The sequence below is a fragment of the Streptomyces sp. NPDC048192 genome, from assembly GCF_043202415.1.
Classification (GTDB): domain Bacteria; phylum Actinomycetota; class Actinomycetes; order Streptomycetales; family Streptomycetaceae; genus Streptomyces.
Genome location: NZ_JBIDAL010000029.1, coordinates 1 through 55,426 on the forward strand (window position 1 = coordinate 1; position 55,426 = coordinate 55,426).

At 69.5% G+C, this 55,426-nt stretch carries 55 protein-coding genes, 3 tRNA genes and 3 pseudogenes (1 of these 61 cut by a window edge); 26 read left to right on the forward strand and 35 right to left on the reverse strand.

What is annotated here, in order from left to right; translation table 11 throughout:
- Positions 1-535 (forward strand): alpha-isopropylmalate synthase regulatory domain-containing protein (locus ACGFZN_RS38270; protein ID WP_393863099.1); only part of this gene is annotated, 535 nt, incomplete at its 5' end.
- Positions 536-557: 22 nt separating this feature from the next.
- Here ACGFZN_RS38270 and ACGFZN_RS38275 read toward each other — a convergent pair.
- The 3 genes from ACGFZN_RS38275 to ACGFZN_RS38285 form a co-directional block, all read right to left on the reverse strand.
- Complete coding sequence (locus ACGFZN_RS38275; RefSeq protein ID WP_393863100.1) at positions 558-935, reverse strand: toxin Doc; 378 nt, start codon at positions 933-935, stop codon at positions 558-560.
- Positions 935-1,174 carry a hypothetical protein gene (locus ACGFZN_RS38280; RefSeq protein WP_393863101.1) on the reverse strand — a complete coding sequence of 80 codons (240 nt, stop codon included), beginning with the start codon at positions 1,172-1,174 and terminating at the stop codon, positions 935-937. Before ACGFZN_RS38280 ends, ACGFZN_RS38275 begins: the two co-directional genes overlap by 1 nt.
- A gap of 77 nt (positions 1,175-1,251) precedes the next feature.
- Positions 1,252-1,347, reverse strand: a tRNA-Cys gene (locus ACGFZN_RS38285).
- Positions 1,348-1,457: 110 nt separating this feature from the next.
- Here ACGFZN_RS38285 and ACGFZN_RS38290 point away from each other — a divergent pair.
- Positions 1,458-2,399 (forward strand): aminoglycoside phosphotransferase family protein, encoded by a 942-nt coding sequence (locus ACGFZN_RS38290; protein ID WP_393863102.1) that lies wholly within the window; start codon positions 1,458-1,460, stop codon positions 2,397-2,399.
- A gap of 18 nt (positions 2,400-2,417) precedes the next feature.
- Here ACGFZN_RS38290 and ACGFZN_RS38295 read toward each other — a convergent pair.
- A tRNA-OTHER gene (locus ACGFZN_RS38295) sits at positions 2,418-2,515 on the reverse strand.
- A gap of 163 nt (positions 2,516-2,678) precedes the next feature.
- Between ACGFZN_RS38295 and ACGFZN_RS38300 the strand changes: the two genes are divergently transcribed.
- On the forward strand, positions 2,679-3,953 hold the full coding sequence (locus ACGFZN_RS38300; protein WP_393863103.1) for an ATP-binding protein: 1,275 nt from the start codon (positions 2,679-2,681) through the stop codon (positions 3,951-3,953).
- Positions 3,954-4,446: 493 nt separating this feature from the next.
- Here the strand turns inward: ACGFZN_RS38300 and ptlI are convergent, their stop codons facing one another.
- The 10 genes from ptlI to gap form a co-directional block, all read right to left on the reverse strand.
- Positions 4,447-5,841, reverse strand: coding sequence for a pentalenene oxygenase (gene ptlI / locus ACGFZN_RS38305; protein ID WP_393863104.1), 1,395 nt, complete (start codon positions 5,839-5,841; stop codon positions 4,447-4,449).
- Positions 5,842-5,894: 53 nt separating this feature from the next.
- Positions 5,895-6,908 (reverse strand): pentalenene synthase, encoded by a 1,014-nt coding sequence (gene ptlA / locus ACGFZN_RS38310; protein ID WP_393863105.1) that lies wholly within the window; start codon positions 6,906-6,908, stop codon positions 5,895-5,897.
- A gap of 127 nt (positions 6,909-7,035) precedes the next feature.
- Entirely contained in the window at positions 7,036-8,049 is a 1,014-nt protein-coding gene (locus ACGFZN_RS38315; protein ID WP_393863106.1) for a polyprenyl synthetase family protein, read from the reverse strand.
- Complete coding sequence (ptlD, locus tag ACGFZN_RS38320; RefSeq protein WP_393863107.1) at positions 8,046-8,951, reverse strand: neopentalenolactone/pentalenolactone F synthase; 906 nt, start codon at positions 8,949-8,951, stop codon at positions 8,046-8,048. Before ptlD ends, ACGFZN_RS38315 begins: the two co-directional genes overlap by 4 nt.
- Positions 8,952-8,988: 37 nt before the next feature.
- Positions 8,989-10,743: a neopentalenolactone/pentalenolactone D synthase gene (ptlE, locus tag ACGFZN_RS38325; RefSeq protein ID WP_393863156.1), complete on the reverse strand. Its 1,755-nt coding sequence runs from the start codon at positions 10,741-10,743 to the stop codon at positions 8,989-8,991.
- Positions 10,740-11,588: a 1-deoxy-11-beta-hydroxypentalenate dehydrogenase gene (gene ptlF, locus ACGFZN_RS38330; RefSeq protein WP_393863108.1), complete on the reverse strand. Its 849-nt coding sequence runs from the start codon at positions 11,586-11,588 to the stop codon at positions 10,740-10,742. Before ptlF ends, ptlE begins: the two co-directional genes overlap by 4 nt.
- Before the next feature lie 101 nt (positions 11,589-11,689).
- Entirely contained in the window at positions 11,690-13,141 is a 1,452-nt protein-coding gene (locus ACGFZN_RS38335; RefSeq protein WP_393863109.1) for an MFS transporter, read from the reverse strand.
- A 57-nt stretch (positions 13,142-13,198) separates the two neighbouring features.
- Complete coding sequence (ptlH, locus tag ACGFZN_RS38340; protein ID WP_393863110.1) at positions 13,199-14,050, reverse strand: 1-deoxypentalenic acid 11-beta-hydroxylase; 852 nt, start codon at positions 14,048-14,050, stop codon at positions 13,199-13,201.
- 55 nt (positions 14,051-14,105) lie between these two features.
- Positions 14,106-15,302 carry a pentalenolactone synthase gene (penM, locus tag ACGFZN_RS38345; protein ID WP_393863111.1) on the reverse strand — a complete coding sequence of 399 codons (1,197 nt, stop codon included), beginning with the start codon at positions 15,300-15,302 and terminating at the stop codon, positions 14,106-14,108.
- Between the two features lie 175 nt (positions 15,303-15,477).
- The gene (gene gap / locus ACGFZN_RS38350) at positions 15,478-16,482 is read right to left on the reverse strand and encodes a type I glyceraldehyde-3-phosphate dehydrogenase (protein ID WP_393863112.1); all 1,005 of its coding nucleotides are present in this window, start codon (positions 16,480-16,482) and stop codon (positions 15,478-15,480) included.
- 139 nt (positions 16,483-16,621) lie between these two features.
- Between gap and ACGFZN_RS38355 the strand changes: the two genes are divergently transcribed.
- The gene (locus ACGFZN_RS38355; protein ID WP_393863113.1) at positions 16,622-17,083 is read left to right on the forward strand and encodes a MarR family winged helix-turn-helix transcriptional regulator; all 462 of its coding nucleotides are present in this window, start codon (positions 16,622-16,624) and stop codon (positions 17,081-17,083) included.
- 10 nt (positions 17,084-17,093) lie between these two features.
- On the opposite strand, the gene ACGFZN_RS38360 is transcribed toward ACGFZN_RS38355, so the two are convergent.
- A tRNA-Cys gene (locus ACGFZN_RS38360) sits at positions 17,094-17,190 on the reverse strand.
- Positions 17,191-17,437: 247 nt separating this feature from the next.
- On the opposite strand from ACGFZN_RS38360, the gene ACGFZN_RS38365 reads away from it, so the two are divergent.
- Positions 17,438-17,971: a VOC family protein gene (locus tag ACGFZN_RS38365; RefSeq protein WP_393863114.1), complete on the forward strand. Its 534-nt coding sequence runs from the start codon at positions 17,438-17,440 to the stop codon at positions 17,969-17,971.
- 143 nt (positions 17,972-18,114) lie between these two features.
- Here ACGFZN_RS38365 and ACGFZN_RS38370 read toward each other — a convergent pair whose 3' ends face one another.
- Positions 18,115-18,882: a transposase gene (locus ACGFZN_RS38370; protein ID WP_393863157.1), complete on the reverse strand. Its 768-nt coding sequence runs from the start codon at positions 18,880-18,882 to the stop codon at positions 18,115-18,117.
- A gap of 93 nt (positions 18,883-18,975) precedes the next feature.
- Here ACGFZN_RS38370 and ACGFZN_RS38375 point away from each other — a divergent pair, with 93 nt between their 5' ends.
- Both ACGFZN_RS38375 and ACGFZN_RS38380 read left to right on the forward strand, forming a co-directional pair.
- Complete coding sequence (locus ACGFZN_RS38375; RefSeq protein ID WP_393863115.1) at positions 18,976-19,482, forward strand: DUF6624 domain-containing protein; 507 nt, start codon at positions 18,976-18,978, stop codon at positions 19,480-19,482.
- 1,001 nt (positions 19,483-20,483) lie between these two features.
- Positions 20,484-21,023 (forward strand): DUF4232 domain-containing protein, encoded by a 540-nt coding sequence (locus ACGFZN_RS38380; RefSeq protein WP_393863116.1) that lies wholly within the window; start codon positions 20,484-20,486, stop codon positions 21,021-21,023.
- A 773-nt stretch (positions 21,024-21,796) separates the two neighbouring features.
- Here ACGFZN_RS38380 and ACGFZN_RS38385 read toward each other — a convergent pair.
- A complete protein-coding gene (locus ACGFZN_RS38385) occupies positions 21,797-22,441 on the reverse strand; it encodes a dihydrofolate reductase family protein (protein ID WP_393863158.1) in 645 nt (214 codons plus the stop codon).
- Positions 22,442-22,708: 267 nt separating this feature from the next.
- Between ACGFZN_RS38385 and ACGFZN_RS38390 the strand changes: the two genes are divergently transcribed.
- From ACGFZN_RS38390 to ACGFZN_RS38400, 3 genes are all read left to right on the forward strand, one after another.
- Positions 22,709-23,377, forward strand: coding sequence for a class I SAM-dependent methyltransferase (locus tag ACGFZN_RS38390; protein ID WP_393863117.1), 669 nt, complete (start codon positions 22,709-22,711; stop codon positions 23,375-23,377).
- Between the two features lie 585 nt (positions 23,378-23,962).
- Positions 23,963-24,391, forward strand: a complete 429-nt coding sequence (locus ACGFZN_RS38395; protein WP_393863118.1) for a hypothetical protein — start codon at positions 23,963-23,965, stop codon at positions 24,389-24,391.
- Positions 24,392-24,397: 6 nt separating this feature from the next.
- Positions 24,398-24,730: a winged helix-turn-helix domain-containing protein gene (locus ACGFZN_RS38400; protein WP_393863119.1), complete on the forward strand. Its 333-nt coding sequence runs from the start codon at positions 24,398-24,400 to the stop codon at positions 24,728-24,730.
- A gap of 92 nt (positions 24,731-24,822) precedes the next feature.
- Here the strand turns inward: ACGFZN_RS38400 and ACGFZN_RS38405 are convergent, their stop codons facing one another.
- Complete coding sequence (locus ACGFZN_RS38405) at positions 24,823-25,107, reverse strand: hypothetical protein (protein ID WP_393863120.1); 285 nt, start codon at positions 25,105-25,107, stop codon at positions 24,823-24,825.
- 566 nt (positions 25,108-25,673) lie between these two features.
- Here ACGFZN_RS38405 and ACGFZN_RS38410 point away from each other — a divergent pair.
- Positions 25,674-26,722 (forward strand): annotated as a pseudogene (locus tag ACGFZN_RS38410) (transposase).
- Between the two features lie 461 nt (positions 26,723-27,183).
- Here the strand turns inward: ACGFZN_RS38410 and ACGFZN_RS38415 are convergent.
- From ACGFZN_RS38415 to ACGFZN_RS38470, 12 genes and pseudogenes are all read right to left on the reverse strand, one after another.
- Positions 27,184-27,672: pseudogene (locus ACGFZN_RS38415) on the reverse strand (NADPH:quinone reductase); the annotation flags it as partial.
- Positions 27,673-27,751: 79 nt separating this feature from the next.
- The gene (locus tag ACGFZN_RS38420; RefSeq protein WP_393863121.1) at positions 27,752-29,971 is read right to left on the reverse strand and encodes a hypothetical protein; all 2,220 of its coding nucleotides are present in this window, start codon (positions 29,969-29,971) and stop codon (positions 27,752-27,754) included.
- Positions 29,968-31,002, reverse strand: a complete 1,035-nt coding sequence (locus ACGFZN_RS38425) for a hypothetical protein (protein WP_393863122.1) — start codon at positions 31,000-31,002, stop codon at positions 29,968-29,970. The genes ACGFZN_RS38420 and ACGFZN_RS38425 overlap by 4 nt, the downstream gene beginning before the upstream one ends.
- Positions 31,003-31,157: 155 nt before the next feature.
- The gene (locus tag ACGFZN_RS38430; RefSeq protein WP_393863123.1) at positions 31,158-32,528 is read right to left on the reverse strand and encodes a hypothetical protein; all 1,371 of its coding nucleotides are present in this window, start codon (positions 32,526-32,528) and stop codon (positions 31,158-31,160) included.
- A gap of 2 nt (positions 32,529-32,530) precedes the next feature.
- A complete protein-coding gene (locus ACGFZN_RS38435) occupies positions 32,531-32,815 on the reverse strand; it encodes a hypothetical protein (RefSeq protein WP_393863124.1) in 285 nt (94 codons plus the stop codon).
- Positions 32,816-32,821: 6 nt separating this feature from the next.
- Positions 32,822-33,874, reverse strand: coding sequence for an NlpC/P60 family protein (locus ACGFZN_RS38440; protein WP_393863125.1), 1,053 nt, complete (start codon positions 33,872-33,874; stop codon positions 32,822-32,824).
- Positions 33,875-33,984: 110 nt separating this feature from the next.
- The gene (locus ACGFZN_RS38445) at positions 33,985-35,631 is read right to left on the reverse strand and encodes an FtsK/SpoIIIE domain-containing protein (RefSeq protein WP_393863126.1); all 1,647 of its coding nucleotides are present in this window, start codon (positions 35,629-35,631) and stop codon (positions 33,985-33,987) included.
- A 234-nt stretch (positions 35,632-35,865) separates the two neighbouring features.
- Positions 35,866-37,050 (reverse strand): hypothetical protein, encoded by a 1,185-nt coding sequence (locus ACGFZN_RS38450; RefSeq protein WP_393863127.1) that lies wholly within the window; start codon positions 37,048-37,050, stop codon positions 35,866-35,868.
- A 40-nt stretch (positions 37,051-37,090) separates the two neighbouring features.
- The gene (locus ACGFZN_RS38455) at positions 37,091-37,855 is read right to left on the reverse strand and encodes a hypothetical protein (RefSeq protein ID WP_393863128.1); all 765 of its coding nucleotides are present in this window, start codon (positions 37,853-37,855) and stop codon (positions 37,091-37,093) included.
- Positions 37,856-38,130: 275 nt separating this feature from the next.
- Positions 38,131-38,310 (reverse strand): hypothetical protein, encoded by a 180-nt coding sequence (locus ACGFZN_RS38460; RefSeq protein ID WP_393863129.1) that lies wholly within the window; start codon positions 38,308-38,310, stop codon positions 38,131-38,133.
- Positions 38,311-38,504: 194 nt separating this feature from the next.
- Entirely contained in the window at positions 38,505-38,915 is a 411-nt protein-coding gene (locus tag ACGFZN_RS38465; RefSeq protein WP_393863130.1) for a hypothetical protein, read from the reverse strand.
- A 199-nt stretch (positions 38,916-39,114) separates the two neighbouring features.
- On the reverse strand, positions 39,115-39,774 hold the full coding sequence (locus tag ACGFZN_RS38470) for a hypothetical protein (RefSeq protein ID WP_393863131.1): 660 nt from the start codon (positions 39,772-39,774) through the stop codon (positions 39,115-39,117).
- 239 nt (positions 39,775-40,013) lie between these two features.
- Between ACGFZN_RS38470 and ACGFZN_RS38475 the strand changes: the two genes are divergently transcribed.
- From ACGFZN_RS38475 to ACGFZN_RS38485, 3 genes are read left to right on the forward strand one after another with little or no spacing between them, the layout of a single operon-like run.
- A complete protein-coding gene (locus ACGFZN_RS38475; protein WP_393863132.1) occupies positions 40,014-40,604 on the forward strand; it encodes a winged helix-turn-helix domain-containing protein in 591 nt (196 codons plus the stop codon).
- Positions 40,605-40,628: 24 nt separating this feature from the next.
- Positions 40,629-41,465 carry a DUF5919 domain-containing protein gene (locus ACGFZN_RS38480; RefSeq protein WP_393863133.1) on the forward strand — a complete coding sequence of 279 codons (837 nt, stop codon included), beginning with the start codon at positions 40,629-40,631 and terminating at the stop codon, positions 41,463-41,465.
- A gap of 2 nt (positions 41,466-41,467) precedes the next feature.
- Entirely contained in the window at positions 41,468-42,271 is an 804-nt protein-coding gene (locus tag ACGFZN_RS38485) for an inositol monophosphatase family protein (protein WP_393863159.1), read from the forward strand.
- A gap of 530 nt (positions 42,272-42,801) precedes the next feature.
- Here the strand turns inward: ACGFZN_RS38485 and ACGFZN_RS38490 are convergent.
- Complete coding sequence (locus ACGFZN_RS38490) at positions 42,802-44,046, reverse strand: IS256 family transposase (protein ID WP_393863134.1); 1,245 nt, start codon at positions 44,044-44,046, stop codon at positions 42,802-42,804.
- Positions 44,047-44,337: 291 nt separating this feature from the next.
- On the opposite strand from ACGFZN_RS38490, the gene ACGFZN_RS38495 reads away from it, so the two are divergent.
- From ACGFZN_RS38495 to ACGFZN_RS38510, 4 genes and pseudogenes are all read left to right on the forward strand, one after another.
- Positions 44,338-45,465, forward strand: coding sequence for a hypothetical protein (locus tag ACGFZN_RS38495; RefSeq protein ID WP_393863135.1), 1,128 nt, complete (start codon positions 44,338-44,340; stop codon positions 45,463-45,465).
- Positions 45,462-46,799, forward strand: a complete 1,338-nt coding sequence (locus ACGFZN_RS38500; RefSeq protein WP_393863136.1) for a replicative DNA helicase — start codon at positions 45,462-45,464, stop codon at positions 46,797-46,799. Before ACGFZN_RS38495 ends, ACGFZN_RS38500 begins: the two co-directional genes overlap by 4 nt.
- Before the next feature lie 206 nt (positions 46,800-47,005).
- A pseudogene (locus ACGFZN_RS38505) lies at positions 47,006-47,187 on the forward strand (XRE family transcriptional regulator); the annotation flags it as partial.
- Positions 47,188-47,230: 43 nt separating this feature from the next.
- Entirely contained in the window at positions 47,231-47,794 is a 564-nt protein-coding gene (locus ACGFZN_RS38510; RefSeq protein ID WP_393863137.1) for a Uma2 family endonuclease, read from the forward strand.
- 180 nt (positions 47,795-47,974) lie between these two features.
- Here the strand turns inward: ACGFZN_RS38510 and ACGFZN_RS38515 are convergent, their stop codons facing one another.
- The 3 genes from ACGFZN_RS38515 to ACGFZN_RS38525 all read right to left on the reverse strand — a co-directional run bounded on the left by ACGFZN_RS38515 (position 47,975) and on the right by ACGFZN_RS38525 (position 49,572).
- Positions 47,975-48,343 carry a hypothetical protein gene (locus ACGFZN_RS38515; protein WP_393863138.1) on the reverse strand — a complete coding sequence of 123 codons (369 nt, stop codon included), beginning with the start codon at positions 48,341-48,343 and terminating at the stop codon, positions 47,975-47,977.
- Positions 48,344-48,629: 286 nt separating this feature from the next.
- Positions 48,630-49,076, reverse strand: a complete 447-nt coding sequence (locus ACGFZN_RS38520; protein WP_393863139.1) for a hypothetical protein — start codon at positions 49,074-49,076, stop codon at positions 48,630-48,632.
- Positions 49,077-49,416: 340 nt separating this feature from the next.
- Positions 49,417-49,572 carry a hypothetical protein gene (locus ACGFZN_RS38525; protein ID WP_393863140.1) on the reverse strand — a complete coding sequence of 52 codons (156 nt, stop codon included), beginning with the start codon at positions 49,570-49,572 and terminating at the stop codon, positions 49,417-49,419.
- A gap of 370 nt (positions 49,573-49,942) precedes the next feature.
- Here ACGFZN_RS38525 and ACGFZN_RS38530 point away from each other — a divergent pair, with 370 nt between their 5' ends.
- From ACGFZN_RS38530 to ACGFZN_RS38560, 7 genes are all read left to right on the forward strand, one after another.
- Positions 49,943-50,458, forward strand: coding sequence for a hypothetical protein (locus tag ACGFZN_RS38530; protein ID WP_393863141.1), 516 nt, complete (start codon positions 49,943-49,945; stop codon positions 50,456-50,458).
- 707 nt (positions 50,459-51,165) lie between these two features.
- Positions 51,166-51,333: a hypothetical protein gene (locus ACGFZN_RS38535; protein WP_393863142.1), complete on the forward strand. Its 168-nt coding sequence runs from the start codon at positions 51,166-51,168 to the stop codon at positions 51,331-51,333.
- A gap of 146 nt (positions 51,334-51,479) precedes the next feature.
- The gene (locus ACGFZN_RS38540; protein WP_393863143.1) at positions 51,480-51,716 is read left to right on the forward strand and encodes a hypothetical protein; all 237 of its coding nucleotides are present in this window, start codon (positions 51,480-51,482) and stop codon (positions 51,714-51,716) included.
- A 5-nt stretch (positions 51,717-51,721) separates the two neighbouring features.
- On the forward strand, positions 51,722-52,258 hold the full coding sequence (locus ACGFZN_RS38545; RefSeq protein ID WP_393863144.1) for a DUF6879 family protein: 537 nt from the start codon (positions 51,722-51,724) through the stop codon (positions 52,256-52,258).
- Complete coding sequence (locus ACGFZN_RS38550) at positions 52,255-53,097, forward strand: helix-turn-helix domain-containing protein (protein WP_393863145.1); 843 nt, start codon at positions 52,255-52,257, stop codon at positions 53,095-53,097. Before ACGFZN_RS38545 ends, ACGFZN_RS38550 begins: the two co-directional genes overlap by 4 nt.
- A gap of 325 nt (positions 53,098-53,422) precedes the next feature.
- On the forward strand, positions 53,423-53,548 hold the full coding sequence (locus tag ACGFZN_RS38555) for a hypothetical protein (RefSeq protein WP_393863146.1): 126 nt from the start codon (positions 53,423-53,425) through the stop codon (positions 53,546-53,548).
- A gap of 98 nt (positions 53,549-53,646) precedes the next feature.
- Positions 53,647-53,985, forward strand: coding sequence for a hypothetical protein (locus ACGFZN_RS38560; RefSeq protein WP_393863147.1), 339 nt, complete (start codon positions 53,647-53,649; stop codon positions 53,983-53,985).
- A 511-nt stretch (positions 53,986-54,496) separates the two neighbouring features.
- Here ACGFZN_RS38560 and ACGFZN_RS38565 read toward each other — a convergent pair.
- Positions 54,497-54,832 (reverse strand): hypothetical protein, encoded by a 336-nt coding sequence (locus tag ACGFZN_RS38565; RefSeq protein WP_393863148.1) that lies wholly within the window; start codon positions 54,830-54,832, stop codon positions 54,497-54,499.
- Positions 54,833-55,240: 408 nt separating this feature from the next.
- Here ACGFZN_RS38565 and ACGFZN_RS38570 point away from each other — a divergent pair, with 408 nt between their 5' ends.
- Positions 55,241-55,426 carry the beginning of a hypothetical protein gene (locus tag ACGFZN_RS38570; RefSeq protein WP_393863149.1) on the forward strand. Its footprint extends 414 nt past the window's final position, so 186 of the gene's 600 nt are visible here — the first part of the coding sequence; its start codon is at positions 55,241-55,243; its stop codon lies beyond the right edge, outside the window.

Sequence of the window (55,426 nt, forward strand, 5' to 3'; positions counted from 1 at the left end):
GGGCGGTGACCGGGAACTGGTCGGCCGGGTCGTGGAGCGGGTCAAGGAACGCGAACTCAAGGGCTACACCTACGAGGCGGCGGACGCGAGCTTCGCGCTCCTGCTGCGGGAGGAGGTCCAGGGCAGGCCCCTGCGCTACTTCAAGGTGGAGTCCTGGCGGGCCATCCTCGAGGACCGCCCCGACGGCAGCCCCGCCAACGAGGTCACCGTGAAACTGTGGGCCAAGGGCGAGCGGATCGTCGCCACGGCAGAGGGCAACGGCCCGGTCAACGCCCTCGACCGCGCCCTGCGCGTCGCCCTGGAACAGATCTACCCGCAGCTCGCCAGGCTTGCGGTGGTCGACTACAAGGGCCGCATCCTGGAAGGCAGGCACGGCACCCAGTCCACGACCCGGGTCCTGATCTCCGCGACGGACGGCGCCGGCGAGTGGTCCACGGTCGGCGTGGCGGACAACGTCATCGCCGCGTCCTGGCAGGCGCTGGCGGACGCCTACACCTACGGCCTGCTGCGGGCGGGCGTGGAACCGGCCGAGTGACCATCAGCCCCGCGCCCGCCCGTCAGATCCTCCAGGAACGCAGCGCCTCGGCGACGGCGTACACGCTCAGCCGGGCGTCGCGCACCTTGCGCACGAGGTCCGACAGGGCGCCGTACGGCGGGTCGACGCCCTCACCGGACTGGTCCATGTACTGGGCGGCCACGAAGGCGGCGAACAGGCTGTTGCGGTGCGGAAGCGGCTCCAGGCGCACGATCGTGTGCAGCAGCGCGGCCGCGCGCCACGCGGCGTCCGGGTCGGCCGTCTCCAGCGTCGGCATCCTGGTCTTGTGCCGCGCCACGGCCGCCACCAGCGCCGAGTAGTCGGTCACCGTCACGTCCTCGTGCCCGAGGGCCGCCTCCTGGACGTCGAGCAGCCAGGACACGTCGACGTGCAGCACCATCAGGCGGCCGCTGCCCCGCCGCCCCGTCCGGAGGGCGGCACCTCGTCCGGGAACGCGTCGTCGAACTCGCCGCGCAGCCGGTCGGCCCAGGCCACGGCGCCGGCGACGAACCGCTTGCGGTGCATCTCCCGCACCCCGAGATCGTGCAGGTACTGCTTGAGGCTCTTGCCCTCCGCGGCGGCGGCGGCGCGGACGCCTTCCATTTCCTCTTCGGAGAAGGACACGTTCAGCGATGGCATGACCCTGATGGTACCTAGTTGGTACCTGCCCCGCCAGGTGCCGCTTCCGGGGCCGTCGCCCCCAACTCGCCGATGGGCGGAGAGGGCAGGATTCGAACCTGCGTGGACCCTCGAAGGGATCCGACTCCGGGCTTGCGCCCTGGTCCCCGATCAGCCGCTCCGGGCACCTCTCCTCGCTTCCGGCCCCGCGGTTCCCCCCGCGGCGCCGTTCACGTGTCTCATGGTGCCGGGACAGGCTGACACCGCCCTGACACACCGCTGACCGGCGCTAGGGTGACTGCGCATGACCCACACCGAGACGGAGATCACCGCCGAACTGGTCCGGGACCTGGTGCGCGAGCAGCATCCCGACCTGGCCGGCCTGCCGGTGCGGCTCGGCGCGCGGGGCTGGGACAACCAGCTGTGGCGGCTCGGCGACGACCTCGCCGTCCGGCTGCCCTGGGCGACGCCGTCCGCGGACGCGCTGCTGCGCAAGGAGCACGCGTGGCTTCCCGTGCTCGCCCCGCGCCTTGCTCTGCCGGTCCCCGTCCCCCAGCGCCTCGGCGAGCCCTCCGAGCGGTTCCCGCGGCCCTGGATCGTCACCACCTGGGTGCCGGGAACACCCGCCGACCGCGCCCCCGCCACGCGCGCCATGGAGGCGGCCGACACCCTGGCCGGCTTCCTGACGTCCCTGCACCGGCCGGCCCCCGAAGGCGCACCGGCCGGCCGCGACCGCGGAGGCCCGCTGGCCGGCTACGCCGAAGGGTTCGCCCGGGCGCTGGCCTCGGCCACCGAACAGGGCCTGCTCCCCGACCCGGACGCCGTACGCGCGGTATGGCAGGACGCCGTCACCGCACCGGACTGGGCGGGCCCCGCGCTGTGGCTCCACGGCGACCTGCACCCGGCCAACGTCCTGACCCGGGACGGCACCTTCTGCGGCGTGATCGACTTCGGCGACCTCTTCGCGGGCGACCCGGCCTGCGACCTGGCCGCCGCGTGGCTGCTGCTGCCGGACGGTGCCGTCGACCGCTTCCACGACGCCTGCCAGCCGGCGCCGGACCCGGCGACCCGCCGCCGTGCCCGCGGCTGGGCGCTGCTGAAAGCCCTCGCCTGCCTGTTCATCGGCGAGGCCGGCGTGCACGGGCGTCCGGGCGGCAAGCCCACCTGGGGCCCGCCCGCCCGGGCGGCCCTGCGCCGCCTCACCGCGACGGTCCACGGGCCCGCTTCGCCGGCGCCGGGGGAGTGACGCCGGAGCGTCGATGGGCGGAGAGGGCAGGATTCGAACCTGCGTGGACCCTCGAAGGGATCCGACTTCTGGGCGTGTGCCCTTGGTCCCCGATCAGCCGCTCCGGGCACCTCTCCTCGCTTCCGGCCCCGCGGTTCCCCCCGCGGCGCCGTTCACGTGCCTCATGGTGCCGGGACGGGCTGACACCGCCCTGACACACCGCTGACCGGCACATTCGCACGTACGGTGCGAGTGATCACCGCGGACGACAGGGGCCGCGGCGGCGGGCACACTGGTGACATGGCTATGCCCGGACCGGCCCGTGCGCCGATCCGCCGGCTCCCTCCGCGGCCACAGAGCGCCCGGGACGCCCGGCGGTTCGTCCGCGAGGCCCTGGACGGGGTGGCCCCGGACGTGGCGGACACCGCGCAGCTGCTGGTCAGCGAACTGGTGACCAACGCGGTGGTGCACGCGCACACCCAGGTGGAAGTGCGGGCCTGGGCCGTGGACGGGCGGGTGCACGTCGAGGTCAGCGACCAGGAACCGGGCCGGGTCCTGGTACCCCGGACCAGCAGCACGGCGTACGCCAGTACGGGACGAGGGCTGGCCCTGGTCGAGGAGCTGGCCTCCAGCCACGGCGTCCAGGTCGGCGAGGACCGCAAGACGGTCTGGTTCGAACTGTGGCCCGAGACGCCCGAGCCGCCGGTCTCGGACTGGAACATGCCTCCCGCGCACACGGCCGCGACCCCCGTCGAGCTGATCGATCTGCCCGGCGCGCTGCACAAGGCGGCCCAGATGCATCGCGAGGCGCTGCTGCGCGAATCCCTCCTGGCGGCCTCCGCGGGCGGCCTGCCCTCGGTCCCGCTGACCGACCTGGAGACCGCGCACGACACGAACCACCTGGTCAGGGCGCGGGTGACCGCGGCGCCCGAGCGTCACTCACACGGGGACCTGCACACCGTGCGCGCGGAGATCCCCGACGACGCCGAGGACGCCGTGCACACCCTGGGCCGCGTCCTCGACCTGGTCCAGGAGGCGGCGGGCCAGGGGCGGCTGCTGACCCGGCCGGCCCTGCCGCAGATCCACGCCCTCAACCGCTGGCTCCTCGGGCAGATCACCGCCCAGCTCGCCGGCCGCCGGCCCACCGCCTGGACCGAGATGCCCCGCGAGCCCAGCACCACACCCCCCGAGCTGGCCGCCTGGGACCCCGGCCGGCTCCAGGCGAGCAGCACCCCGACGATCGCCGCCGACGACGGCGACCGGATCATCGCCGCCAACGCCGCGGCGTCCGACCTCCTGGGCTGGCCGGCGGGCGCGCTCATCGGGCAGCGGATCACCAGGGTCATCCCGGAACACCTGCGGGAACGCCACGTCGTGTCCTTCACGTCCCTGCTGCTGACCGGGCATTCCCGCATCCTGGGCCGCCCGGTGTCCGTCCCGGCCCTGCGCCGCGACGGCAGCCTGGTCGACATCCGCCTGTGCATCCAGACCCAGGAGGCGTCCGACGGCCGCACCGTCTTCGTCGCCCGCCTCACCCGCCCGAACGGAACCGGCCCCCCGGCCCGGCCGGCATGACCCCGCCGGCATGACCCGGGTGCGGCCGCTGCGGGTTGCATGTCCGGGGTGCGGCCGCCGCGGGTCGTCGTCGAGACGCATGACCCCTCGCGCATCTGCCCCGGAGCCCTCACGGCCCGGGACCGGTGCCCGGCCCTGCCGCAAGGCTGCGCACCCGGCCCGGGACCGGCCCTCCCCTCGTTCTCACCCGGCCCCCCGGCCCGGCCGGCATGACCCCGCGGGCATGACCCCGCCGGCATGACCCGGGTGCGGCCGCCGCGGGCCGTCGCCGTCGTGCACGACCCCTCGCGCACCGGCCCCGGAGTCCTCACGGCCCGGGACCGGTGCCCGGCCCTGCCGCGGATGCCGCGCACCGGCCCGGGACCGTTGCCCGGCCCTGCCGCAGAGCCGCGCCCGCCCACTGCCGCAGAGCCGCGCCCGCCCACTGCCGCAGAGCCGCGCCCGCCCACTGCCGCAGAGCCGCGCCCGCCCCGGGACCGGTCCTCCCCTCGTTTCAGGCCGCGTCGCCCCCCGCCGGTGCGGGGACGGCGGAGGCCGTGCGGCGTGGGGTGCGGGCGTCCAGCCTCAGGCGAAGCCGGCGCGGGTGGTAGACGGTGGCCAGCGGCACCGGGCGGACGTCCATGCCGGGCTCGCAGGTGACCCGCCAGCGGCCGAGGATGGTGGCGAGCCCCAGGGTGGCCTCGGTGCGTGCGTACAGGTCGCCGATGCACTTGCGGGCGCCGGTGCCGAACGGCACGTAGGCGTGGCGGGAGGCCGGTGTGACACGGTCCGGGAGCCAGCGGTCGGGGTCGAACGTCCGGGGGTTGTCGAAGGCGCCCTCGTAGTGGGCGACCGCGGCGGGGCTGAAGACGACGGTGGAGCCGGTGGGCAGCCGGCGGCCCGCCAGCTCGGCCGGGGCGGTGGTGAGGCGGGTGAACAGCCAGGCCGGCGGGTGCAGCCGCAGCGTCTCGGAGATGATCCGGTCGGCCAGGGACAGGTGCGGCAGGTCGTCCCAATCCGGGGCGCGGCCGCCCAGGACGGTGTCGATCTCGTCGTAGAGCGCGGCCTCGATCCGCGGGTGCCGGGAGAGCAGGTAGAAGACCCAGGTGAGGGTGCCCGCGACGGTCTCGGTGCCGGCCGCCATGACGGTGATGACCTGGTCGTGGATCTCCTCGTCGCCGAGCCGGCCGCCGTCGTCGTCGCGGGAGGCGATCAGGGCGGCGAGCAGGTCGTCACGCTCGGTGCCGGAGCTGCGGTAGTCGTCGATGAGCCGCTGGGTGGTCTCGTGCAGGAAGTCCAGGTTGCTGCGGTAGCGGCGCTGGGAGGGCAGGGGCAGCCGGCGGATCGCGGCCGGCAGGAACATCTGCCGGAACAGGCCGTTGAGCACGACGTCGAAGGAACGTTCCACCCTGGCCGCCAGCCGCGGGCTGACGGGTGTGGAGTACAGGGTGCGGCCCACCGTGCGCAGGGCCATGCCGTACATCTCCGCAAAGGCGTCGACGACCATGCCGTCCTGCCAGCGCGACGCCGTGGCCTCGATCTCGGCGCGCATGGCCTCGGAGTACCGCTTGAGCCGGCCGCGGGTGAACGCCGACTGCATCAGCCGGCGCTGGCGGCGGTGGTCGGCGAACGGGCAGGTGACCAGGCCGTTGCCGGCGATGTCCCGGGCGCGGTCGTAGAAGACGCCGCCCTTGTCGAAGATGCGGTCGTTGGTCAGGACGTGCCGCAGCAGTTCGGGGTGGGTCGGGACGTAGGCCCGGGTGGGGCCGATCCTGATCTCGACCAGGTCGCCGTGGGCCGACAGCGAGGTCATGAAGTCCACGGGGTGGCGCATCATCTGCAGGGCGTGGCCCACGACGGGCAGCGCCCCGGGCGCCGCTCCCGCGGAGAAGGTGGTCTGCTCGGTCATTCGGTTCTCGACTTCCCGTCTGTGCTGGTCGGTTGACGGCTGCCGGGCGGGGGCTAGCGGGCGGTGCTGCCGAGTTCCTCCAGGTAGCCCTGGGCGCCGGCGGCGAGCGCGAACTCGGCGTCGTAGCGGCCCGAGGAGCGGTGCCAGTCGTAGGAGCCGCGGATCACGGTGCGCACGGCGTCGTCGCGGTAGCGCTCCAGGGCCGCGCGCTCGCCCTCGTCGAGCCGGTAGATGTCGGCGACCCGCGGCAGGCAGGACTCCAGCAGCAGGTACTGCTCCAGGCGCAGGCGCACCTCGCTCTGGATGTGGGCGACGCTGCGGTCCTTGGACCAGCCGTGCTCCCGGCGCAGGATCATGACCATGTTGTTCTGCTCGCCGCGGGCCTCCTCCTTCTCCAGCGAGGCGATGTCGTTGAGCAGCAGATTGACGTCGACGGCGATCTGGAGCATCGCGCAGAGCACGGCGCTGTCGAAGACCCGGTGCGGCACCTCGAAGCGGCCGGCGCGCTCGGCCAGGTCGACCGTCGGCTGCACCCCGATGGTGTGCCGGCGCACGGCCAGGTACTGGGCGGCCGAGTCGTACGGCATGTCCCAGAAGCGGCTCTGTGCCTCGTCGACGTAGCCGGCGAAGTAACTGCGCCAGTGCCGGGCGCTGCGCGCGCACCAGGCCGGTGTCATCCCCTGGCAGGTGCGCCGCCAGATGTCGGCGAAGCCGTGGGCGATGAGGGGCGCGCTGTCGGGCAGGGGGCCGTCCAGCGCCGCCGCGACCGCGTCGGTGAGCTGTTTGGCCTCCTCGGGGTTCTCGCCGCGCGGCCCGTCGAAGAGGTCGTCGAAGAGGAAGAACCACGACATCAGATCGACGCCCAGGTCCAGGTCGGCGCCGGTGGCGTGGGGGTAGAAGCGGGAGGCCAGGTCGGCGTAGCCGCCGCGCAGATGGCGCTCGGCCGCCGCCTCGGACTTGATCAGCCCGAGCGAGCGCGGCCAGGCGAGCTGCTCGGCGTCGGCGCGGGCGTGATCCGGGCTCTGCCGGCTCGGCAGGGGTATGTGGAAGTCGACGTCCTGGGGCATGGGGGAATCCTCGGGAGTGGGTGGCAGACGGACAGCGGGCACGGGGGCGCCCTGACGGCGGCTCCGCACCGGTCGGAGGGTCACGAGCAGCGCAGGAGACAAGACGGGTACGGCGGCCGGCCCGGGCTCAGACCTCGCGGTCGACGACGAACCGCCCGAGCGCGAGGAGTTCCTCCCGCGCGCCGGCGTCCACCTCGGCACCGCGCAGCGCCTCCTCGGCCAGCGCCATCCGCCGCGCGGCCTCGGCCAGCGCCCAGTGACGGCCGCCGGCGTCCTCGATCAGGCCGGCCACGCGCCGCAGCTCCTCCTCACCGGGTTCGCCGGGCGCGGTGAACCAGGCGGCCAGCTCGGCGCCGAGCGGATCGTCCTGGTTCAGCGCGTGACTGACCGGCAGGGACTTCTTGCGGGAGCGCAGATCGGAGTGGACCGGCTTGCCGGTGACGGCCGGGTCCCCCCAGATGCCGAGAACGTCGTCGACGAGCTGGAAGGCGATCCCGACCTGGTCCCCGTACAGCGCCAGCGCGTCCACGGTCGCCTCCGGCGCCCCGGCGAGGACCGCGCCGATCGCGGCGCTCGCCGACAGCAGCGCGCCGGTCTTGCCGGCCGCCATGTCGACGCACTCCGCGACCGTGACGTGCGCGCGCCGCTCGAAGGCCAGGTCCTGCACCTGGCCGCGGATCAGATGCCGGGTGGTGCGCGCCAGCAGCCGGGCCGCGGGCGCCGCCGTCGGCCAGCCGGTGTCCAGCAGCACCTCGTGGGCGAGCGCCAGCAACGCGTCCCCGGTCAGGATCGCGCTGGAGGCACCCCACAGGCTCCACACCGTGCGCCGGTGGCGGCGCTCCTCGTCACCGTCCATCAGGTCGTCGTGCACCAGGGAGAAGTTGTGCACGAGCTCGACGGCGACGGCGCCGGGCAGCGCCACGTCGGGGGGTGCGCCGACCGCCTGGGCCGACAGCAGCGCGAGCGCCGGCCGTACGGCCTTGCCGGCGTCGGCGCTGGTGGGCTCGCCCCCGGCGGTGATCCAGCCGAGATGGTAGGCCGCCTGGTGGCGTGAGCGGTGGTCGAGCCGGTCGACGGCGGCGCGCAGCGCCGGGGTGATCGCGACCCGGCTGTGGCCGAGGCAGGCGGGAGCGGTGCTCATGCGGCCGCCTCCGTCTCCGTGCGCCAGGGCCCGGCCGGGTCGTCGAAGATGCTGACGACCTGGCGCATGACGCGCCGTTCGGCCGGGTCGAAGGCCTGCTTGGCGTGGATGGTGCCGAGCTGGTCCCACATCACGACGTCCCCGGGCTGCCAGGCGTGGACGTAGGTGTAGCCGGGCTTGCCCGCGTGCGACAGCAGCTCGTCGAGCAGCTTGCGGCTGTCGCCGGGGGCGAGGTCCACGATCCGCTGCGTGTTCAGGGTGCTGACGTACACCGACCTGCGGCCGGTGCGCGGATTGCGGGCGATGAGCGGGTGGACGGTGGAGGTGCCGTCCTCGGGCAGGATGTCCCCGGCGTCCTCGCCGAGGGACACCTCGCCCTGCAGCTCCTCCTCGATGGTCTCCTCGTATCCGGTGCGCAGGGCGTGGCGGACCCGGTAGGAGTGCAGGCGCCGGCGCTCGGCGGGCGGCAGCGACTCGTACAGGGCGTACATGTCGGTGAACAGGGTCTCCCCGCCGCCGGAGGACGGCACTTCCACGGCCTCCAGGAAGCCGACCTGGGAGATGCGGGGCCGGAAGGAGTAGTCGGTGTGCCAGCCCATCCACCCGGCGTCGCCGACACCGATCTTGCGGCCGTTCTCCACCAGGTTGGAGACGATCAGGATCTCGTTGTGGTCGGGGTGCGCGCCGCTGGTCAGACCGGTCTTCGGGATGTGCCCGAAGCGGCGGCCGAAGGCCAGGAACTCCTCGCAGGAGGGCCGGTCGTGGCCGCGGAAGACCAGGACGAGGTGCTCGTCGAGCGCCGCCCAGACCTCCTCGACCTGGGTGTCGTCCAGCTCGCCGGTGACCTGGGCGCCGTGCACGACGGCGCCGAGAGCGGCGCCGGGTATCGGCGTTACGTCCATGGGGGTTGCCGCCTTTCGCTGAAGAGGAAGGGGGTGGTCAGCGCAGGTCGAGGCCCGCGAGGTCGCCCGCCTCGCGCCAGCGCCTGAGGATGTTCACGAACTCCACCGAGCCGCCGCCGTAGCTGGAGTTGAGCAGCGGCAGCCCGCTCGGGTCGCCCTCGTTGTTGTAGAGGCCGGGCGTGCAGTTCTCCAGGAAGTCGAGGTCGTTGCTGGCGAGCCGGAGGATCTCCTCCACCCATTCCTTCTCGCCCGCCTCCGAGGCCTCCACGACCCGGTGGCCGCGCTCCTCCACGGACTTGACGACGTACGCCAGGTGCCGGGTCTGTTCGCCCAGCATGTAGGCGATGTTGACGTGCCGGCCCGCCTGGACCTTGGACAGGATGAAGCAGTTGGGGAAGCCGTGCACCTGCAGTCCGTGCAGGGTGCGCGCCCCGTCCGCCCACTTCTGCGACAGCCTCACCCCGCCGCGGCCGACGATGTCGTAGCCGGCGCGGTCGGTGTACGGGACGGCGAACTCGTGCTCGTAGCCGGTGGCGAAGACCAGGCAGTCCACGGGGTACTCCCGGCCGCCCGCGACCACCCCGGCCGGGGTGAGCCGCTCCACGCCCCGCCCCTGGGTGTCGACCAGGGTCACGTTGGGCCGGTTGAAGGTCTGCAGGTACTCGTCGTGGAAGCAGGGCCGCTTGCAGTACACGCGGTAGTACGGCTTGAGGGCGGCGGCGGTCGCGGGGTCGGTGACGACGCTGTCGATGCGGGCGCGCAGCTCCTCCATCTTCAGGAAGTCCGCCCGCTCGGCGGCGAGCGCCCGCTCCTTGGGGTCGCCCCCCGTGTCGCCGGTGGGCAGGATCGCGGCGGCCAGTGTGGCCGTGGTCTGCGTCCAGCGGTCCTGGACCAGGTCCTCGTCCTGCGGGATGCCGGAGGTCAGCGCGTGGAAGTTCTCCATGCGGCGCTGCTGCCAGCCCGGTCGGAGGGTGTCCGCCCAGCCGGGCGGGGTGGGCCGGTTGCCGCGGACGTCGACCGCGGCCGGGGTGCGCTGGAAGACGACGAGCCGCTCGGCCCACTCGGCGAGGTGCGGGGCGAGCTGGACGGTGGTCGAGCCGGTGCCGATGACACCGACCGTCTTGTCCTTCAGTCCGGTCAGGCCGCCGGTGCTGTCGCCGCCGGTGTAGCCGAAGTCCCAGCGGCTGGTGTGGAAGGAGTGCCCGGCGAACGTCTCCAGGCCCGGCAGCGCGGGCAGTTTGGGCCGGTGCATCAGGCCGATCGACATGGCCACGTACCGGGCCCGGAACAGATCCCCGCGGTCCGTGCTCACCAGCCACACCCCGGCGGCCTCGTCCCAGCGCAACCCGGTGACGGCGGTCTGGAACAGGGCGTCGCGGTACAGGTCGTACATGCGGGCGATCTTCTGCAGGTGGGCGAGGATCTCGGGCCCGGTGGCGTACTTCTCGGTGGGTATCGTGCCGGTCTCCTCGAGCAGCGGCATGTAGATGTAGCTCTCCACGTCGCACCTGACGCCGGGGAACCGGTTCCAGTACCAGGTGCCGCCGACGTCGCCGGCCTCGTCGATCAGCCGGATCCGCTCCAGGCCGGTCTCCTCGCGCAGACGGGCGCCGGTCAGCAGGCCGCCGATGCCGGCGCCGACGACGGCGACGTCCACCTCGTCGGCGAGCGGCTCGCGCTCCCGCCGCTCGGTGTACGGGTCGCGCGCGTAACGGCTGAAGTCGCCGCGCGCGAACTGGTAGGTGCGGCCGAAGCGGCGCTTGTCGCGTTCCTGCCGGTACTTCTCCCTCACCGCCTCCAGGTCGATGGCCGGTGTGTCCTCGCTTCGGTCGTCGCTGTCGGCGCGGGCCACAGCTCCTCCTCGGGGGAAGGGGGCGGAAGGGGAACATGACGCCATACGTCGTCGAACTGGTCGCGCAGCCGCGGCGCGGCGTCGGGGTTGCTGAAGAGGTAGAAACGGTCGGAGCCCAGCGCCTCCCACACGACGTCGGCGACGTCCTCGGCGCTGACCGAGGTGGCGCCGCCCGCACCGCGGGGAGCCGTCAGGCCCTGCACCATGGGGGTGTCGACCCGGCCGGGACACAGCACCGACACCCGCACCCCGGTGCCCCGCAGATCGGCGCGCAGGCTCCGGGCCACCGCGAGGTCGGCGTGCTTGGAGGCGGCGTAGGCGGCGCTGCCCGCACCGACGGCGAAGGCGGACATCGAGGCGGTGTGGATCAGATGGGCGGGCCGGCCGCGCTCCAGCAGCCGGGGGACGAAGGCACGGGCCACCAGGACGTGCGCCCAGTGGTTCACCTCGAACACCTGCCGCATCCGCTCCAGCGGCACCTCCCACACAGGCCGTCCCACGGGACCGAGGACCCCGGCGTTGTTGCACACCACGTCGATGTCGCCGAGCAGGCCGAACGCCGTGTCCGCGAGCCGTTCGACGGCGTCCGGGTCGGTCAGGTCGGCGGTCACGGCGGTGACGTCGGCGCCCTGCGCGGCCAGTTCGGCGGCCCGGCCGTGCAGGGTGTCGTCGTCGACGTCCGCCATGACCACACCGGCGCCGGCCCGTGCGAAGCGGGTGCTGAGGGCGAGACCGATGCCGCTGGCCGCGCCGGTCACCACCGCCGCCTTTGTCTGTGAGTGCACGTGGCTTGTCTCCGCTTCTGCGCGCGGGCACGCCGGCGAACGGCGCGCCGTTGCCCACGAGAAGGTCTGGATCGGATCGCGCCGTTGGAGCAGCGCGGGCATCAGCCGGGGTCGGGGAGCTTCAGGCTGATCACGAGCACGGTCACCGAGCAGCACGCCAGCAGGGCCAGCACGCACACGGCCGCCGACACCGTCGACAGCGCACCGGCCACGGAGACGTAGAGGGTTCCGCCGACGGTCGCGCCCAGCGCGGTCGCCATCTGCTGGCTGGTGACCAGCACACCGCTGCCCATGCCGGCCTGCGCGGACGGCACGTCGGCGAGGATCATCCGGAACAGCGTCGGACCGGTCAGCGCCGCGCCCACGCCGAACAAGGCGATCCCGGCGAGCACGGGCACCAGGGAGGGATGCGGCCAGCCCAGCCGGACCACCAGCGCCAGCAGCAGCACGCCCGTGCCCTGCACCAGGGCGCCCAGGGTGACGATCCGGCCGCCCAGGGCCGCCGCGATCCTCGGGGTGAACAGCGTCACCGCGAAGAACGCCACGGCGAACGGCGAGAGCACCGCACCGGAGGCGAGCCCGTCGAACCCGAAGTGCCCCTGCGCCACAAGTGCGTAGACGAACAGGAAGGCGCCGAAGCCCGCCGAGAACGGCACCACCGCCGCCAGCCCCCTGCGCATCCCCGGATGCGACAGCACCGACGGCGACAGCAGCGGCGAGCCGCCCCGCGCCTCCAGCCCGGCCTCGGCCCGCGCCAGCGCCACCGCGCCCGCCGCGGCGATTACGAGCAGCGACCACAGCCACAGCGGCCAGCCCAGGTCCGGGCCCGCCACGACCACCGCGAGGACGCACACCATGGTGACCCCGAACAGCACGGTGCCCACCGGGTCGAAGCCCGGCCTCGCGCCGGCCCTGGTCGCAGGGACGCGCCGGACCGCCAGCAGCGCGGCCACCCCGATCGGCACATTGATCGCGAAGACCGATCGCCAGCCCATCCCGGCGACGTCCAGCGACACCAGCAGCCCGCCCAGGATCTGCCCGACGACCATGCCCAGGGCCGCGGTCGCCCCGTACAGGCCGATCGCCCGGGCGCGCGCCTGGCCCGCCGTGGCCGCCTGGATCGTCGCCAGGACCTGCGGTACGAGCATGGCGGCGGCGGCCCCCTGCAGCAGCCGGGCGGCGACGAGGAACTCGATGGCCGGGGCGGCCCCGCACAGCGCCGAGGTGACGGTGAACGCCGCCAGCCCGCAGGCGTACAGGCGCCGCCTGCCGAAGGCGTCGCCGAGCCGGCCGCCCAGCACCAGGCCGAGGGCGTAGGTGAGGCCGTAGCCGGACACCACCAGCTCCAGCGCGGCGGGGCCGCCGTGGAGGTCGTCACTGATCGAGGTCAGCGCCACATTGACGATGGAGGCGTCCACGATGGACAGGGCGTAGCCGGTGAGCACCACCACCAGGGCGATGCCGCCGAGCCCCGCGGCCGGTTGCGTACCGGTCGTGGACGGGGGTGTCGTCGTGGGCCCCTTCGTAGGGCGGAGGCCCTCGCTGTTCGTCATGCGCTGCCTGCCAGGCGTGTGTGGGGGACGGTTGGGACGGGTGCGGGGACGCCGCCGTCACTCGACGGTGGTGGGGGTGCCGGTGATCTTCGACATGATCCCCTTGGAGGCGTCCTTCGCGGACTCCGGCCACGGGGTCAGCGCGTTGAACCCGCGGTGCGAAGAGGCGGGCTGGATGCGGGTGTCCATCGACATCCGCATGCCGGCCGGGTTCGCCGAGACGTTCGGGAGGGACTTGTGGCACATGAAGGCGTGGAAGAGGAGCACGTCACCGGGCTCCATGGGCGAGAACAGCAGCTGCTCGTCCGCGCCGATCTCCTGCGCCGGGATTCCGCGCACGGGGTGGCCGAAGCGGCGGAAGTTCTCGGTGACGACGTGCTCGCGCGGGCCCTTCCGGTGGCTGCCGTCGGCGACGGCGACGCCGCCTATGTCGCGGGTCGTGGCCTGCAGCGGTATCCAGGCGGTGCGGAAGTCCTTGTTCGGTCCTATGTAGAAGCCGTCCTGGTGCAGCGGTGTCAGAAAGCTCGGCTCCGCCGAGCCCGCGGCGGAGGGGTAGTAGCGGATCGTCGTCGACTTGAACACGAAGACGGGCTCGCCGAACACCTTCTCCCAGACCTTCAGGCTCGAAGGGTGGTTCCACAGGTCGTCGTACCTGACGTAGTCGTGCATCGCCACCTCGTCGACCGCCTCGAAGGAGTCGATGGCGAGGGTGTCCAGGGTGGTGCCGGGCGCGGTGTGGCCGAGGGCGACCAGGCCCTCGAGCATCTGCTCCGCGGCGGTCCGCACCAGCTCGCCGTCCAGAACACCGCGCAGATACAGGTAGCCGTGCTCGTCGTAGAACCGGTCGAGGGCCTCACGGTCGTCGAGAAACGGCGTGCAGTCGACGTAGTCGCTGAAGGTGTCCGTCATGGTTCCTCGTCCTCGTGACTGTACGGGGGGAAGGTTTCCGCTGGGGCAGGGCCGCTCAGAAGGTGACGGGGATTTCGTCGAACCCGCCGGTGATCCGGTGCTCCTGCCAGCACAGCGACTCCTCCGGCACCGCCAGCCGCAGGCCGGGCAGTGTGCGGAACAGCCGCTCGAACACCGCGGTCAGCTCGATCCGGGCCAGCGTGCGGCCGATGCAGTGCCGCACACCGTGCCCGAACGCCAGATGCGACTTGGGCTTGTGCCGGCCCAGGTCGAACAGGTCGCTGTCGGGGAACGCCCGGCCGTCGATGTTGGCCGCGCCGATGGCCAGCATCACCGCGTCCCCGGTGCGGATCACCGTCTCGCCGACGGTGATGTCGCTGTGCGCGTACCGGGGAATGATCGCGTTGGACCCCTTCCCGCCCACGCCGAGCCGCAGGATCTCCTCGACCGCGGCCGGCGCCAGCTCCGGATTCTGTGCGAGCAGCGCACGCTGCGCCGGATTGCGCAACAGCAGCAGCGTGCCCAGGTCGATCCGCACGATGGTGGTCTCGTAGCCGAACAGCAGGACCGCGTTGCCCAGTTGGGCGATCTCCGCGTCGGACAGCGCGCCGTCGTCCTCGGCGATCAGCTCCGACAGGATGTCGTCGCCCGGCTCGCTGCGCTTGCGCGCCACCAGCTCCGTCATGTAGTCGACCACCTGCTGAAAGGTGTTCGCCGCATGCTCGTTGTCGCTCTGGTCGAAGGTGCCCCTCGCCCACTGCCCGAACCGCTCCCGGTCGGCCAACGGCACGCCGAGCAGATCGCAGACCACCATGGTCGGCAGCGGAAACGACAGCGCACGGTGCAGGTCGACCGGCGGAGCGGTCGCCGCCAGCTGGTCCAGCAGATCGTCCACGTGCTGCTCGATCCGGTCCTTCATCAGCCGCATCCGGCGCGTGGAGAACCGGGGCACGAGCAGCCGGCGCATCCGCGTGTGCCGGACGGTCTCGGTGTCGTGGTCGTCCCCGGCCATCAGCGCGACCATGAAGGCCCTGGCCGCGCTCTTGGCCGACCCGTCCGGTCGGGGATTGCTGAGACCGAGCCGGCGGTCGGCGAGCAGGGCCCGCACCTCGTCGTAGCGGGTGACCAGCCAGGCGTCCTCACCGGCCGTCCGCACCCGGGTGATCGGCCCCTGCTGCTGCAGCGCACGCATCTGGGGCGCGATGCCGAGCACGTCCGGATTGTCGAAGGGTAACCGCGGAAGTTCCTTCATTGAGCCTGTCCTCGCAGCGTCGTGCAGGGATTCGTCGGGCATCCGGGCACGCCGACGGCATCGCCGGCGTCGGGCGCTGCGCGCCGGTTCACGGGCGCGCTGAAGGGTCGGCCGCCGCTTCGGCGGCCGACCGTTGCTGACGTGCGGGTGGTGCGGGCGCCGGGCCGGCGGGGAACTACAGAGACGACCCGACGAGCAGTGCCAGGTCGATGAGACGGTTGGAGTAGCCCCACTCGTTGTCGTACCAGCCGACGACCTTGACCTGCGGGCCGGACACCCGGGTGAGCCCGGCGTCGAAGACGCAGGAGGCCGGATCACCCACGATGTCCGTGCTGACCAGCGGCGCGTCCACGTACGACAGCAAGCCCTTGTACGGCCCCGAGGCCGCCGCCGCGTACGCCTCCTTCACCTCGTCCACGGTCGTGCCGCGGCGGGTGGTGACCGTCAGGTCGGTGACCGAACCGGTGGGCACCGGCACCCGCAGGGCGAAGGCGTCCAGCCGGCCGGCGAGTTCCGGCAGGACCAGACCGATGGCCTTGGCGGCCCCGCTGGAGGTCGGCACGATGTTCAGGCCCGCGGCCCGGGCCCGGCGCAGGTCCTTGTGCGGGGCGTCCTGCAGGTTCTGGTCCTGCGTGTAGGCGTGGACCGTGGTCATCATGCCGGTGTCGATGCCGACGGCGTCGTGCAGCACCTTGGCCAGTACGGCCAGACAGTTGGTGGTGCAGGAGGCGTTGGAGATGATGGTGTGCCGGTCGGGGTCGTAGTCGCCGTCGTTGACGCCCATCACCAGCGTGATGTCCTCACCGCTGGCCGGCGCGGCGATGATCACCTTCTTCGCGCCGCCCTCGACGTGCGCGCGGGCCTTCGCGGCGTCGGTGAAGATACCGGTGGACTCGATCACGATGTCCACGCCCAGGTCACCCCACGGCAGGGCGCCGGGGTCGCGCTCGGCGAGGACCTTGAGCGTCCGGTCACCCACGCGGATCGCGCCCGACTCGGCGGTGACCTCCTCGGGGAAGCGGCCCAGAATCGAGTCGTAAGCGAGCAGGTGGGCCATCGTGGGCACATCGCCCAGATCGTTGACGGCGACGATCTCCAGCTCCGAAGACCGCGCGGCCGCCGCACGGAAGACGTTGCGACCGATACGCCCGAAGCCGTTGATGCCGATTCGCACAGTCATGTGGTGTGTTCCTCACCTAGCGCTCTACCAGTCCACTGACGCGCCGTTGCGCCGAGGTGCCCTGCACACCGTGCGCCTGGACGAGGCGCCGGCACGCGATCGATCAGGAGCTTATATAAATCTGCGATACATTTCCAGGATGACATCCACTCAGCGTGCCGAGCAGACAACGGACTTGAACGTCGCCGACCTCACCAGAGCGATCGAGAACTTCAACCGCTACTACATCCGGCTTCCCGCAGTTCAGAAGCTGTCCTTCACCACACTGTCCGTCCTGGACACACTGGCCACCAGCGGCCCGAAACGGCTCACCGAACTCGCCAGGACCGAGCAGATCAGCCAGCCCGGGCTCACCCAGCTGGTCACCCGGCTCGAACGCGACGGCCTCGTCGAACGCCGCCCCGACCCGGACGACGGCCGCGCCGTCCTCGTCCACATCACCGACAGCGGCCGAAAGATCGGCCAGACCCGGCGTGAGGACCGAGGCCGTCACCTGACCCCGCTGATCGCCCAGCTCACCCCCGCGGAACGCCAGGCCATCGCCGCAGCACTGCCGGCCCTGACCCGCCTGGCGCAACTCGGCACCGAAGCCGGACGCTAGACCCCTTGCGCGGAGAGGGCAGGATTCGAACCTGCGTGGACCCTCGAAGGAGTCCGACTCCGGGCTTGCCGCCCTGGTCCCCGATCAGCCGCTCCGGGCACCTCTCCCCACGCCCGGCCCCGCGGCCTTCCCGCGGCGCCGTTCACGTGCTTCACGATGCCAGGCCAGGCTGACGCCCCACTGACACACCGCTGACCGGTCGTATTGTCCGGCCCGCGCACGCTGTTACGCCGTAATAGTGCCGAGCAGGATCGTGAGACAGCACCGGCGCTCAACGTCTCGGTCTAGGCCGGAAGCTGACCTAGATAGCTCCTAACGTCGTGGCCGGCAATCAACATGGGCGAAAGGACCGTGATGCACGAGCAGACCAACTCCGCGCCGGCGGGCTACACCACCGTCGCCCCCTGGGTCGTCACCGACGACACGGGGGCCTTCCTCGACTTCGTCTCCGGGGCCTTCGGGGGTGAAGAGCTGGCGCGAGTGCCCACCGAGGACGGTTTGATCGGGCACGGCGAGATCCGCGTCGGCGATACCGTCGTGCTGGCCTTCGACCGGCACACGAACTGGCCCGCCATGCCAAGCCTGCTGCGCGTGTTCGTCCCCGACGCCGACCACGCCTTTTCACGAGCCGTTGACTCCGGCAGCCATGTCGTCACGCCTTTGGCCTACGACGCCTTCGGACAGCGTGGGGGCCGTATCAAGGACCCGTTCGGCAACATCTGGTGGGTGATCAGCCGCGTCGAGGACGTCTCCGAAGAGGAGATGTGGAGGCGGCTGCAGGACCCCGTATACGCCGAAGTCATGCGTGTGGCCCAGGAGACACTCGACAGCGAGCTCAGCGGTCGGGACCACGGACGCAGCAGTGCTCCTGTCAGGACAACCAACTGATCAGCTCCCAACCTGACCGGAGTGACGGCCGGTTCCGGGGGCTCTTCCATTATCTCGGTACGGGAAGGCGTCTGTCGCCGTTCTCCGGAATGATCTTTACGCCCGGTTTCCACCCCTAGAGGTTGTCCCGTATGGGGTGTGAGTTATCCGGTGAGGGCCAGGTTGTGGAGCCGAGCGATGCCGAGCATGGCCTGGTGCACGCCGTTGCCCTTGAGTCGGCAGTCCCGCAGGATTTTCCAGTTCTTCAGCCGCGACAGGGCGTGTTCCACGCGTGCTCGCGCTCGGCGATGGACGGCATTCTCCGCTTCCTGCTGCGGGCTGAGGTGCGTCTGACCTCGTCGTTTGCGGTGCGGGATGAGCAGGCCGGTGCCTTGGTATCCGCCGTCGGCGATGGTCGGGGCGCTGCGGCAGACCCGGTCGACGCCGGAGTCCGTGAACGCCCGGCAGTCCTTGCGGCTGCCGGGCAATGGCAGGCCGATCGCCACCACGAGGCGGCTGTTGGCGTCGATGACGACCTGCAGGTTGGTCGAGTACCGATAGTTCTTGCTCGAGGCGGCGATGCTGCGGTCACGGGTGGGCACCAGAGTGCCGTCCACGATGTAGACGGTGTCCTTGCGCGGCCGACGGGCCGGCGAGATGGCAAGCAGTGGTGCGAGGTGATCGAGGATGCGGTCGGCCGCGGACTTCGAGACCCCGAACAGTGGCGCCACCTGCCGCAACGTGAGGTTCGTGCGCCAGTACGTCGCGACCAGCAGCACCCGGTCCTCCAGTGGTAGCCGCCACGGCCGGCCGCGCTGGACGTCACCGCCCCGGCGCCGCACCAACGCCACTAGCCTGGCGAACTGCGATTCGGTCAGCCCAGAGAACGGCTCGATCCACTTCGGATCATCTGCTGAGATCACCCCACCCATGCCCAGCCAACGCGCCAACCACCCCACCGGTTACGGGACAACCTCTAGGCTTGCGGGCGGACGCAAAGCACGGATCCGACCTGGGAGTCGAGGGTGACGAACGACGTTGCCGCGCTGGCGGTGGAACTCACGGACATGGCTGCCGCCGACCACCAGTCCGCAGCTCGCGCGAACAGCGATGACCCCGCCGACCAGCTGGCGTGGCGGCGGCTGACCGCCCGGCACGGTGACCGGCTCGGCGAGATCATGGACGAGTACGGCTGGCCCACGACGGAGCTGGTCGGCGAGGAGGCCGCACGCGCGGCATGGCTGATCGCTCAACACGCCGACCGGCAGCTCGACGTTCAGCGTCGTGCCCTCCAGCTGATGCAGCAGGCGGTGTCGGCAGGCCTGGCCAGCCCGCGCGAGCTGGCCTTTCTGCGTGACCGTACGCTGGTCAACGAAGGCCGCAAGCAGGTTTACGGCACTCAGATCGCCGGCGTGAAGGACGGGGCGCCGGTTCCGTGGCCCTGTGAAGACCCCGAGCGCGTGGACGAACTCCGCGCGGAAGTCGGCATCGAGCCTTTCGAGGAGTACGTCGCCAGGTTTTCCATGGCCTGAGGCCCCATTTCCCCGTCCTGATGTCGCGCGCAAGCGTCTACGGTGCAGTGGGCGGCGATGGTGGGCATGCTGCCGACGAGCGAGGAGCAGACTGGTGCTGGGGGAATCAGCCGGTGAGGGGACGGCCCTCCAGGTTCGGTCCTGAGTGGCTTGAGTCGCTTGTCAGCGCCCTGAACGAGGCTGCGGCCGCCCCTGGCGGACGCGGGGTCGGGGCGGCACGGATCCGCGATCTTCGTCATGAGCCGAGGCCTGTGCCAGGCGGCGGGTCTTCTGCCAGGTGGTGCCGGGGGCGGGGCCGGCGGTGAGGCGCGGCCGGCGGCGGGAACACGGCGGGTGGAATCTTCCGATGGCGCCGCACACAGCGGGTAGGTGAGGCGGCCCTCCGGAACGTCCTCCATCCACTGACGGCGGGTCGGCGACCAGTCGACGAGGCCGGAATCGACACCGGCCATCTCCATCACCGGGCGAGGGGACGGCTTGCGGGCCGCCCGCTGTCAGGAATCCCCGACAGCGGGCGGCCCGGATCTCCTCCAGGCTGAGCAGGTCAGTAGCGGTCCCCGTAGGAGACACGGTGGTCGCGGCCGTAACCGAACCGGAAGCAGCCCGGGTGACCAGGAAGCCCGGCATCCGGGCCGTGATCGCAAGACCATCCGCGCTTGTCTGAACGGCGAGAACGTTCCTGTTCGGCGCCGCCAGGCTCCGAATGCGCCGTGCCGTTCCCACAGTACTGCCGTCGGCGGTTGGCTCCTCGACGGCCGGGGCGGGCGGCTGGGCGGCGGCTCCCTCGACGCGGTGGCGGCCCGCGCTCGTGCTCGACGTCCAGCCGACCGAGGGCGTTGCGCCACCTCGACGACGGCGTCGCGACCGGCGACCTGGGAGCCTGGCCGGCGGGAAAAAGCTCTCGGGCAACCGAACTTCTGCCCGGCATTGCGCGTCTTGGGATGCGTGGCGCTCGCTGACCTCGCGCGCCGATTCGTAAAACGAGGGGAACCTGAAACTTCATGAAGAGCAAGTTGACCGCCGTGAGCCTTGCGGCCATCGTCGTCGCCGGCACCGCCGCTGCCACGGTCCCGGCGTCGGCCGCCACCAAGCTCGGGCCGACCCGCTGCCACACCGCCGATCTGAAGGCCGGCTTCGCCACGGGGGATGACGCGAAGCCGGAGATGGGACAGACCAAGAAGCAGACACAGGCGTTCGTCTGGTTCACCAACCAGAGCAAGCGCACCTGCACCCTGGCCGGCTTCGCCGGTGTCGACATGATCGGTGCTCAGAAAACCGACGGGACCTGGTCGCTGGTGCGCTCCTCCAAGAAACCCGAAAAGCTGACCCTGCAGCACGGGGCCACGGTGGACTTCAGCATCACCCTGCTTCCGGTGGCCAGGTCCACGCCGCAGAAGGAGAAGTTCGTTCCGGCGAAGTTCCTGGTCACGCCGCCGAACGAGACGCAGCACTTCACGCTGAAGTGGCCTTTCGGTGGCCAGATCCTCAAGCAGGACGGCGCCACCCACCCGGCCACGTACCTCAACCCGATCGGACAGTAACCGACGGGACAGCGCTCTCAGGGGCCTGTCCGGCGGATCACGCGCGGACATAGAGGTGGACGCGCAGGTCACAGCCCGCATTTTGGGTGTGGTCGTGGTCGGCCGTGACAGGCACCAGGTGTGTTGATCGTGGACGTGTCTCCCGGAGTTTCCATCCCGTACGAGAGCTCCGGTGACTCCGGGGACCGTCCTGTCCCGCTCGTGATGGGTTTCGGGGCGCGGATACTCGCCTGGCGCGAAGGACTTCTGCCGGGCGCTGGCAGATCGACAGCGCACCGAGACCGGGCTCTGCGAGACGCGCTGAGCACTGCGCTCCTGCGCCTTGGAACCCGGCCGATGGTATGTGTACGGCGCCGAGCCGGATCCGGCCGGGTGAGCAAGCCGAGGACATCCAGACTGGTACTGGGGGAGCCGCCCGGTGACGAGACGGTCATCCAGGTTCGGTCCAGAGTCGCTTGAGTCGCTTCGGTCGCTGACGGGCACCCCGAACAAAGCTGCGACCGCCCCGCCGCTGGATGCGGGTCGGGGGGCGGCGGCGAGATATGCGGGCCGTCGGAGGCTCGATTCATCCGCGGACCCGACCGGACCGGCTCGGCGAACTGCGCTTCCAGGTCGGCGCGGCATCCGCGGCACTGTGCTGTGTCCCCAGGTGAAGGCGCCGTCCTTCTCACGGGCCCTGCCCATGGCTGCACACCCGTTGTGGGCGTCCGGGGAATCCCGGGCCTTCACCCCGCGGCCTCCGGACCGGCTGTGCCCGGCGGCTCGCCGCAGTGTCACCTTCGCCAGAACAGGTGGTGCCTCACGCCGCTCGAGCTGGGCACGATCTCCAGGTGGAACCGGTCGAGCAGCTCATCGGGGGACTCCCACAGGCGCAGTCCGGACCCGAGCTTCACCGGCGAGACCGCCACATGCATGGTGTCGACGAGGCCGGCATCGAGGAACTGCCGGATGGTGGTGACTCCGCCGCCGAGCCGGACGTCCTGGCCCTGCGCCGCTTCCCGAGCCCGTTCCAGGACCGTGGCAGGGTCGCCGTCGACGAAGTGGAAAGTGGTGTAGGACAGCGTGAACGACGGACGCGTGTGGTGCGTCAGGACGAACACCGGCGTGCGGAACGGGGGCTCCTCGCCCCACCAGCCGCGCCATTCATGGTCCGGCCAGGGCCCGCGCTGGGGCCCGAACTTGTTGCGGTCCATGATCTCGGCACCGATGTTGCGTGCGAAGTCCCGCGTGAAGTAGTCGTCGAGGCCTCGGCTCCCGCCCGGGTCCGTGCGCATGGGCCAGCTCGCCGTGGCGCCGGCCCAGGCGAACAGCCTCTCGGGATGGTCGAGGCCGAACGGCCTCTCCAGGCTCTGATCCTCTCCGGCACCGATTCCGTCACTGGAGACGTTGAAGTTCATGACTCTCAGCAGTTGATCCACGTCGTTCCTCGTCAGGTCCTGTCGGGTCATCGTGCGGCGAGGCGCCCCACATCATGACGTCGAACGAGAAGCGGCACGATCGACAGCGGCCCGTCATCTTTCTTCCCAGGCGTATCGGGCAGCGGCTCGCCGGTTCCGCGGATCAGCAAGGACGCCCGCCTGGGACACAGCTTCCACGCCTGGGCGCGATGGAGACTGTGTAGAAGAACGGCTTGGTATCACCCGCTTCACCAGCCCGACTTCCCTGCGCAGCCCTATGGTTGGCTGATGCGCGCACACCCTGTTGACCGCCCGGCCGATCTCGACGTCGTACGTGAGTCCTACGACCGGGTGGCCGACAACTACGCCCAGATGGTCGTGACGACGGGAGTCGGCGACATCCGTAAGCATCCATGGCTCAAGGCGTCGATCGACGCCTTCGCCGACACCGTGCGCGGGCTCGGACCCGTCCTCGACGTCGGCTGCGGGCCCGGAACGGTCACCGCCTACCTCGCCGAACGCGGACTCGACGTGTCCGGGGTGGATCTCTCTCCTCGCATGATCGAGAACGCGCGCCGACTTCATCCGGAGTGCCGCTTCGCTGTCGCTTCCGCCACCGAGCTCGACCTCGGTGAGGCGTCCCTGGGCGGCGTGCTCGGGTGGTGGTCACTGTTCAACCTCCCCCGTGACGTCCTTCCCCAGGTCCTCGCCCTGTTCGCGTGCGCGTTGAAGCCGGGCGGACACTTCATCACCGCAACACACGTCGGCGACGAGGACGCGGTGCGCACCGAGGCCTACGGAGGCGTACCCGTCCGCTGGACGACCCACAAGTGGCGGCCGGAACAACTCGTCAACTTGATCGAGCAGGCCGGCCTGAACCCGGTCGCCGAATTGCGGCTCCCCCCTACGGAGTACAGCGGGCCCGGTCTGGTCGTCATGGCCAAGCGCCCCGGCTGACGATCAGGCGTCGAAGTGGCGAAGGGTCTTCGGCCGTGGCCGGTATCCATGAGCTGACGCCTACCGCTAATTTCCGTTCGGATACTCCCCGAGGGTCGACGAGTGAACCGCGCCTTACGCCTGGACGTTGAGCCGCCATCCCCGCAGGTGCGACCAGAACTCGGCGACGCTCGGCTGACCTGACCGGGAGAACTCGGCGGTCATCAGCATGAGCGGTCGGTACTGACCGTCGGCTGCACCGGCCGTCGAAGCTCAGCCAGGCACGGACGCGCCGGTCCTCGCTCATCACGAAAGCAGTCGCTGACGCACCCTTCGACCAGCCGAACATGCCGATGCACTGGGGATCGAAGGCGGCGAGCGGCCCGGTCGGCAGCGGCCGGTGGTCGGCGTCGGGGTTGGGCCAGGTGGTGAGGCCCTCGACGCAGTCGAGCTCGAACCGGATGTCAGTGGCGAAGAGACATTCGCACGCCAGTTGCTCACCCCATCAAGTTCTGCAGCGTGAACAACTTGCCATCAACCATGCAGTTGCCTATCGGGAAACTATGTGCCACTCTGGCAGCATGCTTCTGCTGGAGGATGAACGCGATGAACACGTACGATGACGCCCGCGCGGCGCTGGACGCGGCCGCTACCGCACGAAGTGCCGCCCGCTCGCGTCCTGTCGCGGCATGGCACCCGCCCTTCGTCGGACTCGGCTTCGCCGCCGGGCTGTCCGCGCTTGGCCTGGCCGATGACCTGCACCCCTGGCAGTGGGCGATCCGCGCGGTCGCTCTCCTCCTGGTCGCCGCGGCCGTCGCCGTGCCTTTTGCGGCCGCGCGCCGAAGCGGAGTCATGGCCTGGTCGGCAGGTCCGGGCAAGGCCGACCGCTGGAAGAACGGCGCTTCCATGTCACTTGTCGTGGTCGTAGCGCTGCTCGTCGACGCGGCAGCCGGCGGCCCCTGGTTCTTCGTCGTGCTGGGCTGTGGTCTCGGCGCGTCCGCCTGGATCCGCCTGGCCGGCGCACGCAAGGCGTGAGGACCGATGTCAGGGAAGCTGCATGAGCAGATCCACCACCCCACGCGCCTGGCCATCGTCGCCTTCCTCTCCGGCTGCATGGAGGCCGAGTTCAAGGCGGTCCAGGAGTGCTGCGGTGCGTCGGCGGCTACGCTGTCAAAGCTGGTCACAGCGCTGGAAAGTGCCGGGTACGTACGGGTGCGCAAGGGATACCTCGGCAGGCGACCACGTACGTGGCTCTCTTTGACGCCCGACGGCAGGAAGGCTCTGGAAGAGCACCTTGCCGCGTTGAACGCGCTGGTGAACACAAGTGTCGAACAGGGCCGACGGCACGGCACGGCCGCCACGCCCGACACCTGAAACGCCGGTAGGTGCCCGTCCTGTACACGGGGCGCCTACCGGCTTGCGGGCGGGGGCGTCACACAAGGGGGTATGTGACAGGCTTCGTTCCGTCACTTCACGATGCCCGGACGCCCGGCGCGGAGTCCGTTGATGGACGGCGCCGTGGTGTGTGCGGGAGAGGCGACGGTCACGCAGTCCGAGTGCTTGCCGTAGGACAGCGCCGCGCCGGCGGCCCGTTGTAGCACTGCCAGGTCGCGGGAGCCGAACGTGTGCGGAGTCACCGCGCCGACCGAGACGGCGAAGTCGACGGTGAGGCCGTCGTCCAGGACGACCGGAGCGGGGAGTATGCGGAAGGAAGAACGGCTGGGGGGAGCGAGCCTTCCTCCTTCTTCCACTCCGGCGGACCACCTGACGGAGCTGCCCGAGAGTCCCTCCTGAGGCGTCCCATGGATCGTCCCTCATGCACGCCAAGTCAATGAGGGACGATCCACAGGCCGTATGGTCTGCTGGCAGGGCCGTGTCCCCGGGGTGGGCGCGGTGACCGGTTGGGCCTCCGCTCGCAGAGGATGCAAGCGCGGGCGGCACGTCACAGCCACCCCAGTCTGTGCGCGAGCAGCGCGCCGACGAGGCCGGTCTCTGCGAGACGCGCTGAGCACTGCACTCCTTCGCCTCGGAACCTGGCTGATGGGAGCGCGTCGCCGACCCGGGGCCAGCCGGGTGGGCAAGCCGAGGAAGTCCAGACGGGTACTGGCGGGCCGCCCGGTGAGGAGACGGTCATGGAGGTTCGGTCCAGAGTCGCTTGAGTCGCTTCGGTCGCTCGTGAGCACCTAAGGCTCCCCCGCTGTGCGGGGTGGCTGACGAGCTGGTCAGGGCTGTTTGACGTGGTTTCAGGGGGGCTGCTGCACGATCGGGTGACATCTGAACTGGCTTGCCCTCTAGGGCGGGTGGGAAGGATGTCGCTGTGCCCAAGCCTTATCCGGAAGAGTTCCGCCAGGACGTCGTGCGGGTCGCGAGGAACCGCGGCCCGGGTGTCACGGTGGAGCAGGTGGCCACCGATTTCGGGGTTCACCCGATGACGTTGTGGAAGTGGATGCGCCGGGCGGACATCGACGACGGGTCCAAGCCCGGGGTGACCAGCCAGGAGAGCACGGAACTGCGGGAAGCACGTCGGCGGATCAAGCTGCTGGAGCAGGAGAACGAGGTCCTGCGCCGGGCTGCGGCCTATCTGTCGCAGGCGCATCTGCCGGGAAAAGGATCTACCCGCTCGTGAGAGAGCTGGCCGTGGACGGGGTGCCCGTCACGGTGACGTGCCGGGTGCTCAAGCTCGCCAGACAGCCCTACTACCGCTGGCTGGGCAAGCCGGTCGCCGACGCCGTGCTGGAGGAGGCATATCGCGCGAACGCGCTGTTCGACGCCCACCGCGAGGACCCGGAGTTCGGCTACCGGTTCCTGGCCGATGAAGCGCGTGGTACCGGGGCGGGCATGGCGGACCGGACTGCGTGGCGGATCTGCCGGGACAACCGCTGGTGGAGCGTGTTCGGCAAGGAGCGCGGCAGGGGCAAGAAGGCCGGCCCGCCGGTGCACGATCTCCCGCCGGGTCGAAGGCCGCCCCGGCGACTTCATCGGCGACCGTCCCGTCAACTCCGTCATCCAACCCGCTGGTCGTCCCACAACAGACCTCTCTGATCAGGCATGTTGCTACGACTGGTTGAACCCGGGCAGTTCCGGTCCCGGAAGTTCGTCCGGGCCCTCGACCGGCACCGGATGGCCGGATCGATAGCAAGAGTCGGGGCGGCCGGCGACAACGCAGCCATGGAGTCCTTCTTCAGCCTGCTGCAGAAGAACGTCCTCGACCGCCGGACCTGGGCCACCCGTGAAGAATTGCGGATCGCGATCGTGTCCTGGATCGAGCGGACCTACCACCGGCGCCGCAGACAAGCCGCACTCGGCCGGCTCACACCCGTCGAATTCGAGACCGTCATGACCACACCGGCCCTCCAGGCCGCGTGACCGAACCTGTCACCCGATGGTGCAGCAGACCCTCTCTCGTCTTGTACGGGGTGGGTAGGCCCGGGGCAGGCGGTTTGGTTGTCCGCCGTTCGCCTGTCCCGGGGCGTAGCTACAGCGCGAAGTCGCTGCGGCTGGTCCAGCTGACGGGGTTGTGCCAGAGGCTGGCCTTCGCGGCTGGCCACTCCATCTGCCAGCCGGGCCGAAGCCCGCGCGCTCCGCCAAGGACGACTGCGGCGCGCACGGCATCCCCAAGCGGCCCAAGACGCAGAACCTCGGGTCGTCCAGCAGCGGGCCTGCCGTCCGCCTGGGGCGCCGTGAAGGAGGTGCTGCCGGAGGCCGGTGACGTGCTCTGGACCGGACGGCCATGGCGCAGCAGGCTGAGACTGGTGGGCCCTGTTCTCCCGAAGCTACGGTCTCTAGCGGATGCGGCTGGGCTCAACGAAACTCCCGCCAGAGTTTCTCTACTGGGGGATGTCGATCAGGACGCGGCCGCGGCCGCTGGCGTCGATGCGGTCGTGGGCTTTGGCGATGCCAGCGAGCGGGAAGCGGGCGCCGACATCCACGGTGAGGGCGCCAACGGCGGCCGCGGCGGTGAGGTCGCGGGCGCCCTGGCGTTTGGCCTCGGCGGGGAAGTCGGGGCTGCCGAGCAGGCGCAGAGTGACGTTGTTGAACAGCAGGGTCCAGAACGGAATCTCGGTACGGTCGTCGCGGGTGGCGTACGCGGCGATGACCGCGCCGTTCGCGGCCAAGGCGTCGTCCAGGTCGGCGTTGTCGGAGAGAGCGACTTCGATGATCCGGTCTACGCCGTCGGGCGCGTAGGAGCGGATCACGGCGGCCGGGTCGCCCGAGTCGAGGGCGACTGCGTGGGAGACCACCGCGGGATCGATCCGGTCCAGTTCGGTGCCGCGTCGGACAGTGCCGATGACCGTGGCCCCGCCCCAGCGGGTGAGGAGCAGGCGGTGTGTCCGGAAAGACGAGAGGCGGCCTGCACCTTGGGTGCAGGCCGCCTCAGCGGTACGGGAACGCGGGTCACAGGTCGGACGGGAGTCGTTCGCCGGTTTCGGCGTCGTAGGCGACACCGGTCGGCGATAGGCGCACTTCCCGGGAGTCCGGCTTCATGCCCTCGTGCCAGGTCTTCCCGCCCACCGCAGCACGCACAGTCACATCCGCGAGCGGGTCCTTGACCGGCACGACGATCTCAGGGCTCTTGGGGTACCACCGGTCGTTCCCCCGTGAGGTTTGAGCGGTCTGCCCCGTGGTGGCGTCTATGCGCAGGAACTGGGCGTTCCGGTCGGCGTACGTGCGCAACTCCACGATGACACTGTCCCGATCAGTGGTCCAATGAGCCACGACGTCTGCTTCGACGCCGTCGATGTGGAGCTTCGCCCCGGAGCGGCCTTTGTAGGCAGCGGCCTTGGCCTGTCGCTGCTGGGTCTGTTGTTCGTCGTGGGCGTGCTGGACCACGCACCCACCGACGATGCCGAGAGCAGCGATAGCCGCGACGTAAGGCCAGGTACGCCGACGCGTCCTCGAGGGCCTGTCGCCAGCCGAGTGCGGTGCGGGTGCCGGTAGGGCTGGCGATTCGGGCGTGCTGTGCCAGGCCGGTGCTTCTGCGTCACCGGGCTGTCGCTGCCACCATTCGACGTCTTTGCCCATGCGGGCGACGGTAGCGCGCAGTTGGGCTGCCTGGTCGCGGTTGCCGCACAGTTCCGCCACCTGTGCCCGGGTCGCCAGCCACGACACTGCCTCATTGGAGTTGATCCCGTAGGCGTTGATGTCCTCCCGCTCGCCGATGGCGGCCAACTGCGCGGCCTCGCTGCACCGGCCTTCCCTCGCGGCCTGGAGAACGTCCTCGTGCCGGCTGTCGATGACGTTCGGAGGCATCTCCCAGTCCCAGTCGCCGGCAGGGGCGTCTGTGGTGGCGTCCTGCTCGACCGGCGCGCCCAGATCCACCAGGAAGCCGCCGGCTCCCTGGTATTCCTCGTCGCGGTAGTCGCCTTCGGAGTCGGCCTCCTCCAGCACGATCGGCGCAACGACATCTCGCTCCGCTTCGATGGTCGGTTCGTCAGCCGCGGCGGCTTGCTGGGCTTGGCGGCGGCGGCTGGAGGTGTCGGTGAGCCGGGATTCTTCCTCGCTGATCACGGTTTCGATGACGTCGACGTAGTCGGGGCCGACCTTCCACACCGCCTGACCGGGGTCCAGTGTCGGGATCATCGTGATTGCCCAGTCCGGCAGGCCGAGCAGCGTCCCAACGTTGCCCGCTTCCTCGGGGCCGAGGCGGCCGACGTGGGCGACCTCGCACAGGCGGGCCAGGTCCTGTGCCTTGCCGTCGCCGAGGTCGGACAGCGTGTGCATGAGCACGTCCAGGGACAGCGCAGCCTTACGGCTGTTCTTCAAAAGGCGCTGGATGAGTTCGGCGGTGGTGGGGGAGAGCAGGATCTGCCATGCCTCCTCCAGCACCAGGTGCCGGTGCACGGCGGTGGACTGGCGCAGCCACACGTGCTCGGCCCAGCAGGAGATGGCGGCCATCAGCGAGGGGATCGCCGGGCTGTTGCGGTCCAGTTGGGAGAAGTCGAAGGACAGGATCGGCAGGTCAGTCTCGGGCAGGGACGCATTGTCACCGTCGAACAGGCCCCGGAGCGAGCCTTCGGTGTAGCGGGACAGGGCGATGGCGGCGCCCTCGCCCCACTCGGTGAGCTTCGCCGCCGGCCACCTGCCGTCCTCCGGGCTCACGAGCGCGTCCACCAGTCCGTTCAGGGAGGTGGCCTTGGGGTGGTTCAGGGCGTGCTGGAGGGCGTGGGTGCCCTGGTGGCTGAGGGCTGCGGGTTCGACCGCGGCGATCAGCGAGCGGACGAGCTGCTCGCGGACCTCGGGCGGAAACATCGTGGAGCAGGGGCTGAGGGTGAAGGAGCCGGCCTCGATGACCTTGCCGCCCAGCTCGCGTGTGAGTGGTGCCCATTCACCGCCGGCGGTGTCCTCGCCGAAGCTGTCGATGACGACGTACTGGTGGCCGTGATCGAGGATCTCGCGGCGCGCCCGCACCTTGCCCGTCGTGGACTTGCCCGACCCCAGGCCGCCCAGGCCCAGGCTGTTCGTGGAGGGCAGCACGGAAGTCGGGGCCAGGACGGGGGAGAGGTGGAACGGGCGGCCGTCCAGCAGCGAGCGGCCGATCAAGATCCCGGGGAAGCGGGCATTGGAGGCGACGAGCGGCGTGGTGATGGCGGCGTGGTTGGAGGGCAGACGGATCACAGGATCGCCCCTTTCCTGGTGGAGGCTCCGTGGGGGGTGGTCATGACGTGGGCGCGGTGCTGTTGCCCCGGCAGCCAGTCCAGACGGATGCGGTGGCGGTCGGCGGCGAGTGAGGCCTGCCATCGGGCCTCACTGACGGACTCGGGGCTGTCGCCCCACACGGTCAGGTAGGCGTCGACGTCCACGAGGGTGGCGCCCTGGACGAGCGCACCGCGCGTGGTGTCGGCAGTGATCTCGTGCGTGGCCTGCTTGATCTTGTCGGTGGTGAACGCCTCCGCCGCGGCGATCTGCCACTTCGCCGACCGGCGGGACTGGGCCGCCGGCAACGGCCGGTACAGCACCGCCAGTGACCGCTCCGACTTGTGGCCGAGCAGCAGCCGGGGCATCAGGTCGCCGTCCGTCTCGTCGGGCCAACCGGTGATCCGTGCGGTGCAGGCGTAGCGGCCGTCGTCCAGCTCCACCCAGCCGGGCCCCCGGCTGGTCACGGTAGGTACCGGGTCGGGAGCGACGGTCAGCAGCGTGCCCAGGGAGGCAAATTCGCCTTCCAGGGTGTCCAGGATGCGGGCGGGCTGACTGGTCAGGTTCTTCGGGACGTGGACGGAGACGGTCTGGGTGTGGGTGGTGTAGTCGCCGACCGTGGCGTGGTGGGTGACGTGGACCTGGATGCCGGCAGTGCGGGCTTGTCCGGCGGCGAAGGTGAGCGCGTTGCTGAACGCCTGGTGAAACGCAGCCCGGCGCTGCGGGTCCTGCATGGTGCCGTGCTGCAGGTACAGCGCCCACGTCCTGGTCGCCCCCGTGCGGTCGGTCATGTCCGGCGCGGTGCGTTCGCGCAGGTGCCGGTAGCCCACGGCCGCCCAGCGGGCGATCGAGCGCGGACCGGGCGCGAGGTTGATCAGGGCAGCCGCCGCGCAGACCGCGCCGAAGGTCCAGGCGGGCGGCGGCGTGAGCATCGCCGACGCCAGCACAGCGCCCCCGACTCCTGCGTTGACCTTCGTCAGCAGGGTCTCGACAGGGCTCAGTCCACGCTGCACAGCGGGCAAACGGTAGCCAGGGGTCAGGGAGTACATCGGCGAAGCCTCCTAGGAGATCGGGGCCGTTCAGGGCGCCTGGCCCCGGTACTCGCCCTCCCGACCGCGCTGGTGGCGGGAGCGGAAGGGGATACGGAGGCCAGGCGCGATCGGCGGTCTTACGGGGTAGGCGGCCGGCGCGGTGTCTGCGGTGGAGTCGGCGTCTGCGCCGGACGCGCTGGCGCTGCCGGGGCCGGGGTCCTGGTGCCCGCCGGGTTGGACGAGTTGGGTGCCTGGTTGCGCACGGCGGCGCGGGTCTGACGGCGCATTTGCTGGAGCTTCACGATGCGCTCGGCGTGGTCCTTCTCGTACCGGGCGGCCTGCGCCACGGCGGACTCCGTCGTCAGCCGGCCCGGCCGCTGCTGCGGCTTGAACCCGTACGCGGCGAACAGCACGTCCCGATCCCGCGTCATCGCGCGGGCCGGGGTGTCCAGCGTGCGCGGCACCCGTGGGCTGTTCTCCTGCTCGTAGAAGTCCGGCACGCCGGCCCGCATCACCCCCCGCACCAACCGGTTATCGGTATTGCGCTCGACCATCGAGCGAGTGAAGCGGGCCACCTTGGGACCAAAGTACGGGACCCCGTGGAAGATCATCCGCAGCATCAGCACGTCCGCGGCGACCAGCAGCACGGTGTCCACCGCGATCGAGCCCTTGGCCAGTTCCACGAAGGGGGAGACCAGCAGCAGGGCGAACGGCGCGAACATCAGTCCCAGCAGCCGCTGCGCCCACTGCTTGACCGCCGTCATGTCGCCTCCGCGTGCCAGCGAGGCCAGCACCAGCGGTGCCATGCACACGAACGCCAGGATGCCGAGCTGGCGCGTCATGAACACCAGCGCCGCGAAGGCCAGCGCGACGACCAGCGCGCAGATGATCAGCAGCAAGGCCAGCGGATCCCCCGACTGACCCAAGTCACTGCGGATGACAGTGAACAGTGTGGATTCGTTGCTGGCGAACGCAGCTGTGAACGCATCGCTCACGGCCTTGTTCAGCAGCATCACGGCCCCCGGTACAGAGGCCATGGCGGCCACGGAGGCGAGCGTCCAGCCGGTGGAGGCTCCCATCTGCTTGAGGCGCGGTGCGCCCTGCCAAGCGGTCAGGGCGCACACGACAACGACGCAGATGAAGATGGCGACCGCCAGGTGCTGGCCGAGCCACAGGAACGGCTCATACAACCCGCTGTTCGACCGCGCCGGCGCCCACGCCTTCTTCGGCGCAACGAGATCAATGACCTTCTTGATCAGGCTGTCGGCAAGGTCTTTGACGTGCTCAGAGGCTCCTTCGGTGATGCCTCCTCCGCCGCTGCTTCCGCCGCCGGGGGGATGGCTGTCGCGCTCGCAGTACTTGTGCGCCTCGCCGTAGATCCCGTCACACGGATCGCTCTTCTTCTCCTGAGACTTGTTGCAGAACTCCCGCGCTGCGTCATGGATCTTTGAGCAGGGATTGTCGGCCTTGCCCGCCGTGACCAGCAGGCGGTGCAGTCGTGACAACACGGTCAGCCCTTGGCGTTGGTGACGGTGGAGAAGAGGGTGTCGCCGTAGAGGGCAAGGACGACGGCGACGAACAGGGTGCCGATCGCCAGGGTGCCCCTGCGCAGGGCGCTCTTGGGGTCGTGGGACAGCTGCAGCAGCATGCGCAGCGCGATGACCGCGATAACGGCGGCGATGCCCTTGGTGACCAGGCCGGTGCCGGTCAGGCCGATGGTGTCGAAGAAGTCCTTGAAGCCGCCCGACATGTCGACCGGCTTCGCGAGGGTGGTGAGGGCGGTGAACTTGGACATGGGTTTTCAGATCTCCTTGTCGTGAGAGGGGACGGGGCGGCCGACGGCGAACAGGTCGCTCATGGTGTCCAGGGGGTCGAAGCGGACCTTGGTGCCCGGCCTGGGGGCGTCGATGATCCAACCCCCGCCGATGTAAATACCGACGTGGTGAATACTCGCGGGGCTGGAGCCGTAGAAGACCAGATCTCCGGGACGCATATCCTCGGGTTTTACCGGCTCGGAAGCCGCGTACTGCTGCGCGGCGGTGCGCGGCAGGCTGATACCGACTCGCGCATACGCGTACAGCGTAAGTCCGGAGCAGTCAAATCCGGCGACGGATGATCCTGAGGTTCCGTGGGGAGAGCAGCAGGTTCCCTTGGTCGGGCCGTTGGCGTCTCCTCCGCCCCACGAATACGGTGTGCCGATCATCTCTTGTGCCGCGTTCACAACGGTCGCGCCCTGTGTCGCGGCCGTGGTGTCACCGCCGGGCGCTGGCTGCTTAGCGAGGGCCTCGATGGACTGAACGTAGTTCCGTGTTTCCTTGTACGGGGGAACTCCGCCATATCGGCGAACCGCGTCACTACCCGAGTTGTAGGCGGCGAGCATATTGCTCTGCCGGTTGCCGGGAACGTCTTTGACGTCTTTCGCTATGGAGCACAGGTATCGGGCGGCGGCGGGGATCGCGTCCTGGGGATCCCACACGTCCCGTTTCCCGTCGCCGTTTCCGTCGACTCCGTAGGTCTCCCACGTGGACGGCATGAACTGCGCGATACCTTCCGCGCCGACCTGGGAGCGCGCCTGCGGATTGAATCCGGATTCCTGCGTCAAAAGCGCGGCCAGCAGGTTCGGCGTGACCTCGGGGCAGGTGTTTCCCGCGTCCTCGATCAGGCTCTTGTACTGGCTGGGAACGGACAGGCTCAGCGCAGTGGACAGCGGGTCATCGCCGGCGCCCTGCACGAGCGCGGCCACGATCACGGCTGCGGTGGCTCCCACGCCGATCGTGACCACTGTGGAGGCACGCAGCAAGCCGATCTCCCTCCTTCCGGGATTGAGGATGTTTCCGCAGGTCAGATCCGTCATGTCGGACCGTCAGAGGACCGTCATGGCACCGTCACAGGTTGGGCTAGGACCGTCATCGGCTCGCCCGGATGACGGTGGGCTGACAGTGCCGATGACGGTGCCGGTGACGGTCAGAATCGGGACTTCGCAGCGGCGGTGAGGTCGGCCAGGCGGTAGCCGCGCCCGTCGGGCTTCCGGCTCGCTGGGACGCCGCCCAGGAGTTCCGCCAGCCGCTTTCCGGCCTTTGCGGCATCGCTTTCTTCGATACCGAGAAGGGGAGCCAACTCGGTCGTGTAGATGAAGTCGATGCCCTTGCTCTGCATGAGGTCGATGGCCTGCTTGAGCGGTGATTCCGGTGCTTGCTCGATGGCCTTCTGCTGACGGTTGTGGACTTCGTCCACGATTTCCCAGATGAACTTGTCCGGGAAATTGAGTCCTCGGATGAGTGTGGAGCGTCCGTTGGCGAAGAGCACGCCTTGGCCCTTGATGTCCGGGTCGAGGAGGGCGGGGTTGATCGGTGCGACCGTGTCGAAATACGTGTCGCCGAGGGCGACTTTCGCGGTGCCAGCCGATGCCACATACAGGCAGAGCCGGTAGAGGAACTGGTCGCGTACCATGACGGGAATCGCGTTGGTGGACGGCCGCTGTGTCATCAGCACCGTGGAGATACCGGATTCCAGCGATTTCGATACCAACCCACGCGTCTTTTCCGCGATCCTGCGGGCTTGCTCCTTTCCCTCCCTAGACTCGTCGTGGGCGAAGAAGTCGGCGGCTTCGTCCACGATGAAAATAACCGGCTTGAACTTCGGCGCGGGCTGCCGGTTAGCGATCGCGTCCTTGATTTCCGCATACCGGCGGTCCGACCGACTGTTCAGCTCATCGACCATGTCCTCGAACACGGCCGGGTCGTCGGACGACTCGTAACGTGTGGCGATCTTCTCAAACCTGGTGAGCCCGCAGAATTTGCCGTCGAGGAGATACAGGTCGAATTCGCCGTAGGCGATGAGCAGACAGGTGATGAGCCCGTTGACCAGCGTGGTCTTGCCCATCTGCGTCATACCGGCGATCAGCAAGGACGCCTTGTCGAACGAGGGCACCCCGATGAGCTGACCCGTGACGTCATGGCCGAGCGGTACGCCGGCGAACGTCTCGATCCGCTGCCTGCTGGGGGCCGGGAACGGCTGGGTGAACGGCGGTTCGTGCAGCTTGAGCAGCCGCACACGGCGTTCGTTGTCCCGGCTGCGCTCCAGCTGCAGGTGCAGGCGGGTGACGCCGAACATGCCCGCCACGGTGCCGAGCCGCTTCTCCACGTCCTCGTAGGTGCGCCCCTTGGGGACGAGGAAGTCGTAGACCTGGCCGGTGGGCACCGTGTCGATGGTGACTTCGTCGGAGCGGATCACCTGGTCCCTGCCGATGGCGCCGGCCGTAGTGAGGACCGCAGTCAGCTCCGGGTGCGCCGGAGCCGTCTCAACGTCCGCCTCAGCGCCAGCTGGTGACGCTGAGGCCGCGGCCGCAGCTTCCTGTTTCAGGGCCACCGCCGCAGGCTGGGGCTCGCGTGCCCACAGGCGTTTGATGGTGGTTTTGACCTTCCAGGCCAGGTAGCCGAGGGCGACGAGCGCGCCGGCGGCTACCAGTACGGTGGCGGGCCAGGACAGGCCGAGCTTGTCCTTGATGGCGGCCAGGATGCCGAAGGCGACCGCGAGCACGCCGATCCCGCCGGCGACCTGTGCGTAGGCGTCCTCGGGCACCTCGCTGGCCTGCTGTTTTCTCTTTCCCACACCCCTCTCCTTCGGTGATCGTGAACACATGATCTTATCGAACGGGCATGCGGTATTCCGCTGGGTTTTGGTGCTCGCCGGGCCTGCTCCCCGGGTCTGCGAACTGGGGATCCGCTCGCCGGGTCACTCACCGGGTCTGCACCGTGTCGACTGCTGCGTTGCTTCCGGCAGTCGCAGCAAAGGCCAGCCCGCAAGGGGTTGGGGCTGGCCCTCACTGGTGGTGCCGGAGGTGGATCAGGCGGCGTCCGCGTCCTCGGAGTCCTCGTTCTCGGAGTCCTCGGACGTCTCACCGTGGCCCTCGTTGGCCATCAGCGCGGCCCATGCGTGGCGGATGCGTTCCTCGCTGCCGACGTAGCCGGCGCGACGGAAGCTGTCGCGGGCCTGGCGGTAGGACATCGGCGGGTCGTCGCTGTAGCGCAGGTGGCGCAGCACGACGCCGATCTGATCGTCGCTCAGCTGCTCGCCGGGCTGGGGGACCGGTACGCCCGCGACGGCCGCGAGGTCGGCAAGCATGCCCTGTGCCGCCGGGCGTGCCGGGGTGCCGTCCTGCGGCACACCCGGCGTGCCCTCAGGCGTGCCGGAAGGTGTGCCCGTTTCCTGCGGCAGGGCGCTGACCTGCGTGCCGTCGGTGTGCCGGTCGATGGCGGGCGTGCCGGTCGCGTCCCGCCCGGCCGTGCGGGGTGTGCCGGGCAGCGGTGGGGCAATGGGCGTCCACTGTCCCAGCTCGGGCAGGCGGATCGCCGCGACCGAGGCCGGCAGCGCCTTCTCGACGACCGTCTTCGCGGTGGCCTCGGCCTGCTCGTACAGGTCCTCGGTCATGGTCTGCTGCGCCTTGAGCACGCTCAGGCGGTAGTCCGTCTCGGCCTCGGCCACGCGCCCGTTCAGCTCGGCGGCCAGAGTGAGCAGCTCGATGCGGTGGGCTGCTTCGGCCTCCATCTCCTCCAGCTGGTCCGCCACCGTCTGCCGCTTGGCGACCAGTTCCTGCCTGGTCTTGCCGGAAACCTTCCGGCCCAGGGACGGCAGGGCGATCCACCAGGTCCCCTTGGCCGACACAATCGCGACCGGGGCGATGACCACTGCCATGCTGAAGCCGGATCCCGCGTGGTGCAGCCTCATGGCCAGGTCGACTGTGGGGATCGCGGCGTTGACAAGGGTGAGCGGGATACCGGCCCACTGCACACGCCGCGCGCGATCCCGGTTGTTGGCAGCCAGGACCTCGGTGGCCTGGAAGACGCACCACAGGGCGTCCAGAGCGCCCACGGTCGGCACGGCCCACACGCCGAACTTCGGTTCCAGGATGGTGTAACTGACGGCCACCGACAGGGCGGCCACCCCGAGGGTGATGACCCCCAGGACCGCCAGGACCATGCTGCGCGGGGACGGCGCCCGCCAGTTCTTCCACTTGTTGTTTTTGCTCACGCTCGTTTTCCTCCTTCGCGTACGCGGAGCGGATGCGGTGTCAGTTGGCGGCCGGCGTCGTGCCGGCCAGGCAGCCGACCTTGGCGACGTGGGCGTCCTGCTCCTCGACCATCCGGCGCACGATCTCGGTGAGCGGAACGTCGGTGGAGCCGGAGAAGTGGTAGCCGAGGTGGTAGTAGTCGCTCGAAGCGATGTGCCAGTCGTCGGCCTCCGGGTAGCCGGCCGCCTTCAGGGCGGAGGCCGGCCAGAGGTCGGCGTACCGGTGCTTGTTATGGATCTCGGCGATCTCCTGCCCGCGCTCGTCGAAGGCCTTGGCCGCGGCCAAGGCCCGGTCCTGGGCGTCGACGAGGCGGGAGAGGGCGGCCATCCACTCGCGGGCGGCCTCAGGGGTGCGCAGGTAGCCGTAGGCCGACTCCAGTTCCTTGCGCGCCCGCTCGTATGCCCGCCAGCGGTCCGGGGCGTCCTTGACGACGTGGCGCAGGTCGGCGACGTAATCCGCCTCCTCCCACCGCTTCCGCGCGTCCTCGTAGATGTCGGACAGAATCTGCCCGGCCACCTCCCTCAGCAGGTGCTCGGCCGGGTCGTCAGACTCGGAGACGTACGTCAGCTTCGGGTCGTTGAAGAAGGAGCGGGGCATGCTCGGCCGCTCCTCCCGGCCGGTGAACTCTGCGAACTCGAAGCGAAACCCCCAGCCGGAGGGACTCGGCTCGACCTTCCGAAACTGCCGCGGCATGTGTGGCTGGAGCCGGGCGAAGATGTCGTTCACCTGCTCGCCGGTGATCTTCACGGTGCGGCCGAAGGTCATGGAGCTGTCTCCCTGGGGTGCAGGCGGGTGCGGGCGTGGTGCGGTCCGGTCGCGCGCCGTCTGCTGCGATGCGGCGGTCGGCGCTTTGCGCGGCAGCCCAGAGGCGTCCAGAGGCGCGCGTAAGCGGATGGTGCGGGTCACGATCAACCTCCCGAAAGGGCAGGAAAGGCGCGTAACTGCGCCTGTGTTGCGCCGTGTCCCGGCCCGCCGCGCAGAACGGCAGCGGCGGGCCGGGCAGGCGGTGACCGGTCAAGGTGGCGATGCCGGTCCGGGGATCAGCGCCGAGGGCGCTGGTGGAGTCGGTTCAGGTAGGCGTCTTGCAGCCGGGCGAAGGTCTCGTGCAGCCGCTGGCCGTCCCGGCATGCGGGGTTGTCGGTGCAGCGGGGGCACAAGGCGATGTGCGTCTGCCAGGCGCGGTGGGCTGCCTGGTAGCGCTGGTGCAGATCGTCAGGCACGAGGCTGTCTCTCATGGTGGTGCCGGCGGAAGGGTGAACGTCGGTGACGCGGTGCCCGGCCTCCCATGCCACGCTGGCCGCCAGAGCCGCGACCGCGAGCAGCAGACGGGCCAGCGGGTGCGCCGGACCGACGGCCAGAGCGGCTTGGGCCGCACGGTGCTGCGCAGCCCGAGCCGTGTGTATGAGCGGCCGGGTCACCGGGGCCGCTGCTCGGAGCGCTTGTTCTCCTCCGCGACCCTGCGGGAGAGCTCCTCGCGCTCGGCGTCCGTCAGGTTCAGCACGGTCGCCGAGCGGAATCCGGCAGTGGGGGCCGGTACCTGGGCGCAGGCCTGACCGCACCGGCAGCGCCAGTACCCGCACACCCCGCAGGCGTCCGACTCCTCCTCCGTCAGCGCCGCGGCGTCGAGGCGGCCCCGCATCTCGGAGACCGTACGCGGGACCCGCCGATTCGCGGGGACCGCGGCGTCCTGGGCGCGCACCGTGGCCAGCAGATGTGTACCGAGCGCCGCGTCCGGGGCGGTGACACGCCGCGCCCTGGACGGCTGGCGGTTGGTGCGGTGGGAGTTGACCGCAGCCAGGACCCGGCTGAACAGATCGCCCCTCACGGAGGCCTGCTCTGTACCAAGGGGCTGCGGGCGTGTGATCATCGTCATGGTCATAGGGGAGTGCCCTTCCTCTGACCGGACGACCCCGGAGCTTCCACCTTCCGGGGTCGTCGCCTTCTGGTCGGCCGGGCGGCCGGCCACGACCCGGCTCCCGCTCCGTAATTGCTCTGGTGGGGCGGGAGCTGGACCGTGGCGGCCGTCAGGCCGTGCGGGCGAGGTGGTCGTGTGCGATACCCGTCATCCGAGCGGCCAGCTTGCGGCCAGAGGCACACGGTGCGCCGCTCTTGCAGGGCGTGCAGGAGGTGCGGTGCTCGCGGAAGGCGGTGCGGAGCTGGCCGTAGATCGCGGTGGCCGGACCGGCGGCCATCTGGGTGGTGCGGCGGATCCGCTGGCGCAGCTCGATGACGCGGGCGCAGCGGCCAGCGCGGCAGCGCAGGCAGTCGCTCTGTAGGTGCTCGGCGAGCTGCTCGCGCAGCGGTCGGGTGGCGGCGGGCATCTGGACCGGCGCGGGCACGGCCTGGGGGCGAGGCTTGCGGATCGGGCGGGTGGTGCGGCGGCCGGCGGCCGTGGTCTCGGCCGCGAGCAGACGCTCGATCCATTCCTCGGGGGTGATGTCGATGACGATGCGCTGCGCGCTTCCCCCGCAGCGGCGGCCGCCGGACGGCTTGTCGCCGAAGTAGCGGCGCTCGGTCCTCTCGACGGGGGTGCCGTCGCGATGGGGGAGGATCATCGACCTCTTGAGGCGGCGCCAGGCCTCGCAGTCCGGGCAGACCACAAGGACCGGCTCGTTCTCACGGAGGCTGAGGTGTTCGGGCCGCATCTGGCTGGCCAGGATGGGGGCACGTCCGTTGTGACGCATATTCGTCTCCCTTGCTGTTGCGTTCTCCGCCCCTCGCAGGCCTGCCTCGCCAAGGCGGGCGAGTCTGTGACGGACAGGCAGCGCAACGGCTGCGGGTGGCGCACCTGGCTGCTGCTCTCGAGGGACCGCGTCGAACTCGTCACCCCGGCCGGCGTGTAAGCACGGACAGCCAGACGTATGCAGTTGTCCTTGTGCACAAGGTGCAGCAATGTGTATAAGGTTGTCAAGGAGGTAAGCCCGTGAGTGACGGAGACGCCCTGCTGGCCCTGAAGGAGCTGGTGTGCTCCACTAGGTGCAGCTTGCACAACCTGGTACACAAGGGAGGCTCACCGTTGGGCGATGAAATCGGGCAGCCGGAGTATCGCCGCCTCATGCACGATCTGCGCCGCCAGATCGCCGACGGACGGCTTCCCATCGGACAGCCGATCCCTTCAACCGCGAGCCTGGGTCAGCAGTACCGCGTCTCCAGCACCGTCGTTCGACGAGCAGTCAGCGAACTTCGCGCGGAAGGTCTGCTGTACGGACACCCGGGCAAGGGAGTCTTCGTCAAGGCAAGGCCAGCGGAGGTCGCAGACGAGAAGCAGATCCTTGAGCGCCTCGCCTCCGGACTCGCTGATGTCGAGTCAAAGGTGGACAGTCTCCAGGTCACGGATGCGGCAACCCTTGAGGAATTCCGGCGCGAGCTGGCCGAACTCCGACGCGTGGTAGCGGTCCTGCAGACTCAACTGATTGACCTCTACGGGAGACTGGGGCAGCCGTATCCGCACGAGTCTGCCCCCCTCAGAGATAGCACCGGCGGAGCGGAGCGACGTCGGGCCGCAGGCACCTGACCGGATCACGAAAGGGGGACTGAGATGTCCGGCGCTGAAGTCGTGTCACTCCACGGTCGAACGTCCTACCGACCAGACCTCGGGCAACTGGCGCGCAACCAGCTGGCAGCTGCCCGAGCGGCAAAGGGCTTGCCGACTGCTGAGTTCGCTGCGCTGCTGGCCACCATGCTGGGCTGGCCCGTCGGCCCTGAACAGGTTGAGGCATGGGAGACCAGCGCAGTGCCTCCGGGCGATGTTCTTGTAGCCGCTGAACTGCTGGTACGTCAGACCTCCTCCGCCTTCGGCAACGATGCCGACGCCCTGACACAGATTGTCGGTGACCGTTTCGCGGATCTCGCTGGCGTCTACCCAAGTCGATCGGAGTTCCAGGCGAAAGTACCTCCCACCGAGCTGCTGGACACCGCCAAAGACATCCGAGCCGCCGGCCTTTCGTTGAATCTGTTGTGTCAGACGTATTCAGAGGCGCGGCTGCGCGAGATAATCGAGGCGGGCGCTAGCGTGACGTGTCTGTTCCTCAAGCCCTATGGCCGTTTTATCGCTCAGCGCGAGAGTGAGGAAGGCTATCCGGAGGGCCGGCTGTCTGCTCTTACCGCCATGAATTTGACGATCATGGAGGAGCGCGTAGCCGGCCGCCTCTCGCCCGAGGCCGCCAAACGTTTACAGATCGGCGTGTACGACGAGCCGATTCGCTTCAACATCCTGCTTATCGACTCCCAGCTCTGTGTAGCTCAGCCCTATCTGCCGGAGGTCCGCGGCGTTGACTCACCGACGCTCTTGGTCCGGAAGCGTCGAGCTGTCGGGGGTCTGTACGGCACCTTCGAACAGATCTTTTCCTCTCTCTGGGAAAGGCGTGAGGGTTGACCATGGGCCTGGAAGCGTTGCTGGACATCGGTCTGGCGGCTGTCGATCAAGCCGTCGCTGTGGTACGGGAGATGGCAGTCGGAGAAGTCACCAACAAGGGCGACCGCGACATGGTGTCCGCGTTGGACCTGGCGGTTGAGGACAGAGTGCGCAGCTTCCTCCGACAGGAGACCCCCGAGATCGGATTCCTCGGCGAGGAACGCGGGGCAGAAAACCTCAACGCGTCCGGTCTTACGTGGGCGCTCGATCCGGTGGACGGAACAGCCAACCTCGTGCACGGGCTCCCCCTGTGTGGAGTCTCCCTCGGATTGGTGCGAGAAGACCGTTCCGTCTTGGGCATCATCGACCTCCCATTCCTTCAGCGTCGTTTTCACGCCACTGATGGAAACGGCGCCTACGAGGGACGCACTCGTCTAAAGGCAAGCGCCACCAATTCGCTCAGTTCGGCCATGGTCTCCATCGGAGACTACGCTGTCGGCGAGGCAGCGAAGCAACGGAACCGAAAACGACTTGCCGTAACTCGTCTGCTCGCTGAACGAGCTCTACGCGTGCGCATGTTCGGTTCAGCCGCTGTCGATCTGACGTGGGTCGCCTCCGGAAGGCTCGATGCCACGATCGCCATGAGCAACCACCCTTGGGACATGGCAGCAGGCGTCTGTATCGCCCGTGAAGCCGGCTGCGCGGTCATGGACGCAGATGGATCAGCCCATACCTTGAGCTCCCAAGCAACGATCACAGCGGCACCGGGGGTACGTGACGCAATCTTGCAGCTGCTACAGGACAGCAGCGGACTCATGACGGAGTGACCTCCTGACATTATGCCGACTAAAGATGCGCCGACTTATGTGTGCTTATGTGTAGTTATAGACCGTGTAAGTCATGGGATCAGTGTCTGACCTGACGGTCGCAGTGGACGCTCTACTCACCCGCCCAAGCCTTTTGCCACCGTCAGCGGTTCGAGTCAGCCTGCGCAAAGTCGATGACCTTACACAGGGAAGAGGTCGTCGAGTCTTCGGAGTCACCCGCGCTGCGTTCAACAGGTGGGAGGTCGGCGCATCGAAACCACGTCGTCGTCACCTGGAGGCGTACACCAGCCTGCTCAGGAGGTGGGCCGCGAAGCACCCTGACGCTGCCATCGAGTTCCCGGAGGTCAGCTGACGATGCGATGCCTCGCTCGTCCTCCGTAATGCGAAGCGGCCCCTGTCGCCACAACAGGAGCCGCTTCCAAGTCCGACTCAACCGAGCTACCAACCCTTGAGTCGCGATCCGGTGAGGTGACCTCGCCGGGGTGATGCCCGTGGACCGTAGGTCACGTCCCCTGTGATGGTGTAGGCGATCAATCGTCCGTAGCGTTCGGTGTGTTGGGGAGTGCATGGGTGGTGTGGTCGGCGTGTTCGGCGGCGTAGATGGCCGTCATGCTGCCTTCGGACAGGTAGCGGCGGGGGAAGGCGATCCATTCGTCGTGCATCTCGCTGAGCACGGCGGTGACCAGCCGTTCGAGGGCGGCCGGGTTGGGGAAGACCTGCACGACGTCGGTGCGGCGCTTGATCTCGCGGTTGATCCGCTCCAGGGGATTTGAGGACTGGATCTTCTTCCAGTGGGAGATGGGGAAGGCGGCGAAGGCGGTCAGGTCCTCCTTGGCGTCCAGGAGCATCTGCCTGACCTTGGGGAACTGTTGCCCGAGCATGTCGGCCACCGCATCGAGCTGGTGATGGACGGCTTCGGCGGTGGGCTGGATGAAGATGGTGCGGATGGTTGCGGCGACCATTTCCCCGGATCCCTTGGGGATCACGGAAAACACGTTCCTCAGGAAGTGGACACGACAACGCTGCCAGGCGGCGCCGAGCATGACCTTGCGGATCGCGGCCACCAGGCCGCTGTGGCTGTCGGAGATGACCAGCCGGACCCCGCCCAGGCCGCGTTCGCGCAAGGAGCGCAGGAACTCGCTCCAGAACGCCTCGGTCTCGCTGTCACCGACCATCACGCCGAGCACCTCACGGCCGCCGTCCTCGCTGATGCCGGTGGCGATCACGACAGCCTGGGAGACGATCCGGTGGTTCACACGGACCTTGCAGTAGGTCGCGTCCAGGTAGAGGTAGGGGAAGCGGCTGTGGTCCAGGGGCCGGCCGCGGAAGACCGTGAGCTCTTCGTCCAGGTCGCCGCAGATCCGCGAGACCTCGCTCTTGGAGATGCCGCTGTCCGCTCCGAGGGCTTTGACCAGGTCGTCGACCGAGCGGGTGGACACCCCGTGCACGTACGCCTCCATGATGACCGCATACAGGGCCTGGTCGATGCGGCGGCGCCGTTCCAGCAGGCTGGGGAAGAAGCTGCCGCTGCGCAGCTTCGGTATCGCCAGGTCCAGATCGCCGGCCTGGGTGGCCAGGGTCTTCTCCCGGTGGCCGTTGCGGAAGGCGGTGCGGGCGTCGGTGTGCTCGTTCCACTGGGCGCTGATCCGGCCGCTGAGCTCGGCCTCGATCAGCTCTTGCAGCATGCGCTCGGCGATGTTGCGGACGAGCTCGATCCCGTCCGCCGTGCGTAGTGACTCCAGCAGGCGTTGTAGGTCAGACTGGGATAAGGCCATCGGGTGCCTCCAGGGTTGAACTGGCCGTTCACCAGGGAGATTTGCACGGTGGCCTGCCTCATGCGCAGGGAGCGGAGACCGTCACCGGATGCACGCCCCGGGCACCCGCCCGCGCACACCCGCACGGTGATCGCCTACACCATCACGCGGGACGCCATCTGGACCGTAGGGCCCGCGCAGTCACCTAATACCCAGAGTAAGCGCACGTGATTGCGCAACGCCACTACTCGGGGCCTTTTGCGGGTCACATTCGCTGGTCGCGGCTCCCCTGCCTGGGGAGATGTACCACCGTTGCACTACCCGACAAGCCCCGATGACTTCGGCTCCAGCCAGTTCGAACGCGACTGGGAGCCGCCGGAAGAGGTCGTCCTGCGGCGGGAGTTGGTCCGCACGCCGGGACTCCAGCCTGAGGACCTGGGAGTCCTCGCGGAGCTGCTGCTGCGCGACCCGCGCCTTCCCTCAACCATGGAGGCGATCCGTGCCGACCTCCAGGCCCACGGCTGGAAGATGGGCAAGGACCGCTACAACGCTATCGCGAGGCGGCTGACGGCCGCTGGCCACCTGGCCCGCGTCCCGGTCTACGACGAGTCCACCCAGCGCCCCACGTGGGTCACCCGCGTCTACCGGAACCCGGCCAACAACAGCCAGTACGTAGACCTGGGCATCGCGGCAACAGAGCAGGCTAGAGCCGAAGTGCGGGAATATCGCGATTCCCAGACCCTCGGATCGCGGGAAACCCGCGTTTCGCCTGATCAGAGCCGGATCACGGGAAACCCGCAGCCCGCACCCGGATCGCGGAAAACCCGCGATCCGAAAACCCGCGTTTCACCTGGCCAGAGCCGGATCGCGGGAAACCCGCGATCCGCTCCGCTCCCCCCACACCCCCCGGAGGGGGAGGATTCCTCCTCCCCCTCCACCCCCAATGCCCTAGCCAGGTCGCTTCCGTCACAGAGGCAGCAGGAGCAAGAGGCGGAGTTCTCTGCGGAGCAATTGCGTGAGGCGACCGGGTTCCTCCAGCGGATGGAGCGCTGGCAGGCGGGCGCGGCGACGGCCAGGCGGTGCGCGCCGAAGCTGCTGCGTGCGATGCGCGAGCAGGGCTGGCCTGAGCTGGCCAGGATGGACGCCACCCAGCGGGCACAGCTGGAAGCGGACGTGTTGAAGAACACCGACGGGGCCAAGAACTGGGCGAGGTGCCTGCCGGGGTGGATCGATGACCTGCGCCTGTACTCGGCGGTCAAGCCGCGTACATCACCGACCAGCCTCTCCCATGCTGATGCAGGCGCGGCGAGGCGGGCGGCGCTGGTGGCGGCCTGCGGGGCCTGTGACGGCCTGGGCTGGGTGCTGGATGACGACGATGAGGGTCCGATGCGGCGCTGTAAGCATCCGGGCGTGATCGTGGCAATGGAGGCGGGGCGGTGAGCGGCGAGGAGCTGGAGGGCTACAGCAGCGAGGCCGAGGCCTTCGTGCTGGGGGCCTGCCTGATGGCGACCCCGGCCTACGACGCCGTGGCTGACGCCTCGCGGATCCTCGGCGACGGCAGCGCCCTGTCGCCGGCGAACGAGGCGGTATGGCAGGCGATCGTCCGCCTGCACGGCAAGGGCCGGCCGACGGGGGTGCCGATGGTCGAGGCCGAGCTGCGCAGCAGCGGCGACCTAGACCGCGCCGGCGGCCTGGTCCGGCTGTCGCAACTGGCCATGGCCGCCTGCGGGCCCGGACAGGTGGAGCACTACGCGGCTCTGGTGCAGGGCTACGCCGCAGTGCGCCGCTACCAGGCGACACTTGCCCGCGCCCAGCAGACGGCGAGCCTGATCTCCCCGACCGACGTGGCCGATGCGATCCGCGCCCACCAGGCCGAGCTGGACGTCCTGGCCGTCGGCGACCGTGAGGGCGAGGCCCTGTTCGGCCGCCTCGGGGACGACCTGGACGAGCACCTGAAGACGCTGGAGCAGCCAGTCGAGGCGGCGGCCGTGACCGGTCTGACGGACTTAGACCAGGTCGTGAAGATGCGGCCAGGTAACGTGATCGTGGTCGCTGGCCGGCCCGCCATGGGCAAGAGCGCACTCACCCTCGGCGTCGCCCTTGCCAACGCTTCCAGCGGTCGACCGACGCTCGTGCACTCCATGGAAATGGGCAAGGCCGAGGTCAACAACCGCATCCTGGCCGCTCGGGCGCGGGTGGGACTGCACCGCCTGATGGACGGCGGTCCGGCCGTCGAAGACGCCGACTGGGCCCGCCTTATGCGCATCCTGCCCGATCTGCGAACGCTGCCACTGTGGATGGACTACGCCGCCCGCGTATCCCCCAGCCGACTCCGCAACCGCATCCAGGCCCTCACCCGCGACACCGGCCGCGCCCCACTCGTCATCATCGATTACCTCCAGCTGATGGAAACCGACCAGCGAGGCGCCCGGCAGTCGCCGTATGAGCGGGTCTCCGAGATCAGCCGCGAACTGAAGATCGTCGCGGAAGAGACCGGCGCGGTCATCGTCTGCTGCGCCCAGCTCAACCGCGGCTCCGAGCATCGGGAGGGCAAGCGGCCGATGGTCTCGGATCTGCGGGACTCCGGGCAGATCGAGCAGGATGCCAGCGCGATCATCCTGCTGCACCGGCCGGACGCCTACGAGCCCGACAGCCCGCACGCCGGCGAAGTCGAACTCATTATCGGCAAGAACCGCAACGGCCCTACCTGCACCGTCACCGTGGCCCACCAACTGCACTTCGGCCGCATCCGGGACATGGCCAGCGCCGACTGACCACCCGCAGAAGCTCCTGATGACCTCTCCCACGGTCGATCTCCCTGCCCGGCGTCAATTCTCGCTGGGCGGGGAGCCCAGCCCTCACAGCCCCGTACAGCCGATCTTGAAGGGACCTCTTCCCGACGGGCCTCGTCTCCGACGGCCTGGACCGCGCCGTCACACCGGCGTTCACCCACCCGCTGTCCGGAGCAGCTAAGGGATTCGCCCTGCCGCCCGCCCACGCTGCCCGGCTCTTCGACGCCCAGCAGGTCGGCGCCGGGAACAGCAGTTGCGCGACATCACCGCCGAAGGCCTCGGCGAGATGTACATTCGCGACGCCGGCCGCCGCGCCCCAGGCCTGGGGGTGGAGTTCACCGACGTGGAACAGGTCGCCTTCGACCTGTAGGCCTCGCGCAGGCACACTGGGGGTGGGGAGACCAGGAGGAAAGGTGAGCGTTGCAGCAGAAGGTCACATCGGGCCGTGGACGGTTACGGACGTCCTGGCCCTGCCTGAAGACGCCAAAAACCGGATCGAGCTGGTGGGGGGCTCTCTGATCATGAGTCCCAGCCCCGGCATCGCTCACCAGCGGGCTTCCCGGCGCCTGGCGGCCCTCCTCCAGGACGCGGCCGACGCGGCCGGCCAGCCCCTGGAGGTCCTGGAAGCGGTCAACATGATCGTCCCCGACGGCATGCTGATCCCCGACATCGTCGTGGCCGACGCGGACGCCACCGCGGCCGCCGGCCTGAGCATCGACGCCCACGACGTCCTGCTCGTGGTGGAGATCGCCTCGCCCTCCACCCGAGTCACCGACCGCAAGATGAAGCCCGCCCTATACGCGACGGCCGGCATCCCGCACTACTGGCGACTGGAACTCGAACCCGCCCCCCGCCTGTACTGCGGCACCCGGCACGGCAGCAGCGGCTACATGGACCTCAGCCTGACCGCCGGCCAGGCCACCGACATCACCGAACCCTTTCCCCTGACGATCGATCCGGCCCGGCTGTTGAGGTAATCCGACGCTTGTGTCCGCCCCGGCTGCGCCGCCACGCAGCGGGAAGGAGCGGGTCCTCCTCGGCCGGCCACTGCGCTTTTAACGGACCTCAAAGGAACGCACAGCGGCCCCGGCTGGGGGCCGGGACCGCTATGCGACTGCGCGCGACTTATCAGGCCGCGGGCAGGTCCTGGAGGAGGCCTAGTGGGGTGGCATTAGTCCCTCCCTTGCCGAGTGGCCTCGTCGGCCATGTCCGAGGAGCCAGCTGGTCTTGCCCAGTCCGGTGAGGACGGCGACCAACGCGGTGACGGCTCCGGTGACGGCGCCGATGGAAGCCGCTCCGGCAACGAAGAGCCAGGCCGTCAGGCCGGTGGCAACGGCCACAAGCAAGACCAGAACTGTTAGGCCCTGACGACCCTCGCTGTGCGGCAGGGATGCGGTTGTCATGGCGTTGTCGGTTCCTTCGGCCGCGCTGGTGAGGCCCGTCGGGCCGGAGCAGGCGTTGAGGTCGGTGTCGATGCTGGTGTCCGTGTCGACGGATGTGACGGCACGGGCCGCGATGTAGTCCATGTGAGCCCACTCTTCAGGAGTGGGCGTGCGTCCCCCGGTCTCTTCGGCGCGAGTCTCCTCGCGCAAGAGCTCCACGAGGACATCGTGAGCGTTGTTCCGCACAGTGTCCTTCCTAACTATTCCTTTCAAGCGGCCGCTAAGGCCGATCCCACGAGGCCTTCTCGCAGGAGAGAGAGACCACGCACTCCCCGGTGCTCGCCTGCTTTCCAAACCGGGCGGGCACCGGGCGGTAGGCCTCCGCTCGGGGACACGGGGCAGGGCGGGCTCCGTGTCCCCTGGAAGGGGCCTACCTCAGGTGATCCAACTCGTCTGGTGGTAGGGACTTCAGCCGCTCCTGAGCCCGGTCGCGCCACTCGGCCGCGGTACCTCGGTCGATGCCGAGTTCACGGGCGATCTCCACTGGCCCTTTGCCGTCCCGGAAGGCTAGGAGCCAGGCCTTCCGGTGTCCCTCCGGCCTGGGCTGCTTGCCCTCCTTGTGATGAAATTCTTTGTGGGCGTAGCGGAAGCACTGGACGAGCAGAGGCCAGGGCTCGCCGTGGCTGAAGACGAAGTTGGGCTTCAGCCTGGCCTGGTAGTAGCGGACCTGCGTGTCGTTCTCCAGCACCGACAGGTCTGGATCGCGGTAGCCCTGTGAGTAGATGTAGCCCCTGAGCCGGTTGCGGTTCTCCCACGACTCCTGGCTGATCTCCTTGTGCAGCTGGGCGTGCGCCGAGGCTGCGTCGTCTGATGTCACCTCCTGCGTAGCCGACGCCTGGCGAGGGAGCACTGCCTCGGAACTCTCCGGTGCGGCCGGAGTGTGCCCTTCGCCCGCCTCGACGGAGGCGGGCGAGCGCGGCGGCGATGAATCACCCATGCCGCGCTCGACACGTCGAACTGCCATGTCTTCCAGTCCTTCTCGTGCGTCGCTCTGCCCTGCAAGAGAAGGAGTCGCAACATCCAGACAGATACGGGGGAAGGAACGGAAAAATCATGGAAGCTGGTTCGTCGGCCTGCCGGAGAAGCCGCTGGACATGGGAAACGGCGAAGGTCTCCCGGGCCACGAGCTCGTCCAGGAGACCTTCACGATGGCGGCGCTACTTCTCCCGCAGCTTCCTCCACACCAAGGTCGCCACCGCGACGCCGGCACCGATCGCCACCCCCAGCGGCGGGTTGACGAACGCGATGTACGTGACCACCGCGAACACCCCGACGACCACCAGCGCGGTCACCATCTTCTTCTCGTCGCTCATTTGGCTCTCCACGTCGTAGCTGACCAGGGGAAGGAGCCCGGCTTCCGCAGACCTCGTCGGCCCCGCCCGCCTCGTGCTGCCCTCGAAGCAGAAGTCGCGCGGTAACCCCCGATCCGGGGAATCCACCCCCGGCCACATACGGCGGCAGCCCGGTCCGACATCGAAGCGGGCCATGACATCGCCGTCCCTTGCGCCTGCGGTTGGGAGCGCCGAACAAGGACAACACCTGGGAGACGCCCGGTACTTCGGAACTGCACAGGTCACTTTTTATTCACTCCACGGGGTCTACTCGCATAGACCGAGTGGTGGTGTCATTCCGTCAGCCGCCCGGCACCCCACTGTCCGGGCCGACTTTGCGGGAGAACCTCACATGCGTCGCTTCACCGCCACCACCTGCGCCCTGGCCCTCGGGGCCGCCGGATTGATCGCCGCCTCGGCCGGCAACGCCCAGGCGTCGACCTGTTCCCACGCCTACCTGCCGCTGCCCGATTCCTCCTGCACGCCCGGCGCCTACAACCCCGACGTCACCCAATCGAACATCCACAGCACCATCTGCGTGTCCGGCTGGACCGCCACCGTCCGCCCCCCAACCTCCTACACCAACCCCCTCAAGGCCCAGGGCATCACCGACTACGGCTACTCCGACACCGACATGGCCGACTACGAGGAAGACCACCTCGTCCCCCTCGAACTCGGCGGCGCACCCCGCGACCCCGGCAACCTGTGGCCCGAGCCCTACTCCGGCTCCCAGACCGCGCACTCCAAGGACGGAGTGGAGACGAAGCTGAAGAACGCCGTCTGTGCCGGCACCGTCACCCTGTCCGCCGCCCGTAGCGCCATCAGGAACAACTGGACCACGGCCCTGCAGGTCACCGGAATCGGCTGATCCCGCCAAGCGCCGGGACATTTCAGGCCGTACGCGCCGGATGTCCCGGCACAGGCGTCCGGAGGTCCGCCCCCGCTCAGAGGCTGACTGATGGGAGGTGGTGCGGTTGATGAGCCCCAGGTCAGGGCAGGTCCACCCGGAACGCGTGATGGTGATCGGCGGGGCAGGGGAAGACGCGCAGGTCTGGTGGCCAGGCCCGGGCGCCGCCCGCCGCCAGGAGCCGGGTTGCGCTAGGGGTTGCGCCTACTGTTGCGCGACCCGGAGAACCGTCTCCGTGTCCGTGCAGGTCACCACACGGTTTCTGCGTGGTCGGCCCGCTGACATCCCCGTTGCGGCCGCTTTCGCCCAGGTTCCTTGGCTGGAGTGAAGGAGACGGGCGGGATGGGCGGCGCGGTCGCGGCCGGGGATCAGGGTACGCTCAGCGGCTTGTGCGTCGGCGGGGTCGCCGCGCCCGTGTCGCCGTCAGCGCGGCGGTGACGCCAGGCGGGGAATGTCGGCGGGGGAGAGGTCGGGGCAGGCCGGAGCCTCCACCAGACCTGGAGCGCTTCACTCGATCATGGTGACGAAGAACGTGCAGGACTCGCAGAGCGACTCGAAGTGGCAGTCCACCTCGACGTTGCGAGCGCAGTAGCCGTTGCCCAGCATCCGGCGGCGCATCTCCCGGCGGGCTTGGCACGCGAGCCGTAATCCTGCGGCAGGAGCTGGCGGTGGCGAGCGGACCCACCTACCCGCTGAAGACGGGCGGTTCCCTCACCTCGACCTGCCCCAGCTGGTGCACGGCGGACCACTTGGACGGAGCGCAGGGCTTCGAGGACGTTGCTGCGGTCCGCGCCAGGGAGTGGTGTGACAAGCATCCGCCGATGACGGCACCGTAAGCGACCCCCACAGAACGCGCATTGCAACGCGGTTGCAGACCGGCGAGTGCTCACTCAGCATCAGGCGCAATCTCGAGCAATCCCCCGGCGTACGCGCGCGATCCGCAGCATTCTGGACGCTCGACCAGCCAGAACGGAGAGCACCCATGACGCTCAGGTTTATCGGCACCACATCAGAACATGGCAATTGCCCGACCCTGTACGAGGTCGTGGAGACCGGCGACCTCGTCGTGCAGGGCGACCACCTCACCGACCCCGAGCACCTCGCCCAGCTGCGAGACGTGAAGGACTCGGAGACATTCGTCGTCGTCCCCCGCGAGCTGCTCACCCGCTTCGCACCACGGGACACAGAGCAGGCCGACGAGTCGCAGGAGAAGGAGTAGGCGGCGTGCCGGACCTGATCCCGTTCGACGAGATCACCCACCTGTTCACGGATTTCGAGCACACCGCCTGGCGGCTGGAGACCCAGCGCGGCTACGCCACCGACCGCGTAAGCCCGAACTGGACGCGCTTCCAGAACGGCGAGGCCTTCGACTACGACCCGGCCAGCCCCTGGCACGCCAACGTGCGCAAGCAGACGGGGCAGGGGAAGCGGATCGGACGGGTGCGCCTCGTCGACGACCCGCCGACCGAAGGGCAGCGCTTCTTGCTGGCGACCGGGATCGGCAACGTTGCCGCGGGCGAGGACATCCGCAACCTGTGGCGTGCAGACGCTGTACGGCTCGGACTGCCGGACTACGACTTCTGGCTGTTCGACTCCCGCACGGTCGTGAAGTTCGTGATCGACGAGACCGATGTGACGGTCGGCGTCCACGTCCTCCAGGACGCCGAGACAGTCGTCCGCGCCTGCCAGGCCCGCGACGCCGCCTTGCACTTCGCTGTCCCTACCAGGCAGTTCCAGGCGCAGGTAGCGTCTGCTAGGTGAGCACGGATTACCAGTCTGGCCGTGAGGCCCTCGGTGGGCGGCTGCGCGAGCTGCGCACCGAGGCCGGCCTGCAAGGCAAAGACCTCGCGGAGCGACTGGGCTGGCAGCGCTCAAAGGTGTCCCGGTTGGAGAACGGGAAGCAGACCGCCACAGCAGCAGACCTCGAGGCCTGGGCGCTCGCTCTGGGAGCTCCAGGCGAGGTGGCGGACCTCCACAGCCGGCTACGCGGGCTGGAGTCTCAGCAGCGCTCATGGCGCCGTCAGCTCGCCACCGGACACCGGGCCGTCCAGGACCGGTACGTCGCCGAGTACCGGCGCACCTCGACCGTCCGCGGCTACGAAGCAACCGTCGTACCCGGCCTCTTCCAGACGCCCGAGTACGCCCGCCACCTGCTCATCCTGAACGCCGAGCTGATGCAGTCGCCCCGTGACACCGACGAGGCCGTGAACGCCCGCATGAGGCGGCAAGAGGTGCTGTACGAGGGCGACAAGACGTTCAGCGTTCTCATCTGGGAGGGTGCGCTGCACGCTCTCATCGGCCCCTCTGAGGTGATGGCCGGCCAGCTCGACCGGCTCATCGGGCTCATCGGGCTGCCGCAAATCACCTTGGGCATCGTGCCGTTCGGCGCACGGTTGAAGTTGTCCCCGAAGCACGGGTTTTGGATCTTCGATGAACGGCACGTGGTCGTCGAAACCATCAACACCGAGTTCATGCTGGAGTCCGCAGAGGACGTCGCTCTGTACGGCCGCGTGTGGGATCGGCTGGTCGAGTCCGCCGTCCACGGGCAGCAGGCACGCCGTCTGATCGGCCGGGCAAGGGCCTCACTCGACCTCGGTTGAGCAACCCGCTCCAACACGGCGAGCGCACGCGCAATCCCCCGCAATCGGCGCACATGGAAACAACCGCCCTGCATACCGTCCGGTCATGGCTCAACCGACGTGCCCGCCGCGCAATACGAGGCCGGGGACACCTGGCTTGCCTCATGCAGCGACGACCCGGCTGCCGTCCACGCGGCATGGGAACAGGAGACCCTCGCCCCCATCGCCTCCGGCGCGCACTGGCTCGTTCGCCGAGTTCAGCCTGATACGAGGCTGGCCAGCGGCCTCCCGGCTCCGTAACTCCTCGCCGCACGGCCCCGTCCTCCCCGACCCCAACGCCGACCGGATGTTCTGGCTGATCGAACCCAACACGGCTGACGAACTCGCCGACGTCCGGCACCTGACCGTGCACACAGCGGGCTGGCTGCTGCCCTGCCCGCCGACGGGCTGGCAGGTGGACGGCCTGTTCTGACTCCGGCGCCCCGACGGGACAGGCCACCTCAACGATCTCGCACTCATCACCGCCGCGTTCGGCCCCGGCGGCTACCTCTCAGAAGTGGAGGCCCGTGCATGACGGCCGCCGAGACCAGACCACTCGTCGACATCCCCGCCGAGTTGCTGCCGCTCATCCTGCTGCCCCCGCTCGAGGTCCTCCCGGACGCGCGGGCACGCGGCGCCGAGTGCGTGTGGTGCGCCGGGCCGCTGTCCACCGCGACAGCGATCGACCTCGGCGAGCGCGACACGGACGGCGAGCACTGGTTCCCGCGAGCCTGCCGCTCCTGCACGCGGCGCGCCGTGCTGGCCGCCCGCAACGACCACCCCGGCCTGTGCGAGCAGTGCACCGATGACGCTTCGAACTGTGAGACCCGCCGCGCCCTGCACTCTCTCGCCCTGGAGCTCCGCCGATGAACTGCGCACGCTGCACCGAACCGTTCCGGCCCGAAGACGGACGGAAGGAAGTCCACATCCACGGCGCAACCGGTGCTGGCACCGTCATCGTCATCCACGCGTGGCCCTGTCGCCGCGCCCCCCAGCAGACGGCACCCACGCGCCGCTGATGCTCCCGCCCCCGGCAGCGACGCCGACCGCTCCGGGAGTGGGCAGGACTCCAGCGGGCTCCGACGGCGAATCGGGAGCAAAAGGTCGTCCGCTCGAGACGTGGTCGTTCCCGCCCTCATCGGGGGCGACCACACGAAGGCGTCGATGCGGTCGCCCTGTGGGCGGTCAGCCAGTGCAGCCGGGGACGGATCCGGGCGGGGTGCAGTTGTCCGGGGCGTTGTTGACCGCCGTTGTGGAGCCGACTGCGACACCGTGCCTCCGGCGACGTTCAGGATGCCTCCGCCGGCGCCCGGGCGAGCCGTCGCGGCGTAAGTCGACGGCTGTACGCTCAATCAGGTTCATGACTCCTCCTGTCCCCAGGTCAGCTGATTTGCCTGATCGAGGCGCCGACGAGGACGCCGTCGGCGACGGAGTAGTCGCCAGCATACGTCTTGAGCGTGCCATCAGTCTGGGTGGCGTACAGCACGGCGTGGACGCGGGACGCCCCGAACTCGCTGATGGTCCCCAGGGTGATGCTCTCGGTCGTGCCGAACCCAGCCACCCACCGGTCGTAGGTCGTTCCGGCGATGTTGGAGCCACCGAGTGCCCACGCGGCTCTGTACTCGTGATCGGTGATGTCCTGGTAGTACTGCGAGACCACCGCAGAGGCGTTCGTCAGATGCGGTCGAGGAGTCGCCGGGGGCGCCGTGCGCACCACAACGGCCGTCGTAGCCGGTGCTGGCGATGTCGGCGTGGGGCTGGTGGATGAGGGCCTAGGCCTGGGCGACGCCGAGGCCGGCACGGTGCGCGTCACTGTGACGGCCGGAGTGGCCCGGGAGGCCTTCGTTGCGGCGCAGGCGGTGAGAGGCAGGCAGGCGAGCAGGACGACAGCCGAGACAGAGCGGCGCACGATTCCCCCCAGAAGTGGCGCGATTGGGTGGAGACACTCTGTCAGCCCTACCGGACGAAGGCACCATCGTTGCCGGAACGCGAAAAAGCCGGGGCTATCGGACCCCTTCTATGTGATCGTCTGATCCAGGACACCGCATGTGCTACACCGAGGGGTGTCCTTCCTGGCCGAAGAGAGGGAGGGGCACCTCTCGGTGTGCGAAGTAGGGGGCTTTTGATGCTGGTGCACGAGGCGGTATTCACCGTCGACCTCGGTGAGGACGGCTACATCGTCGGGTTCGCCGAGCACGACGGCTACCCGGCCGAGATGCCGTACGGCTGGCGCTGCGGACCCGTCGACCCGTCCAGCGCCGTCATCCTTACCACCACCGACACAGGACCCCTGCAGATGACCGTCCAGGTC

Bases quoted from the DNA above. Each gene is read 5' to 3' on its own strand.
- ACGFZN_RS38370 (WP_393863157.1), bottom strand. From the start codon at position 18,882: ATGGGTGGGGTGATCTCAGCAGATGATCCGAAGTGGATCGAGCCGTTC.
- ACGFZN_RS38560 (WP_393863147.1), top strand. From the start codon at position 53,647: ATGACGGCCGCCGAGACCAGACCACTCGTCGACATCCCCGCCGAGTTG.
- ACGFZN_RS38490 (WP_393863134.1), bottom strand. From the start codon at position 44,046: ATGGCCTTATCCCAGTCTGACCTACAACGCCTGCTGGAGTCACTACGC.
- ACGFZN_RS38480 (WP_393863133.1), top strand. From the start codon at position 40,629: ATGTCCGGCGCTGAAGTCGTGTCACTCCACGGTCGAACGTCCTACCGA.
- ACGFZN_RS38335 (WP_393863109.1), bottom strand. From the start codon at position 13,141: ATGACGAACAGCGAGGGCCTCCGCCCTACGAAGGGGCCCACGACGACA.
- ACGFZN_RS38485 (WP_393863159.1), top strand. From the start codon at position 41,468: ATGGGCCTGGAAGCGTTGCTGGACATCGGTCTGGCGGCTGTCGATCAA.
- ptlA (WP_393863105.1), bottom strand. From the start codon at position 6,908: ATGCCCCAGGACGTCGACTTCCACATACCCCTGCCGAGCCGGCAGAGC.
- ACGFZN_RS38515 (WP_393863138.1), bottom strand. From the start codon at position 48,343: ATGGACTACATCGCGGCCCGTGCCGTCACATCCGTCGACACGGACACC.
- ptlH (WP_393863110.1), bottom strand. From the start codon at position 14,050: ATGACGGACACCTTCAGCGACTACGTCGACTGCACGCCGTTTCTCGAC.
- ACGFZN_RS38470 (WP_393863131.1), bottom strand. From the start codon at position 39,774: ATGCGTCACAACGGACGTGCCCCCATCCTGGCCAGCCAGATGCGGCCC.
- ACGFZN_RS38390 (WP_393863117.1), top strand. From the start codon at position 22,709: ATGCGCGCACACCCTGTTGACCGCCCGGCCGATCTCGACGTCGTACGT.
- ACGFZN_RS38455 (WP_393863128.1), bottom strand. From the start codon at position 37,855: ATGACCTTCGGCCGCACCGTGAAGATCACCGGCGAGCAGGTGAACGAC.
- ACGFZN_RS38395 (WP_393863118.1), top strand. From the start codon at position 23,963: ATGAACACGTACGATGACGCCCGCGCGGCGCTGGACGCGGCCGCTACC.
- ACGFZN_RS38275 (WP_393863100.1), bottom strand. From the start codon at position 935: ATGGTGCTGCACGTCGACGTGTCCTGGCTGCTCGACGTCCAGGAGGCG.
- ACGFZN_RS38555 (WP_393863146.1), top strand. From the start codon at position 53,423: ATGTTCTGGCTGATCGAACCCAACACGGCTGACGAACTCGCCGACGTC.
- ACGFZN_RS38435 (WP_393863124.1), bottom strand. From the start codon at position 32,815: ATGTCCAAGTTCACCGCCCTCACCACCCTCGCGAAGCCGGTCGACATG.
- gap (WP_393863112.1), bottom strand. From the start codon at position 16,482: ATGACTGTGCGAATCGGCATCAACGGCTTCGGGCGTATCGGTCGCAAC.
- ACGFZN_RS38540 (WP_393863143.1), top strand. From the start codon at position 51,480: ATGACGCTCAGGTTTATCGGCACCACATCAGAACATGGCAATTGCCCG.
- penM (WP_393863111.1), bottom strand. From the start codon at position 15,302: ATGAAGGAACTTCCGCGGTTACCCTTCGACAATCCGGACGTGCTCGGC.
- ACGFZN_RS38290 (WP_393863102.1), top strand. From the start codon at position 1,458: ATGACCCACACCGAGACGGAGATCACCGCCGAACTGGTCCGGGACCTG.
- ACGFZN_RS38400 (WP_393863119.1), top strand. From the start codon at position 24,398: ATGTCAGGGAAGCTGCATGAGCAGATCCACCACCCCACGCGCCTGGCC.
- ACGFZN_RS38315 (WP_393863106.1), bottom strand. From the start codon at position 8,049: ATGAGCACCGCTCCCGCCTGCCTCGGCCACAGCCGGGTCGCGATCACC.
- ACGFZN_RS38300 (WP_393863103.1), top strand. From the start codon at position 2,679: ATGGCTATGCCCGGACCGGCCCGTGCGCCGATCCGCCGGCTCCCTCCG.
- ACGFZN_RS38365 (WP_393863114.1), top strand. From the start codon at position 17,438: ATGCACGAGCAGACCAACTCCGCGCCGGCGGGCTACACCACCGTCGCC.
- ACGFZN_RS38440 (WP_393863125.1), bottom strand. From the start codon at position 33,874: ATGACGGATCTGACCTGCGGAAACATCCTCAATCCCGGAAGGAGGGAG.
- ACGFZN_RS38380 (WP_393863116.1), top strand. From the start codon at position 20,484: ATGAAGAGCAAGTTGACCGCCGTGAGCCTTGCGGCCATCGTCGTCGCC.
- ACGFZN_RS38355 (WP_393863113.1), top strand. From the start codon at position 16,622: ATGACATCCACTCAGCGTGCCGAGCAGACAACGGACTTGAACGTCGCC.
- ptlI (WP_393863104.1), bottom strand. From the start codon at position 5,841: ATGACCGAGCAGACCACCTTCTCCGCGGGAGCGGCGCCCGGGGCGCTG.
- ACGFZN_RS38525 (WP_393863140.1), bottom strand. From the start codon at position 49,572: ATGAGCGACGAGAAGAAGATGGTGACCGCGCTGGTGGTCGTCGGGGTG.
- ACGFZN_RS38280 (WP_393863101.1), bottom strand. From the start codon at position 1,174: ATGCCATCGCTGAACGTGTCCTTCTCCGAAGAGGAAATGGAAGGCGTC.
- ptlD (WP_393863107.1), bottom strand. From the start codon at position 8,951: ATGGACGTAACGCCGATACCCGGCGCCGCTCTCGGCGCCGTCGTGCAC.
- ACGFZN_RS38530 (WP_393863141.1), top strand. From the start codon at position 49,943: ATGCGTCGCTTCACCGCCACCACCTGCGCCCTGGCCCTCGGGGCCGCC.